Source organism: Sedimentitalea nanhaiensis DSM 24252 (assembly GCF_000473225.1).
Classification (GTDB): domain Bacteria; phylum Pseudomonadota; class Alphaproteobacteria; order Rhodobacterales; family Rhodobacteraceae; genus Sedimentitalea; species Sedimentitalea nanhaiensis.
Genome location: NZ_KI421509.1, coordinates 1,970,738 through 2,028,408, shown reverse-complemented (window position 1 = coordinate 2,028,408; position 57,671 = coordinate 1,970,738). Strand labels below are relative to the sequence as shown.

The 57,671-nt window shown below is 60.0% G+C and carries 46 protein-coding genes and 2 pseudogenes (2 of these 48 running past the window's edge); 36 read left to right on the top strand and 12 right to left on the bottom strand.

What is annotated here, in order from left to right; all coding sequences use genetic code 11:
• The 6 genes from rplV to NANH_RS26095 all read left to right on the top strand — a co-directional run.
• Positions 1-103: the 3' end of a 50S ribosomal protein L22 gene (gene rplV / locus NANH_RS0111690; protein ID WP_036049772.1), read on the top strand. Its footprint begins 278 nt before the window's first position; 103 of the gene's 381 nt are visible here — the last part of the coding sequence; its start codon lies beyond the left edge, outside the window; the stop codon is at positions 101-103.
• Positions 103-810 (top strand): 30S ribosomal protein S3, encoded by a 708-nt coding sequence (rpsC, locus tag NANH_RS0111685; RefSeq protein WP_027262209.1) that lies wholly within the window; start codon positions 103-105, stop codon positions 808-810. Before rplV ends, rpsC begins: the two co-directional genes overlap by 1 nt.
• Positions 811-822: 12 nt before the next feature.
• The gene (gene rplP / locus NANH_RS0111680) at positions 823-1,236 is read left to right on the top strand and encodes a 50S ribosomal protein L16 (protein ID WP_027262208.1); all 414 of its coding nucleotides are present in this window, start codon (positions 823-825) and stop codon (positions 1,234-1,236) included.
• A gap of 99 nt (positions 1,237-1,335) precedes the next feature.
• Positions 1,336-1,953: a 2OG-Fe(II) oxygenase family protein gene (locus NANH_RS0111675; RefSeq protein ID WP_027262207.1), complete on the top strand. Its 618-nt coding sequence runs from the start codon at positions 1,336-1,338 to the stop codon at positions 1,951-1,953.
• Between the two features lie 855 nt (positions 1,954-2,808).
• The gene (locus NANH_RS0111670; RefSeq protein WP_074920662.1) at positions 2,809-3,498 is read left to right on the top strand and encodes a sugar transferase; all 690 of its coding nucleotides are present in this window, start codon (positions 2,809-2,811) and stop codon (positions 3,496-3,498) included.
• Positions 3,499-3,586: 88 nt separating this feature from the next.
• Complete coding sequence (locus NANH_RS26095; protein ID WP_051372389.1) at positions 3,587-6,007, top strand: tetratricopeptide repeat protein; 2,421 nt, start codon at positions 3,587-3,589, stop codon at positions 6,005-6,007.
• A gap of 182 nt (positions 6,008-6,189) precedes the next feature.
• Here NANH_RS26095 and NANH_RS0111660 read toward each other — a convergent pair whose 3' ends face one another.
• Entirely contained in the window at positions 6,190-6,792 is a 603-nt protein-coding gene (locus NANH_RS0111660; RefSeq protein ID WP_245601451.1) for a rhomboid family intramembrane serine protease, read from the bottom strand.
• Positions 6,793-7,155: 363 nt separating this feature from the next.
• Here NANH_RS0111660 and NANH_RS26090 point away from each other — a divergent pair, with 363 nt between their 5' ends.
• Complete coding sequence (locus NANH_RS26090; RefSeq protein WP_139236486.1) at positions 7,156-8,742, top strand: hypothetical protein; 1,587 nt, start codon at positions 7,156-7,158, stop codon at positions 8,740-8,742.
• A 26-nt stretch (positions 8,743-8,768) separates the two neighbouring features.
• Here the strand turns inward: NANH_RS26090 and NANH_RS0111650 are convergent, their stop codons facing one another.
• Positions 8,769-9,800 (bottom strand): NAD-dependent epimerase/dehydratase family protein, encoded by a 1,032-nt coding sequence (locus NANH_RS0111650; protein WP_027262204.1) that lies wholly within the window; start codon positions 9,798-9,800, stop codon positions 8,769-8,771.
• 93 nt (positions 9,801-9,893) lie between these two features.
• The gene (locus tag NANH_RS0111645) at positions 9,894-10,967 is read right to left on the bottom strand and encodes an OmpA family protein (protein ID WP_036050738.1); all 1,074 of its coding nucleotides are present in this window, start codon (positions 10,965-10,967) and stop codon (positions 9,894-9,896) included.
• 222 nt (positions 10,968-11,189) lie between these two features.
• Between NANH_RS0111645 and NANH_RS0111640 the strand changes: the two genes are divergently transcribed.
• Positions 11,190-12,659, top strand: a complete 1,470-nt coding sequence (locus NANH_RS0111640) for a caspase family protein (RefSeq protein ID WP_027262202.1) — start codon at positions 11,190-11,192, stop codon at positions 12,657-12,659.
• A gap of 9 nt (positions 12,660-12,668) precedes the next feature.
• On the opposite strand, the gene NANH_RS0111635 is transcribed toward NANH_RS0111640, so the two are convergent.
• The 6 genes from NANH_RS0111635 to NANH_RS0111610 form a co-directional block, all read right to left on the bottom strand.
• Positions 12,669-14,261, bottom strand: a complete 1,593-nt coding sequence (locus NANH_RS0111635; protein ID WP_027262201.1) for a DUF4384 domain-containing protein — start codon at positions 14,259-14,261, stop codon at positions 12,669-12,671.
• A complete protein-coding gene (locus tag NANH_RS0111630; RefSeq protein ID WP_027262200.1) occupies positions 14,258-14,665 on the bottom strand; it encodes an ExbD/TolR family protein in 408 nt (135 codons plus the stop codon). The genes NANH_RS0111635 and NANH_RS0111630 overlap by 4 nt, the downstream gene beginning before the upstream one ends.
• A complete protein-coding gene (locus NANH_RS0111625; protein ID WP_051372385.1) occupies positions 14,662-15,084 on the bottom strand; it encodes an ExbD/TolR family protein in 423 nt (140 codons plus the stop codon). The genes NANH_RS0111630 and NANH_RS0111625 overlap by 4 nt, the downstream gene beginning before the upstream one ends.
• Before the next feature lie 20 nt (positions 15,085-15,104).
• Positions 15,105-15,731 (bottom strand): MotA/TolQ/ExbB proton channel family protein, encoded by a 627-nt coding sequence (locus NANH_RS0111620; protein WP_322786801.1) that lies wholly within the window; start codon positions 15,729-15,731, stop codon positions 15,105-15,107.
• Positions 15,732-16,166, bottom strand: a complete 435-nt coding sequence (locus NANH_RS0111615; RefSeq protein ID WP_036049768.1) for a hypothetical protein — start codon at positions 16,164-16,166, stop codon at positions 15,732-15,734.
• Between the two features lie 454 nt (positions 16,167-16,620).
• The gene (locus tag NANH_RS0111610) at positions 16,621-18,201 is read right to left on the bottom strand and encodes a hypothetical protein (RefSeq protein WP_027262196.1); all 1,581 of its coding nucleotides are present in this window, start codon (positions 18,199-18,201) and stop codon (positions 16,621-16,623) included.
• Positions 18,202-18,374: 173 nt separating this feature from the next.
• Between NANH_RS0111610 and tssA the strand changes: the two genes are divergently transcribed.
• The 21 genes and pseudogenes from tssA (at position 18,375) to NANH_RS0111510 (ending at position 46,644) form a co-directional block, all read left to right on the top strand.
• A complete protein-coding gene (gene tssA, locus NANH_RS0111605) occupies positions 18,375-19,424 on the top strand; it encodes a type VI secretion system protein TssA (protein ID WP_027262195.1) in 1,050 nt (349 codons plus the stop codon).
• Between the two features lie 66 nt (positions 19,425-19,490).
• On the top strand, positions 19,491-20,003 hold the full coding sequence (gene tssB / locus NANH_RS0111600; protein ID WP_027262194.1) for a type VI secretion system contractile sheath small subunit: 513 nt from the start codon (positions 19,491-19,493) through the stop codon (positions 20,001-20,003).
• Positions 20,004-20,012: 9 nt separating this feature from the next.
• A complete protein-coding gene (gene tssC / locus NANH_RS0111595) occupies positions 20,013-21,509 on the top strand; it encodes a type VI secretion system contractile sheath large subunit (RefSeq protein WP_027262193.1) in 1,497 nt (498 codons plus the stop codon).
• Positions 21,510-21,575: 66 nt separating this feature from the next.
• A complete protein-coding gene (locus NANH_RS0111590) occupies positions 21,576-22,076 on the top strand; it encodes an Hcp family type VI secretion system effector (RefSeq protein ID WP_027262192.1) in 501 nt (166 codons plus the stop codon).
• A 70-nt stretch (positions 22,077-22,146) separates the two neighbouring features.
• Positions 22,147-22,968, top strand: a complete 822-nt coding sequence (locus NANH_RS0111585; RefSeq protein ID WP_027262191.1) for a type VI secretion system accessory protein TagJ — start codon at positions 22,147-22,149, stop codon at positions 22,966-22,968.
• The gene (tssE, locus tag NANH_RS0111580) at positions 22,961-23,458 is read left to right on the top strand and encodes a type VI secretion system baseplate subunit TssE (protein WP_027262190.1); all 498 of its coding nucleotides are present in this window, start codon (positions 22,961-22,963) and stop codon (positions 23,456-23,458) included. Before NANH_RS0111585 ends, tssE begins: the two co-directional genes overlap by 8 nt.
• Positions 23,459-23,463: 5 nt before the next feature.
• Positions 23,464-25,341, top strand: a complete 1,878-nt coding sequence (tssF, locus tag NANH_RS0111575) for a type VI secretion system baseplate subunit TssF (RefSeq protein ID WP_027262189.1) — start codon at positions 23,464-23,466, stop codon at positions 25,339-25,341.
• Positions 25,305-26,348 carry a type VI secretion system baseplate subunit TssG gene (gene tssG / locus NANH_RS0111570; RefSeq protein WP_027262188.1) on the top strand — a complete coding sequence of 348 codons (1,044 nt, stop codon included), beginning with the start codon at positions 25,305-25,307 and terminating at the stop codon, positions 26,346-26,348. Before tssF ends, tssG begins: the two co-directional genes overlap by 37 nt.
• Before the next feature lie 28 nt (positions 26,349-26,376).
• On the top strand, positions 26,377-29,079 hold the full coding sequence (gene tssH, locus NANH_RS0111565; RefSeq protein WP_027262187.1) for a type VI secretion system ATPase TssH: 2,703 nt from the start codon (positions 26,377-26,379) through the stop codon (positions 29,077-29,079).
• A 36-nt stretch (positions 29,080-29,115) separates the two neighbouring features.
• Positions 29,116-29,976, top strand: coding sequence for an ion transporter (locus tag NANH_RS0111560; RefSeq protein WP_051372383.1), 861 nt, complete (start codon positions 29,116-29,118; stop codon positions 29,974-29,976).
• Positions 29,973-30,449: pseudogene (gene tssB, locus NANH_RS29320) on the top strand (type VI secretion system contractile sheath small subunit); the annotation flags it as partial. The gene NANH_RS0111560 and the pseudogene tssB (NANH_RS29320), both read left to right, overlap by 4 nt.
• Positions 30,450-34,226, top strand: a complete 3,777-nt coding sequence (locus tag NANH_RS29700; RefSeq protein ID WP_322786817.1) for a type VI secretion system contractile sheath domain-containing protein — start codon at positions 30,450-30,452, stop codon at positions 34,224-34,226. It begins immediately after the preceding pseudogene.
• Between the two features lie 63 nt (positions 34,227-34,289).
• Positions 34,290-36,527, top strand: coding sequence for a type VI secretion system Vgr family protein (locus NANH_RS0111550; RefSeq protein ID WP_027262184.1), 2,238 nt, complete (start codon positions 34,290-34,292; stop codon positions 36,525-36,527).
• Between the two features lie 8 nt (positions 36,528-36,535).
• Positions 36,536-37,147 (top strand): DUF6931 family protein, encoded by a 612-nt coding sequence (locus tag NANH_RS0111545; RefSeq protein WP_027262183.1) that lies wholly within the window; start codon positions 36,536-36,538, stop codon positions 37,145-37,147.
• A complete protein-coding gene (locus tag NANH_RS0111540) occupies positions 37,144-37,446 on the top strand; it encodes a PAAR domain-containing protein (protein ID WP_027262182.1) in 303 nt (100 codons plus the stop codon). The genes NANH_RS0111545 and NANH_RS0111540 overlap by 4 nt, the downstream gene beginning before the upstream one ends.
• 8 nt (positions 37,447-37,454) lie before the next feature.
• Entirely contained in the window at positions 37,455-38,885 is a 1,431-nt protein-coding gene (gene tagH / locus NANH_RS0111535; RefSeq protein WP_027262181.1) for a type VI secretion system-associated FHA domain protein TagH, read from the top strand.
• Positions 38,886-38,898: 13 nt separating this feature from the next.
• Entirely contained in the window at positions 38,899-40,239 is a 1,341-nt protein-coding gene (gene tssK / locus NANH_RS0111530; protein WP_027262180.1) for a type VI secretion system baseplate subunit TssK, read from the top strand.
• Between the two features lie 32 nt (positions 40,240-40,271).
• A pseudogene (gene icmH / locus NANH_RS26085) lies at positions 40,272-41,682 on the top strand (type IVB secretion system protein IcmH/DotU).
• A complete protein-coding gene (tssM, locus tag NANH_RS0111520) occupies positions 41,679-45,248 on the top strand; it encodes a type VI secretion system membrane subunit TssM (protein ID WP_027262179.1) in 3,570 nt (1,189 codons plus the stop codon). Before icmH ends, tssM begins: the two are co-directional and overlap by 4 nt.
• Positions 45,248-45,925, top strand: coding sequence for a type VI secretion system-associated protein TagF (tagF, locus tag NANH_RS0111515; RefSeq protein WP_027262178.1), 678 nt, complete (start codon positions 45,248-45,250; stop codon positions 45,923-45,925). Before tssM ends, tagF begins: the two co-directional genes overlap by 1 nt.
• Complete coding sequence (locus NANH_RS0111510) at positions 45,922-46,644, top strand: PP2C family protein-serine/threonine phosphatase (protein WP_027262177.1); 723 nt, start codon at positions 45,922-45,924, stop codon at positions 46,642-46,644. Before tagF ends, NANH_RS0111510 begins: the two co-directional genes overlap by 4 nt.
• A gap of 15 nt (positions 46,645-46,659) precedes the next feature.
• Here NANH_RS0111510 and NANH_RS0111505 read toward each other — a convergent pair whose 3' ends face one another.
• Complete coding sequence (locus tag NANH_RS0111505; RefSeq protein WP_027262176.1) at positions 46,660-48,825, bottom strand: serine/threonine protein kinase; 2,166 nt, start codon at positions 48,823-48,825, stop codon at positions 46,660-46,662.
• Between the two features lie 49 nt (positions 48,826-48,874).
• Complete coding sequence (locus NANH_RS0111500) at positions 48,875-49,447, bottom strand: OmpA family protein (RefSeq protein ID WP_027262175.1); 573 nt, start codon at positions 49,445-49,447, stop codon at positions 48,875-48,877.
• A gap of 189 nt (positions 49,448-49,636) precedes the next feature.
• On the opposite strand from NANH_RS0111500, the gene NANH_RS0111495 reads away from it, so the two are divergent.
• Positions 49,637-50,479, top strand: a complete 843-nt coding sequence (locus NANH_RS0111495; protein ID WP_027262174.1) for a M15 family metallopeptidase — start codon at positions 49,637-49,639, stop codon at positions 50,477-50,479.
• Positions 50,480-50,849: 370 nt separating this feature from the next.
• Here NANH_RS0111495 and NANH_RS0111490 read toward each other — a convergent pair whose 3' ends face one another.
• Positions 50,850-51,743: a LysR family transcriptional regulator gene (locus NANH_RS0111490; protein WP_027262173.1), complete on the bottom strand. Its 894-nt coding sequence runs from the start codon at positions 51,741-51,743 to the stop codon at positions 50,850-50,852.
• 139 nt (positions 51,744-51,882) lie between these two features.
• Between NANH_RS0111490 and NANH_RS0111485 the strand changes: the two genes are divergently transcribed.
• The 6 genes in view from NANH_RS0111485 to NANH_RS0111460 are tightly spaced (at most 55 nt apart) and all read left to right on the top strand, a layout consistent with a single transcriptional unit that may run on beyond the window.
• A complete protein-coding gene (locus NANH_RS0111485; RefSeq protein ID WP_051372382.1) occupies positions 51,883-53,151 on the top strand; it encodes an NAD(P)/FAD-dependent oxidoreductase in 1,269 nt (422 codons plus the stop codon).
• Entirely contained in the window at positions 53,148-54,308 is a 1,161-nt protein-coding gene (locus tag NANH_RS0111480; protein WP_027262171.1) for an NAD(P)/FAD-dependent oxidoreductase, read from the top strand. Before NANH_RS0111485 ends, NANH_RS0111480 begins: the two co-directional genes overlap by 4 nt.
• 13 nt (positions 54,309-54,321) lie before the next feature.
• A complete protein-coding gene (locus NANH_RS0111475; protein ID WP_027262170.1) occupies positions 54,322-55,035 on the top strand; it encodes an SDR family NAD(P)-dependent oxidoreductase in 714 nt (237 codons plus the stop codon).
• Positions 55,036-55,086: 51 nt separating this feature from the next.
• A complete protein-coding gene (locus tag NANH_RS0111470) occupies positions 55,087-56,628 on the top strand; it encodes an ABC transporter substrate-binding protein (protein WP_027262169.1) in 1,542 nt (513 codons plus the stop codon).
• Between the two features lie 55 nt (positions 56,629-56,683).
• On the top strand, positions 56,684-57,622 hold the full coding sequence (locus NANH_RS0111465) for an ABC transporter permease (RefSeq protein WP_027262168.1): 939 nt from the start codon (positions 56,684-56,686) through the stop codon (positions 57,620-57,622).
• On the top strand, positions 57,622-57,671 hold the 5' portion of the coding sequence (locus NANH_RS0111460) for an ABC transporter permease (protein ID WP_081710456.1). The gene runs 856 nt beyond the window's last position; 50 of the gene's 906 nt are visible here — the first part of the coding sequence; it begins with the start codon at positions 57,622-57,624; its stop codon lies off the right edge, out of view. The genes NANH_RS0111465 and NANH_RS0111460 overlap by 1 nt, the downstream gene beginning before the upstream one ends.

Here is a 57,671-nt window from a genome sequence, read left to right as displayed (position 1 = left end):
GCTGAAGCGCGGACGCCCCCGGGCCCGTGGCCGGTTCGGCAAGATCATGAAGCCGTTCTCGGAGCTGACCATCAAAGTGCGCCAAGTTGAGGAACAAGCCTAATGGGTAACAAAGTCAATCCGATTGGCATGCGCCTGCAGGTGAACCGCACCTGGGACAGCCGCTGGTATGCCGACACCAAGGATTACGGGAACCTTCTGCTGGAAGACCTGAAAATCCGCGATTTCATCAAGGATGAGTGCAAGCAGGCCGGCATCAGCCGAGTGATCATCGAGCGCCCGCACAAGAAGTGCCGCGTCACGATCCACACGGCCCGCCCCGGGGTCATCATTGGCAAGAAAGGCGCGGACATCGAAGGTCTGCGCAAGAAGATCGCCAACATGACCGACAGCGAGCTGCACCTGAACATCGTCGAAGTGCGCAAGCCGGAACTGGATGCGGCGCTGGTGGGTGAATCCATCGCGCAGCAGCTGGAACGTCGTGTGTCCTTCCGTCGTGCGATGAAACGTGCGGTTCAGAACGCCATGCGCATGGGTGCCCTGGGTATCCGGGTCAACCTGGCCGGACGTCTGGGCGGTGCCGAAATCGCGCGGACCGAATGGTATCGCGAAGGCCGCGTGCCTCTGCACACCCTGCGTGCCGACATCGACTACGCCCATGTGGAAGCCAAGACCGCCTACGGGATCATCGGGATCAAGACCTGGATCTTCAAAGGCGAGATCATGGAACACGATCCGGGTGCGCGTGACCGCAAGGCACAGGAACTCCAGGACGGACCGGCCCCACGTGGCGCCGGCGGCCGCCGGTAAGGGAGAGAAACCATGCTTCAACCAAAGCGTACTAAATTCCGCAAGATGCACAAAGGCCGGATCAAAGGCGAAGCAAAAGGCGGGTCGGATCTGAATTTCGGGACATTCGGGCTGAAAGCCCTGCAGCCCGAGCGTGTCACCGCGCGCCAGATCGAAGCGGCGCGTCGTGCTATGACCCGTCACATGAAGCGTCAGGGTCGGGTCTGGATCCGGATCTTCCCGGACACCCCCGTGACCTCCAAACCCACCGAAGTACGGATGGGTAAGGGTAAAGGTTCGGTCGATTTCTGGGCCGCCAAGGTCAAGCCGGGCCGGGTGATGTTCGAGATCGACGGAGTTGGCGAAGACATCGCGCGCGAGGCACTGCGCCTTGCAGCGATGAAGCTGCCGATCAAAACCCGCGTTGTGGTTCGCGAAGACTGGTAAGTCTTGTCGATGCCTATGACGCTGACCTGAAAAGCCAATGCCCCCGCCGAGAGATCGACGGGGGTTTTTCTTTGCACGCCAATGGATTAGACCGCTGTTATGGCCCAGATAGAATCTCTCTTTGCGACCCGCCTGTACCGTGCCTCGGTGAATGAATTCGGCAAGATTGACGCTGCCGAACTGGAAAAATCCTGTCTTGTCATTGCCGAAGATGACGAGGCTGGACAGGACTGGTGCGAGGAAAATGGATACCCCGGCTATACGTCATATGCCTCGCTGTCCGATCTGCCCTGGCGGTTCCCGATCTTTGCGGACTTGGTTGCGGTGCTTGACAAGCACGTGGCCGCATTTGCCGAGGATCTCGAATTTGATCTGGATGGGAAGGCGCTCAAGTTAGAGGATATATGGATAAACATCCTGCCCGAGGGCGGGATGCATGCATCCCACATCCATCCGCATTCTGTGATCAGCGGGACCACTTATGTGGCGATGCCGGAAGGTGCCAGCGCGTTGAAATTGGAAGACCCCCGTTCGGCGATGATGATGGCGGCACCGACACGGGTGAAAGGCGCACGGCGGGAATTGAAGCCATTTATATATGTCGCGCCCCAGGTCGGCGATGTGCTGCTTTGGGAAAGCTGGTTGCGCCATGAGGTGCCGATGAACATGGCAGAAGGCGAGCGGATCAGCGTCAGTTTCAACTACGCTTGGACGTGACGTGCCTGGCAGAACCTTCTTGCCCGGCGACGCATTGACATTGCCGTTGGCACTGTATCTGCGGGCGCCTGTGATCAGTTCAGAGGCCCGCCTGTGTCTGGATGGCCTATGGACAGCAGGCATCCACTGTCGCCCTCTGCGGTATTGACGTCCGGCGGGGGCCATGGCGGCTGCGGCAATTGTCTCAGCATCCCGATCACCGTTTTTGCGAACCATCACATACACATTGTCACAGAGATGCTCGTGCGCGATCGCGTTCATGTGTTCCTGTCGGTGCGACCGCAGGCCACATTTTTGCTCGTTAAAGCAAGGGATCAAGGGCCACTCATCCCGCCATATGGAGATGGGATTTGCGCAAGCGTTGCCAGAACCGGCGGTTTAGGGCGGTAGCGCTGTCTCGACCGCTTTCGGAAGTATCACGGACAATATCGTCCTCCAGTATCTGGAATTGTATTCCAGACGCGATGCGGTCGACACCAGCCGACAGGTGAATATTTCCGTTCGGACAATCCGAAAGAAGCCGCCGTCAGAATCAAGTGAGGGGGCGATTTTCAGAACTTTCCGACATTTCACACGTTAAGGTTGAGCGCCTATTTGAAATTGAACTTTGAGGGTTGATAGGGCGAAGGGGTATAGCGGCTATCAGATCTTTCCGCCCATTTGGTAAACGGGCTAAAAGTTGTTTTATTTCATGATGCTGGACCTAAAACGCCGCACATTTCATTCAAGAAAGCGGTTGTTTGTCCGCAAATTTTAGGCAATTATCATCCATGTCGAATGTACGAAGCGCAGGCAGTTCAGGCCTGCAATTTGTGGCGGCGCGTATTTTGGTGTGTGAGTTTAAGTGAGTGAAAGATGACTATTCAGATAAATGACCCGACGCGTCTGAGTGCGATGTCGATTTCAGAAGTTGTTACTACTCAACAGGTCCATAGGCTGGATTTTTATTCCAGTTTCGGCAAACGTGCCTTGGATATTGCTTTTGTGCTTCTGACATTGCCTGTCACGCTTCCGATGATGATCTTGGCGGCGCTACTGATTTCGCTGGACGGTGGCTCACCGATCTATGTTCAGCGTCGCGTCGGCAGAGGCGGACGCATCTTCAAGATGTTCAAGTTCCGGTCGATGGTCCCTGATGCGGAACGCGCCTTGCGCGAGCACCTGGAGGCCAATCCCGAAGCCTTGGCTGAATGGACCTACAGCCAGAAGTTGCGCAATGATCCGCGCGTGACGCGCTTGGGTTCCATCATGCGCAAATGCTCGCTGGATGAATTGCCGCAGCTCCTGAATGTTCTCTTGGGCGACATGTCGTTGATTGGCCCGCGTCCGATGATGGTTGACCAGACCAACATGTATCCGGGGCGCGCCTACTATTGGATGCGGCCAGGGATTTCCGGCCTGTGGCAGGTCACCGACCGCAATGACACTGCCTTTACGGCCCGTGCCCAGTATGACGACAAGTACTTTTACAAACTATCTTTTGCCAACGATTGCTCAATCTTGGCTAAAACCTTTGTTGTCGTGTTCCGCGGGACAGGCTACTGATTCCAGCGTAGCTACAATTACGTTAGGGAATCGTCAGAGTATGCATGTTGCGAGAAATCGTCTCCAGTCCTGGCTAAGTCGTATCGGCTTGGCTGCGGTTCTGGTTCTTGGTGTCGGCCTGACTTCGGCCTGCGATACGGCTGAAGAGCGGGCGGAAAATCACTACCAGACCGGCCTTACGCTCTTGGAAGAGGGCGATGTTTCTCGGGCACTGGTCGAATTTCGCAACGTATTCCAGTTGAATGCCAAGCACGAAGGTGCTCGGCTGGCCTATGCGCGGACCCAGCGTGAGCGAGGGTTGGTGCAGGATGCGTATGGCCATTACCTGCGGCTGGTGGAGCAATATCCCGACAACCTGGAAGGTCGCCGAGCGCTCGCCGAGATGGCGGTCGAAGCGCGCAACTGGGACGAGGCCGAACGTCATGTCGCCACCGCCCTTTCCTTGGCGCCAGACGATGTTCTTGTTCAGTCCATCGATAACACGGTGAAGTATTATAACGCCGTTCAGGACAAGAACGGTGAGGCACAGCAGGCCGCGATCATCAAGGCACAGGCGCTAGTCGACCAGGACGATACACTGTCCAGCGCCCGCGAAATAGTGCTGGACGATCTGCTGCGAAAAGAAGATTGGTATGCCGCGCTGGATGTGATCGACGAAGGGCTTGCCGTCGATCCGGACAACCGCCGCTATTACCAGATGCGTATGGCTGTCCTTCAGCGGGTCGGAGACCTGGACGGAATCGAAACCCAGCTGCGTGGCCTGATGGAACGCTATCCGGATGAGCGGGCGAACTACAAACAGATTCTCGTGCGGTTCCTGATGGCCCAGCAGAAACGCGAAGAAACCGAGGCGTTTCTGCGCGCGGACGCGGCCCGTGAAGGTGCCCAGACCGTTGATCAGGTACAGCTCGTTTCGTTTGTGGAACAGGTGTACGGCAACGAAAAGGCTCTTGCAGAGGTTGAAAAGCAGATTGCTGCCGGCGGACCCGAATTGGTGGCTTTCCGTGCGTTGAGGGCAAAGCTGAACTTTGAACTCGGGAAACGAGATGCTGCCATTGAGGAAATGGAAATTCTGATCGAAGGGGCGGATCGTACCGCTCAGATTCGTAGTTTTGAAGTCGATTTGGCGCGTATGCTGTTCCGTCAGAATAATGCCGTCGGTGCGCGTGCTCTGATCGAAAAGGTTCTGGCCGAAGATGCAACCCAGCCGGATGCTGTCAAGCTCAAGGCGAACTGGTTAATCGATGACGATGAAACCGGTGACGCGATCGTGATGCTGCGGGCGGCGCTCAACGAAACGCCGGAAGATCCGGTCCTGATGTCGCTTTTGGCGCGGGCCTATGACCGCGAAGGCAATCACGAGCTAAAGACTGAAATGCTGGCTCTGGCGGTTCCGGCCTCCGGTCAGGGGGTAACGGAATCGACCCGATACGCCAGCGTTCTGGTGGCTGATAACAAGCTGGTCGCGGCCGAAGGGGTGTTGATCGATTCGCTGCGCGTGAACCCCGGCGACATCACCTTGCTGGGTGGTCTTGGCGAAATCTACATCAAGATGGGTGACTGGGGGCGAGTCGATGGCGTGATTGACGACCTCAGGCGGCTGGACGATCCGCAGGCAAAGGTGCGTGCCACTACCTTGCAGGCGCAGAAACTTGCGCAGCAAAACAAGGGTGAAGATCTGACCGCGATGCTGGAAGGGTTGACCAATGATCCGGTGGTCGGGCGCAATGCCGAAATTGCGCTGCTGCGGACCAAGTTGGCCGAAGAAGGCCCGGAAGTCGCTCAGGTATACCTGGAAGAGCTGTTGGCGGAAACGCCCGAGGACCCATCTCTATTGTTCATGAAGGCTGGATTTCTGGCCGGCTTCGGCAAGGTAGACGAGGCAGAAGCGATTTTTGAGGAGCTTCTGGCTGAGAGCCCCAAAGAGCCCAACATCTGGATAGCGCTTTATCGGCTGAAGGCTCAATCGGGCGATACCGAAGGCGCGGTGACGGTTCTGGACAAGGCATTGGTCGAATTGCCAGAGGATGGAAACCTGTTGTGGGCCAAGGCCGGGCAGTTGGAACGCGACGGCGATATCGAAGGCGCAATCGGGATCTATGAGACGATGTATGCGCAGAACTCGAACTCGATGATTGTTGCCAACAATCTCGCCAGCCTGCTTTCCAATTACCGCACCGACGAAGCCAGCCTTGATCGCGCCTATACTGTGTCGCGGCGTCTGCGCGACAGTGATGTCGCGGCGTTCCAGGATACATTCGGCTGGATCACTTTCAAGCGCGGCGATCGGGAAACTTCGCTTGATTACCTGAGAGCAGCGGCCTCGGGGCTACCCAACGATCCCACGGTGCAATACCATCTGGCGGTTAATCTTGCCGCTCTGGCCCGAAACCAGGAGGCGCTGGATCAATTCCGAAAAGTTGTCGAGTTGACCGACCCAGACAACCCACCGGCGTTCGCGGATGAAGTAGCGGCCGAGATCGCACGGCTGGAAGCGGCAGCGAATTAGGCCGTCCCGAGGCACGATGCGCTAGTAACAGGACCACCGCTCGCTTTCGAAATGATTGTGATCGGTGGTCCTTATCGGTTCTCTTCGGAACTTTTATCCATGCGATCAAGGTGCGCGGGGCCGTTGATCTTCGCGGGATGCTGGCACCACCGGCCCGCAGTTGCGATCCCGGAAAGGGCGCGTCAGGTTGCTTCGGGTCCTTTGCGCGGAATGACCAGGGTGGCAGCGAGCCATCCGGTCAGGAAACCACCCAAATGGGCCTCCCAAGCCAATTGACCGTCCTGTATGAACCAGAACAGCGCGTTTAGGACGATCAGGCCGAAGACGTCCAGGACCAGAGATCTCCGGTTGAATCCCTGCTGTGCCGAAAAGAACCAATCTTGCCATTTCCAGGCACCGACCAGGCCAAATAATGCGCCGGATGCACCGACCATCGGTTGTGTGCTGTTGGTGAGCAAGGCAAAGCCTAATCCGCCCCCGATGCCCGAGATCAGGTAGATCGCCGCAAACCATCCCTGGCCCACGCGCTCTACAAGAATGCGGCCCACCAGAACCAGGATCAGCATGTTACCCGCAAGATGTGCCAGGCTGGCATGCAGTCCCTGATGGGTCACGAACATCACCCAAGGTTGCGCCGGATAGTTCGGTCGCCAGTTGTCTAGCAGACCAACCCAGAATGCGCCGTATTGATAGGCCAGCGCACGCCAGCGCACGCTGCCGATCAGGCCGTAGTCAGCGGCTTGCAGGATCAGTTCAACGCCGCAGGTCAGAATCAGAATGAACAATACGATTGGAGATGGCCGCCAAGACCTTACAGGCTGGCGCTCGGATCGAATCGCGGTATCTTCCTGCCCCGGCATGACCCTTGTTTGCCGCGTGGCTGGCCAAACGGCAAGAGGGTCCGCGGTAAAGTCAAAGAGTTCAATGCGCTCCGTTGGCCAAGGGCCTTCAAAATCGGCCCACGTTGCGCCAGAGCCATCCCGGTCATGACTCAGAGATACTTCGGCTGTGTTTGGCCCGCGGAACATTGGGCGCGGTCGCAACTTCGAACCCCAATGTTTCGGCAATGCTTTGCGGGTATCAAAAGGCAGGGTATGCCTGAGTGGCCGGATAAGCAGCGGATAGCGACAGAGAGGGAAAGCAAGGAGATGAAAGTGAGAATGCGGTTCATCTGGACAGCGGTGTATGTTGCGCTCCTGACGGCAGGTGGCTTTCCCGGCTATGCAGCTGATGTGGCGCTGGGTGCAAAGGATTTGCGCCGCATCGGGACCGGGCCGCTGATCGCGCAGGACGTTGCCGGATTGCCGGCTGATCCGGATCTTCCAGTTGTCGACCCGAATGCAATGTCCCCTGAAGCGCGCCAGTTGCAGGGACTTGTTGCGCGGGGCGTGTCTCAGGGCTTTGGCGGCATCCTTTACGACAATCGCGACCGGGCTCATTCCTTGCTCAGCCGATCGCTGTTTCCGAACCTGACTTTTCTGACCTATGACGCGCAACTGACCAAGCAGGGGCTGGACTATGGGTTGGCGGGCGGAATTTTGATTCCCGCGCTGGTTTTCGGAAATTCCTCCACGGCGCTGACCTCGGGGCTGAATGCGCGCAGCCAAGTTCGGCTGGCGATGACCACTCCGGGCGGCCCGGCACGGGGATTCCGCGATTATATCGCCAACAGCCTGTATATCTACCCCGAGCATCGCGACCATGATGCGGTTGATATGTATCCCGCCAATTGGCCCTATACGCTGACCAGCCAAGGGTCGTCCGGATCTGATGGACCCTTCATGGCTGCGGTGGCGATGACCCTCGCGGCGTTTCCCGCCGATACCCGTGCGGCTCTGGAAACGGCGGGCTTGGTTGCTCCGACCGTGCAGATGATCCTGCGCCGCAATCTGTCGATGGTGCGGACGCGGGCCAACTATCTGTCTGCGGCGGCGCATCCCACCGTCTTTTCATCGGAATGGCTCCAGCCGGGCCGGATGATTGGGCAGGCGGCGGGCCTGCGTCCCGAAGATATTCCGCCGCTGGTCCGACTTCGGGTACTTGACGAGGGGTTTGTCAACAAGGCGGGATTGCCGGGCAAGGACGAGCATCTGTTCACGACCCCGTCCGCGATTGCGCGGATCTGGCGCAATCTGGACTGGCAACGCGAAATGACCGTCACCGCCGCGCCAACCGGCGATCCGAACGGGCACGACCTGCGCTTTGACTGGATCTTGCTGCGTGGCGACCCTGAACATGTCCGGATCGAACCGCTGGACCAAGATGGCGTGTCGGCACGAATCACGGTGGATTGGCACGACATGTTTGTATTGCCTGCCCGCAGCACCGACGATATCGCGCGCCAGTCGTCTCGGGTGGACATCGGGGTCTTTGCCTGGAACGGACGCGCCGACAGCGCCCCTGCTATTATCTCAATCAGCTTTCCAACCCACCAGAGCCGCCAGTATCAGCCGGGGCCGGACGGTGTCATGCGTCTGATTGAAGTCGATTACGATGCAATCGAGCGCGGCGCCTATTTCGATCCGGTGCTGCACTGGTCAGCTCCCTGGACCGACCGTTTCGCCTATCTCGCGGATGGCACACTGGGGGGGTGGAGCCGCGAAGAGAATGGAATGCTGACGCAGTTTGATGCGCGAGGGAACCCGGTTGCCGGTGGGCGTGTGATTTATCAGCTCGGCAGAGATCGCAAAAAGCTGCCCCAGCTGCAGTACAAGATAGTTGATGAACAGGGGTAGCCCAGATTTGGCCCCTTGCATGAACGTCACGCTTGATAATAGTCGCGATACCAGCTGACAAAGGCGCGCAGGCCATCGCGCAGATCGGTTTTGGGCGCATAGCCGGTCAGGCGGTGCAACAGATCCGCATTGGCCCAGGTCGCCGGAACGTCGCCCTTTTGCATCTCCATATAATTGCGCTTCGCTTTCATCCCAAGGCTGTCCTCGATCGCTTCGATGAAATCCAGCAGCCGGACCTTGTCCGAGTTGCCGATGTTAACAATGCGGAACGGGGCCACCGGCGACAGGCTGTCGCCCTCCGCGATGTCAGCGGCGGAAGCGGGGCGTTGGGGTACAACGTCGATCAACAGTCGAATTCCGCGCACCAGATCGCCGACATAGGTAAAGTCGCGGTACATGTCGCCGTGATTGTAAACATCGATGGGCTCGCCGTTCAGGATGGCCTTGGTGAACTTGAAATAGGCCAGATCGGGCCGCCCCCAAGGCCCGTAGACGGTGAAAAAACGGAACATGGTCGTCGGCAGGTTCCATAGATGAGCATAGGCATGCCCCATACTTTCATTGGCTTTCTTGGTCGCTGCGTAAATGGTCAACTGCCCATCCGCCTTGTCGGTTTCTGCAAAGGGCATATCTTCGTTCGCCCCATAAATCGACGAGGTCGACGCCATCAGCAGATGCCGCACCTGCAATTGGCGTGCGGCCTCCATCACGTTGAACGTGCCGATGACATTGCTTTCCAGATACGAGCGGGGATTCTCCAGCGAATAGCGGACACCGGCCTGACCGGCCAAATGCACGATGACATCCGGCTCAAAGGTGCCTGCGACACGCTTTACTGCATCTGCGTCCTCCAGCATGGCCTCGGTGGCGGTGAAGTGGGGCGACTGCGACAACAACTGGTGGCGTCTCTGTTTCAGGGTGACATCATAATAATCCGTCATCCCGTCGAAACCCTGTACCCTGAACCCCTCGTTCAGTAGCAGGCGGGCCAGATGGAACCCGATAAAGCCGGCGGTTCCTGTGACCAGAACCCTGGGTTTGGCGGCGGCGTCAGGCATCGATAGTCGTCCGTTCAGAGAGGTATGGGGGAGCCATCGAACGCCCGGCTGCGATGTGCAGCCGGGCGGTGTGGTGATGAGTGAACTGTCCGCTCAGTTGATGACGGAAAACTCGATACGCCGATTCCTGGCCTTGTTCTGCGCGGTGGTGTTGTCCACCAGGGGACGGGCTTCGCCATAGCCGACGACCGCCATGCGGCTCGCGGGAACGCCCTTGGATTGCAGATATGACGCGACCGAAGCGGCACGCCGTTCGCTGAGGCTCTGGTTGGCTGCATTGCTTCCGTCGGAATCCGTATGGCCGCTGATTTCGATGTTCAGGTCCGGGCAGCGGTTGACGATGTCATGAAGGTTGTCGAGCAGCGGTGTGCTTTTCCCGTCCAGCCGGGCACTGCCCGTTCTGAAATAGATATTGCCGGTGCGCGACAGGATCTCGAACCGGCCCACACAGGCTTCGCGGTCCAGATTACCCCTGGTTTCCAGCGCGGCGGAGCCCGGCGCGACCGCGTTCGTCAGAACGGCGGTGTCCGGCGGGGTGCCGGGGCTGGCGCGGTCGAATACGAAGTCGAAACTGACCACACCCAGCGGAGCGATATCGACATTGGCTGCCTCTTGCAGCTTTGTGCGGCCTTCTTCCAGATTGTGTTCGGCCAGCGTCACGGCGATCGGGGTGGTCGTGGATACCGCCACCCGGTCGTTGCTGATCAGGGTCACCGCCACCTCTGCGGTTTTGGTGACGGTCACGCCATGCAACGCAACGGTGTATTCAACGTCGATCATCTTGCGACGGGTGGCATGCAGATCAGTCAGCAGCGCGGGGTCCAGCTGTACGGTGATGGTGGTTTCCGGATGCAGGAAGGTCTCAAAGAACAGGAACCGCATCCGCACGTTGCGCAGGTCGACCTTGGTATCGACCGAGTCCATCAGAACCCGGATCTGGGCCTTGCCGTCCTGGGTGATCAGCCCGCTGATGGTCGCGAACTTGTTGGTTTCAGCCAGGTTGCCTTTCTTGATCGACATGAACCGCAATTCCGAGGCTTGGGAATCCAGAACCCAGCCGTTCTCGAACGGGTCCGCACTTTGGGCCTGAGCGCCAAGACTGACCGCGAGCAGGGTCCAGAAGCTAAGAATAAGCGACAGCAGCGCCCGGCGCGCAAAAATGGTCATCATGTCAGTCCTTGCATTTTTTAGCGACAAAAAGGATTTCTACACAAATGGCTGGCACCATTTGATCACAGTAACAGGAAACTTGCACCCATGAAGAAGAAAAGCGATAGTTGTATTGAAAATACGCAATACATGCAGCATGCACGGAACACCTGATACTCGGCTACAACTTGGTCAAGCCCCGGACATCTGGGCGCAGGAACAGGAACACAGGAATTGCCAGTGCGCACAGCCCTAAGACTTTTCTGCCTTCTTCTGACGGTGTTTGCGACGCCGCTTGCGGCACAGGATCGCTTGGCCCTCGTGGTCGGAAACTCGGCCTATGGCACGGTGACGCCGCTGGACAACCCATCCTATGATGCGCGTCTGATTGCCGAAACGCTTGAAAGGCTGGATTTTCAGGTCACGTTGTTGCTGGACAGCAATCAGACCGAAATGAAACGTGGCATCGCCCGGTTCGGTCGCGATTTGCGCAACGCGGGTTCGGATGCCACAGGTCTGTTTTATTATGCCGGGCACGGGGTGCAGTCTTATGGCACCAACTATCTGTTGCCGGTCGATGTTGCGCTGAACGATGCCGCCGATCTCGACCTGGTCGCCGTCGAGGCCCAGTCGGTATTGCGTCAGATGTTTTCGGCGCGCAACAAGACAAATATCGTGATCCTGGATGCCTGCCGCAACAATCCGTTCAGCGACATCCCCGAATTCAATGACAACGGTCTGGCCGAGATGCAGGCGCCGACCGGCACTTTTCTGGCCTATGCCACGGCACCGGGCGGTGTGGCGCTGGACGGGCTGGACGGCAACAGCCCCTTCACCCGCGCGCTGGCCCAGCAGATGTCGACACCGGGCCTGCGGATCGAACAGATGTTCAAGAAGGTCCGCGTCGAGGTGATCGAGCAGACCAGCGGTAAGCAGACCCCGTGGGACGCGTCTTCGCTGACCAACGATTTCGTTTTTGCCGAGGAAGAGCCGATGAGTTCGGAAGAGTTGCAGGAACTGCAACTGTGGAATTCGGTTCAGGCGTCGGGCGATCCGGTGCAGATCATGTTGTTTCTGCGCGGCTATTCGGAGGGCAAATATGCCCCGGACGCGCGCAAGCTTCTGGCTGTCCTGATGGAACGGGAACTGACCGATCCAGCACCGCCCAAACCGGCCCCGGTCGCCGCCGGGCCGTCCGAGACGGAACAGAAGATGTTCGAGGCGGCGCAGGCGGCTGCAAGCCTCCAGGGCTATCAGTCCTATCTGGATGCCTTCCCAGAGGGTATCTTTGCCGAATTCGCCAATCAGGAACTCGTCGCTTTGCGTAAGAAAGAGGGGCATGATCCAGTGGGCCAGGGCGTGACGCCCGAACCGGCTGTGACGGCAAACCAGGAACCTGAGCCATCCGCAGAACCCGGTTCCGTGACCTTCGGGTCTGCGCTCCAATCGGACCTTGCTGCCATATCGGGGCGCTCGATTTCCGAGTTGATTGCAAGCTCGCCGCTCTATCCGCCGATCGAGGGCCTGCCTGAGGCTTATTGGAAGGACAAGACCTGTTCCAATTGTCACCAGTGGACCCAGGATCGCCTGTGCACGCAGGCGAACTCGTATCTAAGCCTGAACATGCAACGCTCGCTGGACAAGAAACATCCGTTCGGTGGCGTTCTCAAGCGCAATCTCAAGGCATGGGCCGCTGGTGGATGCAAGTGACCGACGGTTTTATCTCTCTGCCGTCGTGACAAAGAAATAGACCCATTCGCCCTTGAAGTCCGGATTGGTATCGCGCGCTTTTGCGACGCGGGTCCTCAGCCATTCCAGGTATGCGACCGTCGGCTCTTGCAGCGGGCGCAAACCGTAATACATGGGTGCCGATGCCGCAAAGGCCACTGCGATCTCTTGTCCGTATGGCGGCCCGATGAAGATTTGCAGCCCTTCGTCTTCGGGGGCGCTGGCACCGACGCGAAACGCGGTTTCAGCCGCCACCAGCCGCAGAGGGGTCCTGTCGTTCGGCACGAGGTGCAGAACGTTGCCGCCGGCATCAAAATAATCGACATAGATATAGGCGTCGTAATCTGGAGCCGTCAGGTCAAAGAACAACCGATCATCCGCCACGAAGTCCAACACTCGCGTGTGAGTGTCTGCGCCAATCAAAAGGGGGTTGGTGATCTGGTCCGTCGATTGCGGCAACCCAACCTTTGCAATCCCCGTCAACGCCCCGCATTGTGGGCGTGGCAGGATCAGGATCTTGTCCGAGATGGTTATATCCGCTCCCATCTTGGCCTGTAGCGCCGCCAACACCGGCGCGCGAAGATCGGCTTCGGGCACATGTCCGTTGACCTGCAAGGTCGCACTGTCGGGGTCAAACCCCACCTGCAGCCGTGCACAGGGGACCTGCGCCAGCAGGGCGGAGACGCCGTCGCGCAATCCATCAGCCGATCCGCCAACATCACCGGGCCGCACAAAGCTCTGGAAGGCGGCCAGCGAAACCGGGTCGATGTCACCGTCCCCGCCACCCGCAAAGGCCAACGCCGCTTTCAACCGCTTGGGCTGATGCTGCATTTCGGCGGCGGCCTGAGATACGGTGGCTGCGGGCGCGGCCGATTGGGTTGCAGGTATGGCTTGGGCGGCGGGCGCGGTATCAAGGCCTTGGGCGGGGACCGCTGGTGCGACGGCAGTCGCCGATGCAAGGGGCGCGGAATTCGGTGATGCAGAGGGCAAGGGGTCAGTTTTCTGCCGCATGGCGGCGAGCGTCGCGGCCCCGGCGGGGCTGCGCGGTGGCAGTGTCATCGATGGAGCCGAAGCCAACCCAATAGGTTCGGGCCTGGCCGGACGTGAAGCCAGTGAATCGCGGGTCGCCTCCGCCTCGCTCAGCTTGGTCCCGGCACTGTCACCGGGCATCAGAGGGGCCGGACGGACTGTGGAGAGACGCGCCGATTGTGTCGCCATCACGCCTATATCGGCCAAATTGCCGACCACCTGCCCGACCTCGCGCGCAGGCTCGACAGGCGCGCTCAACGGATGCGCCGCTGCGGCATCGACCGGGGTGGCGCGCGCGCGCGATTGTGCAATGGCCCCCGAAGCCATGGCCGTCGTCTCGGTCGCAGAGCGCCTGGCGACCTCGGAATCGATCGGCCGTTCGGGTGCCGTTGCGCGGTCCAGCCGATAGGCCTGAACGTCCAGGGCGCTGGCGGGCATCTGCTGTTGCTGCACCGGTTCGGGGCGCAATGTTGCTGACAAGATGCCCAACATCATCGCATGGGCGAACACAGACCCACCGGCCCCCGCAACCCAGATCGCCGCACGACCGGTCATGGCTGACTCGCAGGTGTGACAACCAGAACCATGTCCTTGATGCCTGCGGCTTCGGCGATCGCAACCAGCGGAAGCACATGCCGCAGTTCGGCGTCGCGATGGGCGTTGACGCGCAGGCGCAGATCGCTGTCCTGCGCCAAGGCCCGGGCCAGCGCCGTGTCAAGTTCGGTGCGCGCGATGGTGGTTCCGTCCAACGCCAATGTCCCGTCCCTGGATACAGCCAGCGTTGCTCCGCCCGCCGGCATATCGCGGCCCGTGATGGCAAACGGTGGGTCAACGTCGAACGGAGCGGTTGCGTCCATGCGCCCGATCAGCATGAAGAACACCAGTAGAAAAAATACCACGTCGATCAGCGCGATGATGGTTTCCGAATGTTGCGCGCGGGTCGGGCGATCCAATTTCACGGCTGCGCCTCCAGCCGGATTACCCGCAGCCGGACCGCCCCGGCGCGCGTTGCGGTATCCATGACGGTGATCAACGCCTGAGTTGTCGCCGCGCCCGAGGGCAGGACCAGCACCTGTGTCAGCGGATCGTCTGCCAACCGTTCAGTCAACAAGGCCGAAAGGCTGTCGTGGCTCAGGGCGCGGCCCTGGGTTACTGGCACGCCGTCGGCGGCCAGCCGTATCAGCACTGTGCCGCCAGAGGCCAAGCCGGATCCGCCGGCCCGTTCCTGCTGACGCATGGCGGGAATCATGTCGAGGTTCAGATAGGTAGATGTGACCATAAAGAACACCAGCAGAATCAGCATCACATCGATCATCGGCACCAGCGAAATCAGCGGTCCGGATCGCCGTGGTCTGCCGAGTTTCACGCTGCTGGCCATGGGGCCAAATCCCCCTTACATCAAAGCTCTGGGTGGTCCTCGATCAGCAGTAACCGGCCCACCGCGCTTTCGATCATCTGCGCCGCACTTTCGATTCGCGCCGACATCAGGCCCGCACCCACCGCCGCCGGAATCGCCACCAACAGCCCGGCTGCCGTCGTCAGCAAGGCCTGCCAGATACCGCCCGCCAATACCGAGGCATTTGCCGCACCCTCGGCCAGTTCCAACTCTTGGAACGACTGGATCATTCCCAGGACGGTCCCCAGCAATCCCAGCAGCGGAGAAATCATGGCGATCACTTCCAGCATCCGGATCATGCCGTTCATCCGTGCCAGTTCGTCGTTGCCGAGACGGGTCAGCTCCGCCTCAAGCGCCGGCCCTTTAATACCTTTGGTCAGGGCCTGCATGGCATAGACCGTGATCCGGTCTGCCGGAGATTTTCCATGCTCCAGCGTGGCTTTGGCCGCGTGCTTGTCGCCTTCAGCCCATTGCTCAAAGGCCTGTGTGCGGCGCGCAACTCCGGACCGGCTGTGCCAGAGTTGCAGGATCTTGATGACGATGAGCGCCCAGGACAGCAGCGACAAAACCGCCAGCAGCGCCATGATCGGCCCGCCCGCCCCAAGGCCTGCAAAAGTGGTCGGCATCATCTATTTGACCAGCGCAGCAGCGGCCCTGCTGTTCAGGTCAAGAATTGGGAAACAGTCGATTTCGTCCTCGTTCTGCGGTTTGCACGAAGACACTTCGTGCAGCAGGATTTCGGAGATATTGGCACAAGTCGTATCGGGAATTTCGAACAGTTTCAGCGTCGTGCGGGCCACCGGCAATGGAGCTGCGTCGATCGACAACAGGCGGTCGATGACCCCATTTCCGTCCAGTATCGCCAAGGACATCTCAAAGCCTTCAAAGCTGGTATCGGTCTGATTGCGAAACAGAAAGAAGGCCCGGCATCCCCCGCTGTCGATTTCCTCAAACTTGTTCAACTCGACTGTCAATCGCCCCGGGTCAGCCGACGCCGCCACCGGAGCGAGCGTGAGTGGGATAACAAGCGCAAATGCGGCTATCAAATGGGTCTTGGTGGTCATGTCGGTCTCCGGTCTGGTGCGTCAATAAAAGGGGAGACATGTCTGAACTGCCTTTCCCTGCAAGCATTTTGTCGATGATCCTTTGACCCTGCTTTCATGTATTCGGCCTTTCAACGGAGCGGTTCGGCAGGCCCTGACCAGAATGGGACCTCGTGCGTGCTGTGTCTTGTCAGCCCATTGCGTTGTGAGCGGCGTTCGGTCACAGAACGATCCAATGCGAGGCGCACCGCTGCAGGCTTCCATCGCTACATCTCCTCCGCACAGCCCGACAACAGGTATCGCCGAATGCGTTTGCGACACACAGCCGCTCCCGTCGCAGCCAGCCCCGCAAGGCTGCAAACGGTCTGGCCCGGATCGATCCCCAAACCGCCGATCCCATCGGAACGCTCCTCTTATCCACCAATGCCCCCAACACCAGCTGCGATCTGGCGCGATGGCAGTTCATCCCGTTCCGTCACGAGCCCAAGGCGGCGTCGACCTTGTCCAGTGACGCCAGAGCCGAGCTGCGGATGTTGGTCTTGATGAAGCCGTTATCGTCCACGGCCTTGAAAAAGTCGGTATCCAGAACGCCTTTGTAGGTGGTGATGATCTGGCGGGCATCGGATTTCAGTTTGTCGCGGCTATCAGCATCCGCGGCCTGGGTCATCCTGTCCAGGGTCTCTTCGAGATCCTTGTCGATGTCATTGAGATACTCGAACAGCACGCCTGATTTGGATGGCACGTCCTCAAGGCCTTCGATATTGGCCGTGACCTTGTCGATTTCCGATTTCAGGTTCTCGATTTCCTTGCGCATGCCCAGCCGGGTTTCGATCCAGGCAGTGCGCAGGGCAACCAGCCCCTCCATCACCGAGTCTGCGGCTTCTTGCGCTGCGGCCGTTGTTTCCGCGCTGGCAGCCTGTTTCAGCAGTTCGGCGGTCTTGCCCGCAGCATGCAACGCACCGGCGAAATTGCCGGTTTTGGCGTAATCCTTGGCGGCGTTGAAGTTCATGTTGATCGCGCCCAGATCGCCGCGTTTGTCCTGTATCGCCTTGTCCACGGCTGGTTGCAGACGGGCCTCTGCGGCCAGCCATTTGGCGGCATCGTCATCGGCGGTCGGGCCGGTGGCCGCGGCGGTTGGTTCGGCGGCCATCACCTTGTTGAGCGCGGCTTCGATCCTGCCCAGCATCGTATCCGCTGCTTCAAGGTTACGATCCTTGATCTGTTGTGCCGCAGACGACAGTGCCGTCATCAGCTTGTCCTTGGCCGGGGCGGCCACATCGGCCAGTGCGGTCTTTAGGGCACCCGCACGCGCCACAAGCGCCCGCATATCGGGTTCTGTTCCGGCGGGCGGCGTTTCCTCGACTGCCGGAGCCGGAGCCGGAGCGCCCAGTTTGGCAATGGCATTTTCCAATGCGGTTATGGTCTGATCTGCCTGCTCCAGCGCCGCCGATTTGATTTGTCCGACAGCGGCGGCCATAACCCTTTTCAGCTTGTCCGCCGTTGCCGCTTCGGCGGAGGCAATCGCGGGCTGCAACGCCTTGAGGCGCGCGGCGAGCGCCGCGGGATCGCCTGCCGGAGCGTCCTCGGCAGTGGGCTCGGCGGCCGGGTCTGCGGGGGCATTTTCAGCTTCGGTTGTTTCGGGCGCGGCTTCGGCGGCCACGTCGAGATCGTTGTCTTCATCCTCCATCGTGGGGTCGGCGGGCAGATCTTCGACGTCACTGTCGACGGTGTTGCCGTCCGCGTCCAAAATCACAACGTTGACTAAAGTTTTCTGGGTTTTCAGGTATTTTTTGAGAACCTTTGCCATCTGCGGAACTGTGCGTTCACAGGTCATCTCCATGGTCCGGCCCTTGACCTCGAAGGTGCCAAAAGCAACTTTCGGACTGCTGCCCTCCTGGCGTGCCAGTTTGCCCAGCATTGCCGGGCTTTTGCGGCGATCGATCAGCAAGGTATGTTCGTTTTTGGCACCAGGGCAAAACCCGAACCCCAGGCTTCGTTTCTTTCCCAGCTTCACCAGTTTTTTTAACTCGGCGCCTTCGACTTTCAAATCTGCCATGACGTTGAAGTCTCCGTTTGCGTGTAAATTCAATTGACTTTGAGCAAACGATAAGGCTGACTTGGGGTCAAGAAATTGTTTTGCGTTGTGTGACCTGCATTACAGCGCTGCCTGATCGGAATGGGTTCAAGTGTGGTTGCGGTTGTATGGTGGCCGTCGCGAAGGGAGACACAATGGACCCGGACGTCCTGCTGAAAATTAAGGGTGATGAATCTCCCAGCGGTGAAAATCTGGAATATGACCAGACATTCACTGAAATGGAGCTTGCTGCCCAGCCGGTCGAGGAACAGCAGGTTGGCAATTCCACAAATGCCGGACACGATCCCGATTACCGCGAAGTCGTGACAAAGGCGCTGGAAGTGTTGGAGAAAAGTCACGATCTGCGGGCTGCGGTGTTTCTCTCAGATGCCATTCTGCACACTGAGGGTCTGACCGGCTTTGCCGATGCTACCACCGTCATCCGCGGTCATCTCGAACAGTTCTGGGAGACCTGCCATCCCGAGTTGGACGAGGATGACGATAACGACCCGACCATGCGTGTCAACGCGATCCAGGGATTGTGTGGACAGCCCGGGGGCCTCGCCGGTGCCGCCCCGGTCTATCGCTCGTTGAACCGCGCGCCCGTGACCGACAGTCGAGGCTTTGGTCGCTTTTCGATGCGCGACATCGATATTTCTGAGGGACAGATCGTTTTGCCCGACGGCGAAACGGGTCCGGATACCGCCACGATTGCGGCGGCCTTTCAGGACACCGATGCCGAGACGCTGACGGCCACGATGGCAGCAGTGCAGACCGCGATTCAGAACGTGCGCGCCATTGCGGCGGTTTTTGACGACAAGACACCGGGGCAGGGGCCCGAGTTGGATCCGCTGATCAAGTTGCTCGATCGGATGGCACAGCAAATCGGAAAATATACAGTGGCTCCGGCAACGGCTCCCGAAGCGGGTGACCCGGATGGTGGGCTGTCTGGCGTTGCCTCTGACGATGGTGTTCTGCCCGCGCCGGCCGCAGCCCCCGGTGAGGTCAATTCGCGTTCGGATGTCAGCGCATCACTGGACCGGATCGTCACATATTACCGGCAGAACGAACCTTCCAGCCCGATTCCGATATTGTTGGAACGGGCTAAACGACTCGTTAACGCCGATTTCTTAACGATCATGCAGGATATCGCCCCCGGTGAGGTCGAGAACGTGCGCATGCTGGGTGGCGTCGACAAGGAATGATCGCAACGCGGCGCTGCTCAGGCGTCGGCCACGGCAAAATGAAACAGGGACACCAAGGAGCATTCAATGGCGGATAGTTCACAGAAATTCATCGCGCGCAATCGCGCGCCTCGGGTGCAGATCGAGTATGACGTCGAACTGTATGGCGCCGAAAAGAAAGTTCAGTTGCCCTTTGTGATGGGCGTCATGAGCGACCTGGCGGGCAAGTCCGAAGTGGCACAGCCGGCGGTGGCCGATCGCAAGTTCCTGGAAATTGATGTCGACAATTTCGATGACCGCATGAAGTCGATGAAACCGCGCGCGGCCTTTACCGTGCCCAATACCCTCACCGGTGAGGGTAATCTGGCGGTGGATATCACCTTTGAAAGCATGGATGATTTCAGTCCCGCAGCGATCGCCGCCAAGGTTGAGCCGCTCAAGGAACTGCTCGAGGCGCGTACCCAGTTGAGTAATCTGATGACCTACATGGACGGCAAGACGGGGGCCGAGGATCTGATCAGCAAGATCATCACCGACCCGACCCTGCTGAAAACACTGGCGGCGCAACCGGCACCCAAAGCCGACAGCGACGAGGAATAGGAGACACACATGGCCGAAGAACAAGCCCAGGCAGAAGCCGGCGGTGAAGCCACCGCATTTGGATCTTCCGAATTCGCAGACCTGCTGCAAAAGGAATTTCGCCCGAAATCCGATCAGGCCAAAACCGCGGTTGAAAGCGCCGTCAAGACACTGGCTGAACAGGCTCTGGCCAATACCGCATTGATTTCGGACGATGCCCTGCGTTCTATCGAAAGCATCGTGGCTGCGTTGGACAAAAAGCTGACCGAACAGGTCAACCTGATCCTGCATCACGAAGAATATCAGCAAATGGAAAGCGCCTGGCGCGGGTTGCATTACCTGGTGAACAACACCGAAACGGATGAAATGCTGAAAATCCGTGTGATGAACATCAGCAAGAAGGACATGCACAAGACCCTGCGCAAATTCAAGGGCACCGCCTGGGACCAGTCGCCGATCTTCAAGAAGATCTATGAAGAGGAATTCGGCCAATTTGGTGGCGAACCTTATGGCACGCTGGTGGCGGATTATCATTTCGACCACAGCCCGCCCGATGTGGAATTGCTGGGTGAGATGTCCAAAATCGCCGCCGCCGCCCACGCGCCACTGATCACGGGGGCGCAACCGACCCTGTTTCAGATGGACAGCTGGTCCGAGCTGGCGAACCCGCGCGATCTGACCAAGATTTTCCAGACGCCGGAATATGCGTCGTGGCGGTCTCTGCGCGAAAGCGAAGACAGCAAATATGTCGGTCTGGCGATGCCGCGGTTTCTGGGCCGTCTGCCCTATGGATCGAAAACCGATCCGGTCGAGGCCTTTGCGTTCGAAGAGGACACCGAGGGCGCCGACAGCAGCAAATACGGCTGGGTCAATGCCGCCTATGGCATGGCGGTAAATATCAACCGGTCGTTCAAGCAATATGGTTGGTGCTCGCGTATCCGGGGTGTTGAAAGTGGCGGAGCACTGGAGAACCTGCCCAGTCACACCTTTCCGACCGACGATGGAGGCGTGGATCAGAAATGTCCCACCGAAATCGCGATTTCGGATCGGCGTGAGGCAGAACTGGCCAAGAATGGCATGATGCCTCTGATTCATCGCAAGAATTCGGATCTGGCGGCCTTTATTGGTGCGCAATCTCTGCACAAGCCCGCCGAATACGACGATCCGGATGCAACCGCCAACGCCAATTTGGCCGCGCGGCTGCCCTATCTCTTCGCGACCTGCCGGTTCGCACATTACATGAAATGCATGGTGCGCGACAAGATTGGTTCGTTCAAGAGCCGGAACGCAATGGAAAGCTGGCTTCAGGGCTGGATCAATAACTACGTCGATCAAAACGCAGATGTTTCTTCGGAATCGGTCAAGGCACGAAAACCACTCGCCGCCGCACAGGTCGTTGTCGAAGAAGTAGAGGGCAATCCCGGCTATTATTCGTCGAAATTCTTCTTGCGCCCTCACTATCAACTGGAGGGGCTTACTGTGTCCCTGCGGCTGGTATCCAAATTGCCTTCGGAAAAAGGAGCGTAATTTCGGCTCGGAGAAGGCACTATCTCCAAGAACGGCGCATGGCGCCATACACTGAAAGGATAAACTATGGAAAACGCATTTATTCAGATTACCGATGCACCTGGCGAAAGCATGGACAGCGCACACGCAGATTGGATCCCGCTCAAGTCGGTGTCATTCAACGTGGAACGGACTTTGGACATGTCCGATCTGGGCACCACCCAGCGCGGATACGCCAACGCCAACTTCGGCAAGATTGCCGTGACCAGCGAACTCAGCCTGGCCTCGCCCAAACTGATGTTGTCGGTGGCCAACGGGACCGTCCGCACGAAGACCGAGATTCACCTCTGTCGTTCGGGTGCGGGGGATACCGGGATGGAGCCCTATCTCAAGTTCACGCTGCACCATTCGGTGATCGACAAATACGAAGTGTCCGGTGGTGAAGAGCAGATCCCGGAAGAAAACTGGGAGCTGGCCTATCGTTCCATCGAGGTCGAGTACATGGCGTCCGATCCGGAAACCGGCGCTTTGGGCGACAAGACCTCGGACTTCAGCTGGAACATCATGAAAAACGAGATGGGCACCTGATCCCAACTCGCTTACATGCCCGGACATTTGTCCGGGCATGTCCTTTTTCCATTGATCTGGATTTGACGGTATGACCCCCGAAGATTTTTTGAAATCAGGCGATCCGGACGCCGCGCTTGTGGCATTGCAGGACAAGGTCCGCGCAAACCCTGCCGACCCGAAACTGCGGATTTTTCTGTTTCAGCTGCTTTGTGTGCTCGGGGACTGGAAGCGCGCGATCACCCAGCTCAAATTGAGCGCCGAGATGGACGAAGCGGCCACCATGATGGCCCAGACCTACCGCGAAGCGATCATCTGCGAAGTCTACCGTGAAAAGGTATTTGCCGGCGAAAAAGCTCCGTTGATCTTTGGCGAGCCCGAGGAATGGCTGGCGCTGTTGATCGAAGCGCAAAAAGTGTTGGCCTCCGGAGAACCAAACAAGGCGGCGGACCTGCGCGCGCGCGCCTTTGAAGCTGCCCCGGCCTGTGCGGGTGTAATCGACGGCCAGCCGTTCCAGTGGATCGCCGATGCCGACATGCGGCTGGGTCCGGTGCTCGAAATCATTGTTAACGGGCGCTATTTCTGGTTGCCTTTCAGTTCCATCGGCACGTTGGCCATGGAAGATCCGACGGATCTGCGGGATGCAGTCTGGACTGCCGCGACATTGGGCCTGAAGAACGGCGGCGAGGTCGCGGCTCTGATTCCGACCCGCTATGTGGGCACCACCGATGGCGGCGACGCGGCGGAACGGCTGGCGCGGGCGACGACCTGGACCGATACCGGTGGCGAGACCTTTGTGGGTCGCGGTCAGCGGCTGCTGACCACCGATCAGACCGACATCGCGTTGATGGATGTCCGTTCTCTGCAAATGGAGGGTGCCGAGACGGCACAGGACGGGTCGGGCGATGGCTGACAAGACCCTTGCCGAGCGATTGCAACCGTCCCTGCTGGACAGGCTGACGGATCATGAGCCCGGTGTATTGCAGGAAACACGCGAGTCTCGCGTGATCGATATTTCGCGCCTGCGCGATATTATTCAGCGCGATCTGTCCTGGTTGCTGAACACCCAGAATATCGAAGGCACTTTTGACGCCAAGGCAATGCCCAACGTGGCGCGCTCGGTCCTGAACTATGGGTTGCGCGAGGTGGCCGGTGAATTCTCGACCCAGGCGCGCGCCGAGGAAATCCGCCGCTCGATCGAAAAATCCATTGCCATTCATGAACCGCGCATCATCAAGGGGACGGTCGATGTGACGTTGTCGCCCGAAGAGGACGGTGGCGAGATGACCGTGGCGCTGATCATCCGCGCCGACATGTGGGCACAACCCCTGCCGCTGGAATTGTATCTGCGCAGCCATGTGGACGTAACAACCGGAGAAGTCTCCGTTGAAAGGAGCCGGTGACCGTCATGGATACGCGGCTGATGAAGCACTATGAAAGCGAGCTGATCTATCTGCGCGACATGGGCGCCGAGTTCTCGCAGGCCTATCCCAAGATTGCCGCCCGTCTGGGAATGGAGGGGGTTGAGGTGCTGGACCCCTATGTCGAGCGTCTGCTCGAAGGTGTCGCATTTCTGTCGGCGCGCGTGCAGTTGGAGCTGGAACTGCAATACCCGAACTTTACCAGCAACCTGCTTGAGATCATCTATCCGCATTACTTGGCACCGACCCCGTCGATGATGGTTGCGCAGTTCGAACCCGACATCTCCAATTCTGCCGTCAAAAGCGGGTATCTGTTGCCGCGTCATACGTCGTTGCGCAGCCGGTTGATGGAACGCGAAACGACCCCTTGCGAATTCCGCACCGCGTCGGATCTGACCTTGTGGCCGGTCGAGGTTGCCGAGGCCGAATATATCGACGGGCGCGGTGAACTGGTGGCTGCAGGCGTCGCCGGTCAAACCGAGGCACGCGCCGGGATCCGCCTGCGCCTGCGCCGCCTTGATAACGAACCGATGGCAGATCTGCCGATGGAGAACCTGACTTTCTACCTGGACGGCCGGGGGGGGAACAGCTGGGCCTTGCTGGAGCTTCTGTGCACTCAGACCAGCGGGATTTGTGGACGCTCGACCGACCGGCGCGCCGACTGGGCGCAACCGCTGACGGATGGCGTCGTGGTCCATCGCGGGTTTGCGCCCGAGGAATCCCTTTTGCCGGTGCAGCGGCGCGCCTTTGATGGCTATCGCTTGTTGCAGGAATATTTTGCCATGCCCGAGCGGTTCCTGTTCGTAGAGTTGCAGGGCCTGCAACCTGCACTGGCACGGACCCAAGGCCCGGAAGTTGACATTTATATCCTGCTCCGCGAGGGCAATCGCGACATTGCACCAATGGTCGTGCCCGAGGCGTTTACCCTGAACGCGGTGCCTGCGGTCAACCTGTTTCCCAAGCGCTGTGATCGGGTGCATGTCAGTGCGCGTGACACCGAACAGCATATCGTGCCCAGCCGGACCGCCGCGCTGGATTTCGAAATCTACACGTTGGACAGCGTCGTGGGGATCAGTGGCGCGGGGGCGGATGATGTAGAATTCCGCCCATTCTATTCTACCACCGACTTCACCGCCGCAGGCGAATCCCATCCGGCCTATTATACCGTGCGCCGCCGGATGCGGCAGCGTTCGGAAAAGGAACGGTTGCGCGGCGTTCGGACGTCATATCTTGGATCCGAGATGTTCCTGACGTTGGTTGATCGGGCGCAGGCACCTTATGATGCCAACCTGGACCAGCTTGCTGTCAAGGCGCTGTGCTCGAACCGGGACTTGCCGATGCTGCTGGCCACGGGCGATGCCGATGTGTTCCGGATGCCCGAAGGCGGGCCGGTCAAATCGATTCGCCTGCCCGTGTCGCCGACACGTCCGCACCCGACGTTGGCACAGGGCGACACCGCTTGGCGGCTGATCAGCCACCTCAGCCTCAACTACCTGTCTATCGCGGATTCAGGCCGGGGCGACAGCGCTGAGGCGTTGCGCGAACTGGTTGGTTTGTATGCGCCTCTGGGCGACCGCGTCACGGAAAAGCAGCTCGAGGGTATCGTTTCGGTATCCAGCCGTCCCATTGTGCGCCGGATGAGCGACGAGGTCCTGTCCACGGCGGTGCGCGGCGTCGAAATCACCCTGGGCTTTGACGAAAGCTTTTTTGAGGGCAGCAGCGTTTATGTGCTGGGGGCCGTGTTGGAACGGTTCCTGCGCCGCTATGCCACGATCAACAGTTTCACCGAAACCGTATTGAGAACACAGAAGCGTGGAGAAATCTCCAGATGGCGACCCGAGGCCGGCCTGGGCCGGATGATTTGAGCCATTTCGAAAGGCTGCAGAAAGACCCCGAAAAACATCATGTTTTTCAGGCCCTGCGTGTTATCGAAGCAGCCCATCCCGAGGCTCCAAGGCTGGGTGAGAGCCGCCGCCCGCGAGAAGATCATGTGCGTTTGGGCCAAGAGGCCGAACTGGCCTTTCCAACCTCGACCATTGCGCAGTTCAAGATGGGCATCGGCGGCCGTCCGGCCCGGCTGATCAACCGGTTCTTTGGCCTGTTCGGTCCCAATGGCCCGATGCCGCTGCATATGACCGAATATGTGCGGGACCGATCACGCAACCATCGTGATACCACCATCGTTGCCTTTGCCGACATGCTGACCCACCGGATGATGAGCCTGCTGTATCGCGCCTGGAGCACCGGCCAGCCGGCCCCCAGTTTTGACCGCGACGACGATCCGATGGCACGCAAAGTGGCCGCACTGGCCGGGTTTCACGGTACGCATCTGCGCGACCGGGACGCCATGCCCGACCTGGCCAAGCTGCATTTCGCCGGGCACCTGGCACAATCCGCGCGCAACCCCGAAGGGTTGGTTTCGATCCTTACGGCCTTTTTCGGCGTTCCGGTACGATTGCAGCAATTCGTCGGCAGCTGGCTGGATCTTGAGCCAGACGATCAATGGCGGTTGGGCAGCCCCGCGGGGCTGGGGCGCAGCACCAGCATCGGCCAAAGGGTCTGGACCCGGGGTGCCAAGTTTCGCCTGCGTGTCGGCCCTCTGAAGCTGGCCGACTATGAGCGGCTATTGCCGGGGGGGGACTCGCTCGAACGGCTGCAATCGGTGGTGCGCAACTATGCGGGCGTCACCCTGGACTGGGACATCAACCTGGTGTTGGCCGGTGACGAAATTCCCAGCGCCAGTCTGGGGGGGAGCACCCGCTTGGGCCATACCAGCTGGATCCGGGCGCGGACGGGCGAAGACCGCGATACGCCGGATGCAAAAGACCTTTTTCTTTATCCCGATACTCGACCACCGCAGGCAGCGCTGTGATGGGCAACACGATATGGAAGGACATTAAATGACCGAGATCAGCCGTATAGCGCTATTCGGAAAGCTGAATAAGCTGGGGTATCAGGCGGTCGAAAGCGCCACGGTGTTCTGCAAGATGCGGGGCAATCCCTATGTTGAGGTGGTGCATTGGATGCATCAGATCCTACAGGGGCAGGACAGCGACCTGCATCGCATCGTCGATCATTACGATCTGGATCCCGGCAAGATCGCGGCCGAGATGACGCGCGCGCTGGACGCTTTGCCGCGCGGGGCCAGCACGATCTCGGACCTGTCCGATCACCTGATGGACGCGATGGAACGGGGCTGGGTCTGGGGTTCGCTGCTGTATTCATCGTCGCAGGTGCGCACCGGACATCTGTTGCTGGGGATGCTCAAGACCCCGGCTTTGCGAAATATCCTGTCATCGATTTCGCCCGAACTGGCGCGGATCAAGCCCGATGATCTGGCGGACGAGTTTGCCAAGGCAACGGACGGTTCGCCCGAAGAACGTCTGGTGCCGCAGGACGGCAGCCACACCGGCGGCGGGGCGGAACCCGGCGAAGCCAGCGGCGCGCGCGCGGCGCAGTTGGGCGGCAGCGAAGCGCTGGACCAGTTCTGTACCGATCTGACCGAACAGGCGCGCAATGGTGAGATTGACCCAATCGTCGGGCGCGACGAGGAAATCCGCCAGATTGTCGATGTGCTGATGCGACGGCGCCAGAACAATCCGATTCTCACCGGCGAAGCCGGTGTGGGCAAGACTGCTGTGGTCGAAGGGTTTGCCCTGCGCATTGCGCGCGGCGACGTCCCACCGGCGTTGCAGAACGTGCGCCTGCTGGTGCTGGACGTAGGCCTGTTGCAGGCCGGAGCCAGCATGAAAGGTGAATTTGAGAACCGCCTGCGTCAGGTGATAGACGAGGTGCAGGCCAGCCCGACTCCGATCGTGATGTTTGTGGATGAAACCCACACCCTGGTGGGGGCGGGCGGGGCCGCCGGGACCGGCGATGCCGCCAACCTGCTTAAGCCGGCGCTGGCGCGGGGAACCCTGCGGACCATCGGGGCGACGACCTGGGCGGAATACAAGAAATATATTGAAAAGGATCCTGCCCTGACCCGGCGCTTCCAGGTCGTCCAGGTTGATGAGCCCGGAATAGAAAAGGCGATCCTGATGATGCGCGGCATCGCCTCGATGCTGGAAAAACATCACCGTGTGCAAGTGCTGGACGAAGGTATAGAAGCCGCCGTCAGCCTGTCGGCCCGCTATATTCCGGCGCGTCAATTGCCGGACAAATCGGTCAGCCTGCTGGATACAGCCTGCGCGCGGGTCGCGGTCAGCCAGCATGCGGTCCCGGCCGAGGTCGACGACAGCCGCCGCCGGATCGAGGCATTGACCACCGAACTGGACATCATCGGGCGCGACGAAACCGCCGGCTATGAGGTCGGCGACCGGCGCGAAGCGGTGGGCGCGGCCAGAGAGGCCGAAGAGGCCCGATTGGTCGATCTGACCGAGCGGTGGGAGCGCGAAAAGCTGGTGGTCGAGTCCATCCTGGACCTGCGTGCCAAGCTGCGCGAGGGCGGTGCCCCGGTCGAAGCAGAACCGGGCAGCGAAGCCGCCGAAGTCAGCCCGCTGTCTGACGAAGAGCGCGCCGCGCTGCTGGTTGAGCTGAAAGCCAAGAATGCCGAGCTGATCGAGGTGCAGGGCGAAAGCCCTCTAATCCTTCCAATCGTCGATCATCAGGCGGTGGCCAGCGTCGTCGGCGACTGGACGGGTATCCCCGTGGGCCGCATGGTCAAGGACGAAATCGAAACCATCCTGAACCTTGAAGAACACCTGGCCAAGCGCGTCATCGGACAGGATCACGCGATGCAAATGATCGCCAAGCGCATCCAGACGTCCCGCGCAGGGTTGGACAACCCTTCTAAACCCATCGGGGTGTTCCTGCTGGCCGGGACCAGCGGTGTCGGCAAGACCGAAACCGCGTTGGCGCTGGCCGAGGTGCTCTATGGGGGTGAGCAGAACGTCATTACCATCAACATGAGCGAATATCAGGAGGCCCATACCGTCAGCAGCCTGAAAGGCGCGCCTCCGGGGTATGTCGGGTATGGCGAGGGCGGGGTATTGACCGAAGCGGTGCGGCGAAAACCCTATTCCGTGGTGCTGCTGGATGAAGTTGAAAAGGCCCATCCTGACGTACACGAGATCTTTTTCCAGGTCTTTGACAAGGGCGTGATGGAGGATGGCGAAGGCCGGGTGATCGACTTCAAGAACACCCTTATCCTGCTGACCAGCAACGCGGGCAGCGATCTGATCATGGACCTGTGCTCGGATCCCGACCTGCTGCCGGAACCCGAAGGCATCGCCAAGGCGCTGCGCGATCCGTTGTTGAAAATTTTCCCCGCCGCCCTGCTGGGCCGTCTGGTGACCATCCCGTATTATCCATTATCGCCGCATATGATCGCAGAGATTACCAAGCTTCAGCTGGGTCGCATCCAGAAACGTGTCCAGACCAGCCATGGGGTGCCGTTCGAATTTACCGACGCGGTGGTCGACACCATCGTGGAACGCTGTCAGGAACTGGAAAGTGGCGGGCGCATGATCGACGCCATCGTGACCAACACGATGCTGCCCGAAATTTCGGCCGAATTTCTGCGCCGGATGATGGAAGGGGGTGTCGTGACCAAGGTTGCCATCGACTCGGACGGCACAAATTTCTCATATGCGTTCGAGTAAAGCCGGAACATAGACCCAGACCAAGGAGAGGCGGACGTGCAGACGACCCCAGATATCAATCAATCGACGACGCTGCGGGAAAAAGCACTGGAGTTTGTTGAACGAGACAGTATCAAAAACGCGATTCTGGGCGTCATCATCTTCAACGCGGTGACCCTGGGGATGTCGACCTCGGAAAACATCAACGGCGTGATCGGCCCGGCGCTGAAGGTGATTGATCAGGTCGTGTTGATGATCTTTGTCGCGGAGCTGGCGCTCAAATTCTTTGCCTATGGCATAAAGGGCTTTTTCGCCAACCCGTGGAACATCTTCGACTTCATCGTGGTGGGCCTGGGCCTGCTGCCTGACAAGGGCGGATTGTCGGCCCTGCGCGGGTTGCGGGTGATCCGGGCGATGCGCCTGTTGTCCGTGATCCCGCAGATGCGGGCGGTGGTGCAGGCCCTGCTGGATGCACTGCCCGGAATGGGCGCGGTGATCATCATGATCTCGATCGTATTTTATGTCTTCGGGGTGATGGCGACCTTGATGTACGGGCATGATTTTAATGAATGGTTCGGCACGCTGGGACGCAGCCTGTATTCGCTGTTCCAGATCATGACGCTGGAAAGCTGGTCCATGGGCATCGTGCGCCCGGTGATGGAGGTGCATCCATACGCCTGGGCCTTCTTCGTGCCCTTCATCATCATCACCGCGTTCTCGGTTCTGAACCTTTTCATCGGTCTGTTGGTGAACACCATGCAGGCCGCCGTGGAAGAAGAAAACGAGGCCGAGTTTGAAAACCTGCGCGAATTGGTCAAGAGCGAGACTGATATCGTCGATGCGCATGTCACCGAGATGCTGTCAGAAATCCGTGCGTTGCGGGCTGAAATTGCCGAACTCAAGGGAGGGGCCAAATGACCGGCAGCGCGCAAAAGTTCATTGCGCGCAACCGCGCGCCCCGGGTGCAGATCGAGTATGATGTCGAGCTGTACGGGTCCGAGAAAAAGGTCCAGCTGCCCTTTGTCATGGGGGTGATGTCCGATCTGGCGGGCAAATCGAACGTTGCGCAACCATCGATCGAGAACCGCAAGTTTCTGGAAATCGACGTGGACAATTTCGATGAGCGGATGCAGGCGATGCAGCCGCGTGCGGCGTTCAGCGTGCCCAACACTTTGACCGGGGAGGGAAACCTTGAGGTCGATCTGACGTTCGAAGCGATGGACGACTTTTCACCCCAGGCGATTGCCGCCAAAATCGAACCGCTCCGAAAATTGTTACAGGCCCGGACCGAGTTGGCCAATCTGGCAACCTATATGGATGGCAAAGTCGGTGCCGAAACGCTGATCGAACGTATCCTGCAAGATCCGACATTGCTGCAGTCCCTGTCGTCGATGGCCCTTTCTGACGACCAGACAGACGCGGCACTCGACGCACTGCGCGCTGCGGCTCCGGAAGAAGACATCGAGCAGGACCAGGCCACAGCCGCGCTGAATGCTCTGCGTGCAACCGCACCGCAGGACGTTGCGGCCAAGGACGAAGTCGAAGGAGCGTTGGATGCGCTGCGCACTGTGGCCCCAACAGAAAAGCCAGATAACGATGAAACGGCTTCGGCTCTGGACGCACTGCGCGCGGCTGCCCCAGAGCAGGATGACGCCGAGGATCAGGCCGGGGCAACATTGGAGGCACTGAGAAACGCCGCACCGACGGACCCAGAACCCCAGGACAACACGACCTCCGCCTTGGACGGACTGCGCAGTTCGGCAGCAGAAGAACCGGAACCGGAAAGCACAGCAGATGCGGCATTGGAAGGGTTGCGATCGGTTGCCGCCGATGCGCCCGAGGGGGCAGACAGTGCGGATGAGGCGTTGGAGGGATTGCGCGCCACGGCTCCCCCGGAGCCCGAAGCCGACAATAGCGCAGATGCCGCGCTGGATCATCTGCGCGACACACCGCTGCCCGAAACCCAGCCCGAGACGGCGGTCCAGGCAACGTTAGAGGGGTTGAAAGAGACCGCACCCCCAGATGCGGATAAAGACGACACCAGCCAGGATGTGCTGGCCGCGCTGGCAGAGGCTCCGATCGCGGATGGTGAGCCGGTTGCGGTCGCAGATGATGTGCTGTTTAGCCTGCGCGACGAGAGCGATGATAAGGCACCGCAACCAGATACCCGGCAGGATGCGCTGGCCAATCTGATGGTCGATCCGCCAGAGGTCGACGCGCCCGATACAACGATGACGGACGCGCTGGCAGGGTTGACGGCCCCCGACGAACATGTCGCTGAGGAACCCGATGTCAACGCGGCGCTCGCCTCGCTGGCCGAGGTGGCCCCACCGGAAGAGGGCAATACTGGCGCGGTGCTGGCGGATCTGGTCGACACGGCACCCGAACCGGTGGCGCAGACCGACACAACAGGCGCTGCATTGGACAGCCTCGCCCAGATCGACGCGCCTGCCGAAACAGACGGCGACAGTAACGGCGCACCGCTGGCCGAACTTGCAGATACCCCGTCCGACCCGGCATATACAGTGAATACCACGCCGCCCGCCCTGGACGAGCCTGCCGGGATCGAGGCGGGCCGAGAGCCAGTGCCCGACGAATCCGACGGCACGCTGGAAGATCTGGCGCGTGACGACGTTGCAGGCGGCGACCCGGCAGCGACGGGCCTGGACGATCTGGACGATCTGCTGGGTGCCGGTTCCGACCCGGATCCGCTTGACGAGTTCAGTGCTCTGTCCAATGATCCGGTGGCGGCGGAAGCCGAAATTAGGGATTTGTCGGTGGCCGACATCGGCGATTCGGATGCAAGCGGCTATCTGGATGATCTGTTGGACGCCAGCGCGCTCAATCAGCCTTCTGATGCTTTGACGAATGACGTACCGGACATCGGCACCGATGATCTTGATGGTTTGAACGATCTGGAAGACTTGCTGGATGCCGACACCGGCCCAGATCCGCTGGATGACCTGACCTCTCCTGCCCTGGACGCGCTTCAAGCTGAGCGGGCGGGCCCTTCCGTGGGTGATGCCGACACGGCAAGTGCCGGGGATGATCTGGACGATCTGTTGGGCGACGTCGCCGCAGAGTCTGCGTCGGAACCTGCCGATCTGTCGGAGCCCGCTGGAACGGCTGATGATCTTGATGACCTGGACAGCCTGCTTGCCGAGCCAACGGATCTGGATGCCGAGCATCCAGCGGCGGATGAATCGCACGACCTGGAGCCAACTGAACGCCCCACGACTCCGGTGTCCGATCCGGAGGAGACCGATGACCTGGACGATTTGTTGTCGGATCTGGGTGGTGAAACGGAAGATGGGACATCACAGGCTGACGCGGATCGGATGCCATCGGATGTCGTGGCGGAGGAGGCTTTGGAAACCAGCACGGCAGCGCGTGACGGGCTGGATGACCTGTTGTCCGATCTGGACGTTCAGGATGCGTCTGCCGACATCCCGGAATCCGCGCCGCCAGCGAAGGCAGGCCCAGAGGCGGAATTCGCCTTTGGTGTCATGACGGGCGCGCGTCCCGATGCGCAGCGGTTGAACCGCAAGCGGTTTCGGATGGCGGTGATGGGCGACTTTTCCGGACGCGCAGCGCGCGGGCTGATCGAAATCGGCGATGCGCTGGCGGCCCGCCCGGCCATTCAGCTGGATCCGGATACGGTCGACGAGGTAATATCCGGCTTTGGCACGACCCTGATGCTGCCGATTGGCAAGGAGGGGGCAGGTGTCGAGGTTGTGCTGGGCGAGTTGGACGACCTGCACCCGGACGAGCTGTATGAAAAGGTCGGGATTTTTTCTGAACTGGTTGGGCTGCGCGCACAATTGTCCAGCGGGGCCACCGCCGAACACGCGGCCAAGACCTTGCGCGCATGGGGCGAGGAACATGGCACACCTGTCGCACCGGCGCGTCGCACATCGTCGGGCAATGCGGTGCCCGCCGACCGGCGGTTGAGCGATTTCCAGAAACTGATCGGGGACACCACCGCTCGTCTGACTCAGCCCTCGCCGGTGGAGGACCTTCTGGCGCGTATCGTCGGCCCCCATATCCGTGCGGTTCCCGACGCGGACGCGATGGCGATGCAGGCCGCGGTGGATCAGGCGTTGTCCGCTGCCATGCGTCTTGTATTGCACCACCCCGAGTTTCAGTCGATCGAATCCCAGTGGCGCTCGATCGATCTGATCGCGCGCAGCATCGAGGTCGACGATACGCTCGAGGTCGTATTGTACGACATTTCCGCAGAAGAGATCGCCGCCGATCTGGCCAGCGTCGACGACCTGACCCAAAGCGGCTTTGCGCGGCTTTTGACCGAATCTCCACTGGACGAGGAAACCGGAAGAGGTGGGTATTCGGCGTTGATCGGGCTGTATACTGTCGAGGAAACTCCGCCCCATGCCGAGCTGTTGGGCCGGATCGCGCGGGTCGCGGCCCATGTGGACGCACCTTTTCTGGCGGCTCTGTCGCCCGCCTTTATGGATATCGCGAAAGAGGATCGGCATCCGCTGGTGGCCACTGCATGGGACACGCTGCGCGCGATGCCCGAGGCCGGGCATCTCGGTTTGCTGTCGCCGCGCTTCCTGTTGCGGCGACCCTATGGTGCCAAATCCGAACCGATCTATGAGTTTGAGTTCGAAGAATTCACCATGGCGGACGGGTTGTCCGGCATGCTGTGGGCGAACCCGGTGGTTCTGGCTGCAATTCTGCTGGCCAAATCCTATCGCGAAAACGGCGTGGGTATGGGGCTGGGCGGGATCATGTCTCTTGGCGATATGCCCTATCATTTTGTCACCGACCGCTATGGCGATCAGGTTGCCTTGCCCTGTACGGAACGCAATCTGACGCTGGAAAAGGTTGAAAAGGTGATGGCACGGGGCGTGATGCCGGTGGTATCTATCAAGGGGCGTGACGAAATCCGGCTGGCCTCGTTTCAGTCGCTGGCCGGGGGCGATATTCTGGGGCCGTGGTCCGATGTGCCGCCGCCACCGCCCTCACCGCCCAAACCTGCACCCGTGATGGCACCGGAACCGGTAGAGCAGGCCGAGGATGCGGAGGACGATCTGGGGCTGGATGATTTGCTGGCAGGGTTTGGGGACGACCAGCCGGCGGTCGAAGGCGAGGCGGGCAGCGACGACATCGATGCCGACCTGGCCGCATTGTTGGAGGATTTATAGTGGTTATTACCGATTTAAATGCGTTTTACCGTTGTGGCCCGGATCGTTTCGAAGGGACAGCTCATGCCTGATTACAAACCGTTCAGGGACTCGCGAAGCTGGTTGTCGGGTGATTTTTCGTGGCCCGAGCCCGCCGGTGAATACGGCCCAAATCTTTACCGGGCGGTCATCGACGAAGGGCTCAGCAAGTTGACCGAGATGACCGTGCTGATCCGCAGCCAATGTGAGAATGCAGACATAGCCGAGATTGTCGGTCGCAGCCTGCGTGTGCATGTGATGACCGAGGATGAAAACGAACGGGTCTTTTCCGGCCTGTGCGTCTCGGTTGAAGAAATCGGTTATTTCGAAGGCAACTGGTACTATCTGGCCGAGGTTCGCCCCTGGTTCTGGATGCTGACCAGGACCCAGGATTGTCGGGTGTTCCAGGAAAGGACGGCGGTCGAAATCATCAAGCAGATCTTTGAGGATCACGGGTTCTCTGATTACGAAGATGCCCTCACGGGACGCTATGACCCGCGCACCTATTGCGTGCAATATCGTGAAAGCGACTACGATTTCCTGTGCCGCCTGATGGAAGAGGAAGGTATCTATTTCTATTTCAAGAACGATCTGAATTCAGAAGCCGTCGAAAAGCTGGTGCTGAGCGATTCAATCAGCGCCCATGATGCGGTTCCCGGCCATGCCACCATAGATTATCACGCCCGTCAAATGGATCGTGGCGCCGAGACCGGGCGCGAGGATCATATCGCCGAATGGGTCAAGCAGGAACGCGTGACCCGTGGCAAGTTCACCCTGAACGATTTCGATTTCAAATTGCAGGACGCCGATCTGGAATTTGAACATGCTATTGCATCGGGATCGCACAATCATAAAACCTATGAGGTTTATGATTACCTGGGGCATCACCGCTATCCCGGCGTTTACAACGATGACAAGATGCTGGGCGAAAAATACGCGACTGTCAGAATGGAAGCGGAAACCGCCCGCTTTCAGCAGTTTCGGGGGGCCGCCAATGTGCGGGCCCTGGCGGCGGGACAGACCTTTGAGATGTCTGGACATCCGGACGACGATGCCAATGTTCCATATCTGATCGTGTCAGCCGAACATTTCGTACAGGATCAGAACTTTCTGCAGGCCGTACATGAAAAGAAAGTCGGCGCCAGGCTTTCCGAGGTAAAGCGGCACGGCGTCGAGAAATTTCTTCAGACAGAGATGATCCACAGGGGGCGCGAGACCCGCCGGGATCTGGTGATGATGCCGCGCGACTTTCCGGAAGCAATGGCAAATGACGCCTTTGGTGGTACCTTCCGCGCGATCCCCAAGTCGACGCAGTTTCGCGCCCCGATCAAAACACCCTGGCCGAAAATCGCGGGGCCGCATACTGCGACCGTTGTCGGCAAGGCGGGCGAAGAAATCGACACCGACGAATTCGGACGCATCAAGATTCAGTTTCACTGGGATCGTGAGGGCCAGAAGGACGAGAACTCGTCTTGCTGGGTGCGGGTGATGACGCCATGGTCCGGTACCGATTACGGTATGGTGGCCATACCCCGCATGGGCCAGGAGGCGGTGATCCAGTTCGAAGAAGGCGATCCCGACCGGCCGATCTGTACCGGGATGATTTACAATGCCTGGCAAAAGGCACCTTATGATTATCCCGACGACAAGACCCAGTTGGGTATTCGTACCAAATCGACCAAAGAAGGCGGTGCGGATGAGTATAACGAACTGATGTTCGAGGATGAAAGGGGCGAGGAACTGATGCGCGTGCAGGCGCAAAAGGACCACCAGATGCTGGTCAAGAACAAGTCCGTGGTCACCATCGGTCAGGATGAGGTCGACGCCGGGGATCATGATGACGAAGGCAGCCTGAGCGAGGTGATCCGCAACCACGTCACCCGCACCATCCAGGAGGGCAATCACTATCACACGATCTCGACCGGCGACGAGGAATTCAAGATCGAGACCGGCAGCCAGACCATCGAGATCGCCACCGACAAGACCCAGACGATCACCGAGAACTACACGACGACCGTGGAAAACGGCGATCATGGCACCGAGGTATTGTCCGGGAACATGGCGGTCGCTGTCGCCTCGGGCAAGGTTGAAATCGAGGCCGCCCAGAGCATCGAGCTGAAGGTTGGCGGCTCTTCGATCAAGATCGAACCGGCCAAAATCACGATCAAGAGCACGATGATTGACATCAAAGGCAGTGCCAAGGTCGATGTGAACGGCGCGATGACCAATGTGAAAGCCAGCGGGATACTTGTCCTCAAAGGCTCTCTGACAAAGATCAACTAGGTGGCACCATGAACCCGCGTTTCAAAGATCTCGTCAAAATTCCCAAGGATCCTGCGATCAAGCAATTGTCGCAGGCCAATGTTGTTCTGCGCACGCCGCTGCAATCCTCTGCCAGCGCCTCGCCCGAACAGGTGCTGGACGAACTCGAAACCAAACAGGCCTGGCTGGATATGTTGATGTTGCTTGCGGTGCTGTTGCCGCCCCGCGAACGGGTCTGGTGGGCCTGTCTTGCGGCGCGCGACTACATCGGTCCGAAATCGGACAAGGACCCGCCGTCTCTGGCGCGGTCCGAGGAGTGGGTTTTCACGCCTGACGAAGATAACCGCGAGGCCGCCCGTGCCACGCTGGACCATGCCTATGTCGATGACGAAACCGTACATTGTGCCACGGCCGTGCTGTATGCCGACGGTACGCTGGGCCCCGGCGATCTGGCTCAGTATCCTGCACCGGCGGGCGCGGCCGAAGCGTCGGTATTTGCAATGAATGTGGTAGCGTTGGGGGAACTATCTGATAGGTTCGATGAACATATCCAGGTGTTGATCGACCGCGCTCTGGACATTGCCCGCGGCGGCAGCGGTCGGGTCGCGGTGAGAGAGCCGGAAAAGGAGGCAAGCAGATGACAAAACCCCAGGCGCGCGTTGGTGACAACGTTCTGTGCGCCATGTTTGCCCCGTCGCCCGCCGGACCGGTGCCGGGAACTTCGGCGATCATTCCGCCTTGTGCGCCCACCGTTCTCGTCGGCAATATGCCTGCGGCGCGGATTGGCGATCTGCACCCTTCTGGCCTTGGCCCTCATCCCAACGTGATGGCATCGGCCACAGTGATTATCTCGAACATGCCGGCATCGCGGATTGGCGATTCCACCGGCTGTGGCGGAGCGATCCTTAAGGGTGAATTCACTGTATTGACCGGAGGATAGGCGCCTAGATGCCTGTCACGTTGAAATTCCAGTCCTCGGGAACGGTTCCGGGTAATGCGCACCCCGTACAGATGCACGGCGGCAGCCTGACCCTGGGGCGTGGCCCAGGCAATGACCTGGTTCTGCCCGATCCCGACCGCCTGTTGTCCAAGAGCCATTGCGTGATCGAGGACCACAACGGAAACGTGGTGATCGTGGATCTGTCGACCAACGGCACTTTCCTGAACTACTCCAAGATCCCGTTGGGACGTGGCCCCACGCCGCTCAACAACGGGGACGTACTGGCGCTGGGATCCTACGAGCTGGTGGTGGAAATCACGGCCGATCTGAAAGATCCCGGCGATCTGATTGCCGGCCCGGCGGCGCAGGGGCCCGCCTCGCACGGCAATGCTGCCAATGCGCCCGATCCCCTGGCTTTGCTGGACGACGCCGGTCCGGGCGGTGATTTTCTCGACGATCTGCTGGGTGCAGAAGCGACTCCGACCGGCCCGTCTCAGTTAAAACCGGTGGACCCGATCGACGAATTGCTGCCCCCGCTGGGCGAGGACGAAGACCCGTTCTTTCAGAAACCCAGTGACGGGCGCGAAGGGGAAGGCGCAAGCGCGCCAATGCACACCCCTTCGGCCCAGGACAGTTTCACGCCGCAAAACGCAGGTGCCAGCCTGATCCCGGATGACTGGGATGACCTGCTGGACGTTGGCGGTGCGTCGCCCGAACCCGATATGCCAAAAACCGTTCTGCCGCCGCAGCAGGCGGCACCGGCGCAACCGGAATCCGTTCCGCGCAAATCCCCGCCCGTCCTGCCCAAGGTGGCAGACGGCCCGGTCGATCCGGACGCCCCTGTCGACACTGACGCCGCACGGGCCTTTCTGCGGGCCGCTGGGGCCGAGGAGTTGGCCATTGCCGATGCCGATATGGTCACCACCATGGCGCGTATGGGCCGGGTGATGAAAACCCTGGTGACGGGCTTGCGTGAAATCCTGATGACCCGGACGTCGATTAAAAGCGAGTTCCGCATACAACAGACGATGATCAGCGCGGGGGGCAACAACCCGCTGAAGTTCTCGATCAGCCCGGAACAGGCGGTCGAGGCGATGATCAAGCCCGGCGCGCGCGGGTATCTCAGCGCCGAAACCGCCGCCGAGCAGGCGCTGGATGACATCAAGGCGCACGAGATCGCGATGGTCACCGGCATGGAGGCGGCGTTGAAAGGGGTGCTTGCACGGCTGGATCCTCAGGAACTGGCCGGCAAGATCGAGACCACTGGCGGTTTGGGCAGCCTACTCAAGGGCAGAAAGACGCGCTATTGGGAAGTCTACGAAAAGATGTATGCCGACATATCCGACCAGGCCGAAAACGATTTTCACGATCTGTTCAGCCGCGAATTCGCACGGGCCTACAAGGACCAGCTGGACAAGTTGAAAGACCGGTCCGAATAAAAGGGAGAGATCATTGTCCTGGGACAGCAAGGTGCTTTGGACCGAGGGACTGTTTCTACAGCCCCATCATTTCCAGCAGTCGGATCGGTATACCGAGGCGCTGGTCACCGGCTTGGCGCGCCGCATCCGACCCTATGGCTGGGGTGTGTCCGCGTTGGACATCGATGACGAGGTGCTCAAGGTCGGTCAGTTCGCGCTGAGGTCCTGTACCGGTCTGACCCAGGATGGCACGGTGTTTCGGGTGCCGATGGCAGACGATCACCCGCCGGCGCTGGAAGTGCCCGAAACCATCAAGGATTGCGTGGTCTATCTGACGGTTCCGCAGCGGCGGCAGGGCGCGGTCGAGGTCGATCTGTCCGGCGCCGAGATGTCAGCCAGCCGTCTGCGCCCCGGCGAGATCGAAGTCACCGACACAATGGGCCAGCAGAAAAAGCCGGTGACTTTGGGCGTTGGCAAGATGCGGCTGCAATTCGCCTTGGCCGTTGACGATCTGGCCGACCGGCTGGCGATTCCGGTGGCGCGTATCATCGAGGTCCGCCCGGACAAGGAGATCATCCTCGATCAGGCGTTCATTCCCAGTTGCCTGGACGTGCGCGCGGCCCAACCGCTGGACGGATTTGTGCGCGAGCTCGAAGGGCTGCTGTCGCACCGTATGCAGGCATTGGCCGGGCGTCTTTCCGAGGGCGGCGGCGCGCGTGGTGTGGCCGAGGTTTCCGATTTTCTGTTGCTGACGGTGATCAACCGGATGATTCCGGTGATCCGCCACATGACCAATATCGAAAACCTGCACCCCGAGGATCTGTATCGCACCTGTGCCGGGCTGGCGGGCGAGCTGTCGGTGTTCATGACCGCCGAAAAGGCTGCGCCGCAATTTCCGCCCTATCAGCATGACGATCTGTCTCGCAGCTTTTCGCCGGTGATCCGGACGCTGCGGCAATATCTCAGCTCGGTACTGGAACAGACGGCGATCCCGATCAAGCTGGAAGAGCGCAAATATGGCATCAGCGTCGGCGTGATCGCAGATCGCAAACTGTTGGGCAATGCCGGGTTCGTGCTGGCGGTGGATGCGGACATTCCGGCCGAGGACGTGCGCCGGCACTTTGCCGGACAGGCCAAGATCGGCCCGGTCGAGGAAATCCGCCAGCTGGTCAACTCGGCCCTGCCGGGGATTACCCTGCGCCCGATGCCAGTGGCGCCTCGGCAAATTCCGTACCATGCCGGGGTAGTCTATTTCGAGATGGACGCGGCCAGCCCATACTGGAGCAAGATGACCACATCCGGTGGCATCGCGGTGCATGTCTCGGGGCAATATCCGGGATTGAAAATGGAGCTTTGGGCCATCCGCAACAGCTGAGGACCGGATGAGCCAAGGAACTGGGAAACACCATGTCTGACGAAGACCCGTTTGCAGAACCAGACGACACTGACAAGACGGTGATCCGACCCAATCCGGGCGGACGGCGGACTGCGGCACAACCGGCTCCCGCACCTGCACCCGCGTCGGAAACGGCCGCGGCGGATCCGGCGCTAGACGCTTTTGGCGTGCCTGCGGCCTCGGCACCTGCAACACCCGCGCGCAAATCGTCAACTGCGGCCGCGCCCAGCCTGACCGGCATGAACCAGCTGATCGCCTGCGCCAGCACGCTGTTCTCGCTGATCAGCCGCATCCGCAACCGGGCCCAGCACATGGATCCGGACAAGCTGCGCCAAAGCGTCGTGGCCGAGGTCCGCGCCTTTGAAAACCGTGCCCTTCAGGCCGGGATTTCGGCCCAGAACGTCAAGGTGGCACGCTATGCGTTGTGCGCGACGCTGGACGATGTGGTGCTGAACACGCCCTGGGGGGGGGCAGTCCAGCTGGGGCCTGCAATCCATGGTCGGCACCTTCCACCGCGAAACCGTTGGCGGGGACCGGTTCTATGACCTGCTGGCGCGGCTGGAGAAAGAGCCGGGCCAGAACATCGACATGCTGGAATTCCTGTACATGTGCATGTCGCTGGGCTTTGAAGGCCGTTTGCGGGTCGAGCAAGGCGGCTCGGAAAAGCATTTGCAGATCCGCGGTGCCCTGGCGCGGATCATCCGGGCGCAACGCGGCCCTCTGGAACGTGACCTGTCTCCCCATTGGGAGGGCGAACAGAAGCCGTTCAAACCGCGCTCGGTTTGGCGGGTGGTCTGGATCGCGGTGGCCGTTACCGCCACCCTGCTAATGCTGCAATTTGTCGGTCTGTCCTGGGCCCTGTCCACATCGACCGAACGGGTGGTGGGCCAGCTTTCGGTGATCGACAGCGGGTCGGTGGCCGAACTGCAACGTCGCGCGCCGCCACCGCCGCCGGCACCGTTGGCACCCACTGCCGAGGAACAGCTGAAAAAGGTCGAAGGCTTCCTGCAGCCGGAAATAGACGATGGTATCGTCGAGGTGTTTCAAAAGGGTAATACGCTGATTGTGCGGATCACCGGAACGGGCATGTTCGGGTCCGGTTCGGACGAGTTGTCCAAGAGCTTCCGCGCGCCGGTGGATCGCGTCGCCAAGGCGCTGAACGATGAACCGGGGCCGGTGATCATTGCGGGTCATTCCGACAACGTGCCGATCCGATCATCACGCTTTCCGTCGAATATGGCGCTTTCCCTGGCGCGCGCGAAATCGGTGATGTCCCGTATGTCCGGGGCGCTGACCGACCCGACGCGCCTGTCTGCCGAGGGGAGGGCCGACAAGGAGCCGATTGCCGATAACGGCACCCGCGACGGTCGTGCGAAAAATCGCCGGATCGAGGTCTTGTTGGTGCGGGAGGATGGTACATGATCCGCAGAACCCTTAAATTCCTGTTTGGATCGATCTATTCCATCCTGGTTATCGTCGCGATCATCCTGTCGCTCTGTACCTGGTTCTTTGCACCTTTCATTGGCAACGAGGAATGGCGGCCTTTTGGTAGCCTGTTCAGCCGGATCGTCACCATTTCCAGTATCTGGGTGTTCTTCCTGCTGCTGATCGCATTTATCTTCTGGCGTCGTCGGCGCAAGTCCAAGGCGATGGCGGATGATATTGCCGAAACGGTCGATACCGCTCCGGACGACGCGAGCAGCGAGGAACTGGGAGAGCTGCGCAACAAGTTCAAGACCGCGATCAGCGAGCTGCGTAAATCCAAGAATGGCCGCAAGCACCTGAGCGAGCTGCCTTGGTACGTGATGATCGGTCCGCCGGGGGCAGGCAAGACCACCGCCATCGTAAACTCGGGCTTGCAGTTTCCGCTGGCGGACAAGACCGGCAAGGCCGCGGTCGGCGGTGTCGGCGGCACCCGCAACTGCGACTGGTGGTTCACAAATCAGGCGGTTCTGATCGACACGGCCGGGCGATACACCACGCAGGAAAGCGACCGCGAGGTTGACAATGCCGCCTGGCTGGGATTCCTCAATTTGCTCAAGAAGTATCGCAAGCGTCAGCCGATCAATGGCGCGATGATTGCGATCAGCTTGTCGGATCTGTCACTGCAGGACGAGGTGACCCAGAAAAGCCATGCCCAGGCGGTGCGGCGGCGCCTGAACGAGCTGCGCGAAAACCTGGGTGTGCGGTTCCCGGTCTACGTGTTGTTCACCAAGGCCGACCTGATCGCCGGATTCTCGGAATTCCATGACAATCTGGGAAAAGAGGATCGCGAACAGGTCTGGGGGTTCACCCTGCCGCTGGATAACAGTCGCGGCGAAGCTTCTCCCATGGCGACGTTCGACGATGAATTCGCGCTGTTGCTCTCGCAGATCAACGCACAATCTCTGGAACGGATGCAGGGTGAAACCGACCATCAGCGCCGGGCGCTGATTGCCGGGTTCCCCAGCCAGGTCGCGTCCATGCGCGGCGTGGCGCGTGAGTTCCTGAACGAGGTCTTTCAGGACAACCGCTATCAGCTGCGCCACATGCTGCGCGGGGTGTACTTCACCTCGGGCACGCAGGAAGGGACACCGATCGACCGGCTGATGCTGAACATGGCGCAGACCTTTGGCATCGGGCGTCAGGCCATCGGCTCCGGGCACGGGACCGGGCGGTCCTTCTTTCTGACCCGCCTGTTCGAACAGGTCGTGTTCCCCGAAGCCGGGCTGGTGTCGTCGGACGACAAGGTCGAACGCCGCTATCGCTGGGCCAGACGCGCGGCAATCGCTGCGACCGTCATCGTCGCGCTGACCACCGGCACGCTTTGGGTGCGCAGCTATCTGGGCAATGCCGAACTCATCGCCCAGGCCGAGGATCATGTGCAGGCCTATCAGGCCGCTGCCGCCGCGCTGCCGCCCAGTCCGGTCGGGGATACCGACCTGCCACCGGTGGTCGCCGCATTGAACGTGTTGCGCGACATGCCCGGCAATCCGGTCTTGTCCGACCCGGACCCGGAACGGCGTGTGACCTATGGTCTGTATCAGGGAGAGGTGATTGGCACCCAGGCAGCCCAAACCTATCGCGCCGCGCTGAACCGGCGTCTGCTGCCGCGTCTTCTGCTGCGCCTCGAAGAGCAGATCAGCGCCAATATGAACAATCCCGAATTGCTGTACGAGGCGCTCAAGATCTATCTCATGCTGGGGCTTCAAGGTCCGATGAACGCCGATCTTGTCAAGGAATGGATGCAGATCGACTGGTCTCTGGCCTTTGCCGGACCTGGCCGCGAACCGCTGCGCAACGATCTGGCCGATCATCTGGATGCGCTGCTGTCCCAGCCGATGGAAGAAATCGCACTGAACGGACCGCTGGTCGATCAGGTTCAGGGGCTGTTGTCTGAAATGCCGCTGGCACAGCGGGTCTATAACGGCATTATCAACAGCTCGCAGGCCGTGGCGCTGCCAAAGTGGCGCATCACCGATGCCGGTGGGCCGGCTGTGCAACGGGTGCTGGTGCGCTCGTCGGGAAAACCGCTGAACGACGGCGTCGAAGGCATTTTCACCTACAACGGCTTTAACGATGTGTTCTTGAACGAAGCGGTCGGCGTCGCCGCCCGGGTAGCGCGGGAAAGCTGGGTGCTGGGTCCGCGCGGCGAGGCGGAACAAACCGATGCGGCGCTGCTGGCGCTCAGCCGCGATGTTCTCGATCTCTATTACAACGACTTCATTGCACGTTATGACGCCATTCTTGGCGATATCGACATCGTGCCGATGGAAAGCCTGTCGCACGCGGTCGAAGTCACCAACGTGCTGTCGGGGCCGACCTCGCCCATCGTTAACATCCTGACCGAAATCTCCAGGGAAACCCGTCTGACCGAAGAACGCTCGGTGGTCGACACCAGCGAATTGTCCTCGGGCGCGGCGGCGGTGGCGGCGATTGAATCCCGCTCCACCCTCAGCGCCCAGGCCCAGATCATGCTGAGTGCGCTGTCGCGTGCGGCCGCGGCCAATACCGGTGAGCCGCCGAAACCACCAGGGGCCTATGTCGAGGAACGGTTCGAATGGCTGCATCAGCTGGTTGAGCGTCTGGATGGCCAGCCCTCGCAGCTGGATCAACTGATGGGTGTGCTGACCGAGGTATATCAGCAGCTCAACAAGATGTCTTTTTCCGGCGTCAGCAGCACGGCAGAGGGCGGTCAGGCCATATTGCAATTCCAGCAGACGGCCAGCCGCATCGACGGACCGATCCAGCGCTGGGCGTCGCAGATCACCACCGGCTCCTCCGGTATTACGGCGGATGGAACCCGTGCCTCGATCAATGCGGCCTGGCAGGCCAACGTGCTGCCGTTCTGCACACAGGCGCTGAACGATCGCTATCCGTTCAATCGCCGTGCGCGCGCCGATGTGGCAATGCAGGATTTCGCCAAGCTGTTTGCGCCTCAGGGGTTGATCGACGGCTTTTTCAACGATCAACTGCTGAAATTCGTCGACACGCGCACCCGCCCATGGACATGGAAACGAGTCAACGACGTCGATCTCGGAATCTCGCAGGCAGTGCTGGAGCAGATGCAATACGCTGCCGAAATCCGAGATGCGTTCTTCAACGCCGGGCCGACACCGGCAGTGCAGTTTCAGATCACGCCCGAAGCGTTGGATCCCAAGGCAAAATCGGTCAGCCTGGAAATAGATGGACAGCGGGTCGAATTCGCCCATCGCGGCGGTCAGCCCAACCCGGTCGCGGTCACGTGGCCAGGCTCTGTCGGCTTGGCGCGAGTCAGTTTCCAGCCGGACAAGAAGAACATCGAAAGTACCCTGTCGCGCGACGGCCCCTGGGGCTGGTTCCGCCTGCTGGACGCTGCCGAGGTGCGCCGCACCAACGTGTCGGATCGCAAGCGGGTGATCTTTAACGTTGGCGGTCGGATTGCCATTTTCCAACTGCAATCCGGATCGGTTCTGAATCCGTTTGCCCTGCCGGCGCTGGCCAAGTTCAGCTGCCCCAAGTCGATGTGATGACGGCAGGGTTCGGTGCATTCGGCAAGATGCCGTCAGTCGGAGATTTCTTTCGGGTGAACCCGCCGCCGGGGTTTGTTTCTGTCTGGGATGGCTGGATCCAGCGCGCCATGCTGATGGGGCAATCGGCCCTAGGTGCCGATTGGGACGCGCATTACATGTCTGCGCCAATTTGGCGGTTCAGCTTATCCGCCGGACTGGCCGGAACGCACAAGGTGATGGGCGTGGCGATGCCGTCGGTCGATCGGGTCGGTCGCCGGTTTCCGCTGACTTTGATGGCGGCGGTGACGACGCCGGGGCCATCGCAACTGGATCATTTCAGCGAAGAGCCTCTTTTTGAACAGCTCGAAGACCTGGCGCTGGACACGCTGGAGGACGGTATGACGCGCGACCATCTGACGGACCGGCTGACGGCGATCTGTCCGCCGCACTCGCGCAACTGCGCGCATCTTGCCACCGTGGGATCGGGTCTGGTCATGTCCGGCGCGACCGGCGGGCTGCTGCCACCGCTGGCGGCGGGTCTGTTGGCCGATCGCTGCCGTCAGCCCAGCATCTGGAGTGCGGTGGTCGAGGGGACCCATCGTCTGCTGGTCTGTGATGGTTTGCCCGAAAGTGCAAACATGCAGGCGCTGTTTGATCTCGACGCCCCGATCTGGCATAAGGACCAGCCTCTATGACCGATGGCCGCGACATCCGATACAATGCCAAATCCCATATCGGCCTAAAGCGCAAAATCAACGAGGACGCTGTGCTGGCCCTGCCCGATCTTGACATCTGGGTGGTGTCCGACGGGATGGGCGGGCATGACGCCGGTGATTACGCCAGTCGGCTGATCGCGGACAGTATAGCAATGATACCGCCCGGCCTGGACCCGACAGAGCGGATGCACGCGTTGCGCAATGCGATCCAATCTGCCCACCAGATCATCCTGCAAGAGGCAGAGGATCGCGGGCGCGGAATTATCGGTGCGACCGTGGTGGCGTTGATGCTGTCCAACGGATATTTTGTCGGGCTCTGGGCCGGGGACAGCCGGATCTACCGGCTGCGTGGCGGGCGGATCGAGATGTTGACCACCGATCACTCGGCAGTGGCCGAACTGGTGATCGCCGGGCAAATGAGCTGGGATGAGGCCGAGCAACACCCCCAATCCAACGCTATCACCCGTGCGGTCGGGGTGGGCGACGAACTGCATCTGGACAAGGTGCGCGGCGAGGTTCAGCCTGGAGATCGATTCCTGCTGTGTTCGGACGGGCTGACCAAATATGCCACCTTTGCAATGTTGCAGGATGTTTTGTCCCGGCTCCCGATTGAAACCGTCTCGGAGCGGCTGATCCAGATCGCGTTGGATGGCGGTGGTGCCGACAATATCACCGTCATTGTGCTTGATGTCGCCTGACCAAATGCGGCCCAATCAGGGCCGGGCGGTTTCCAGCAGGCGGCTGTCCAGCGACAGGATACTGTTGTGATCCGCTTCGAAGTTGTCCTGCAAGGCACGCGCATAGCCAACGGCGGATTCCGATGTTGGCCGCAGCCCGTCAAATAGTGGCTGGGCCGAATGCAGCACGATCACCTTGCTTTTGCCAAGCGTGCTGTCGTCGACACGAAACGCCAGCCGACCGTTCTGAGCGGCCTCATCCAGGCCATAGGCCACTCGTACACTGACCTCGCCGTCGCGCCCCTGACGTAGCGCCGCGATGGAATTGTCCTGCCGGTTCAGATTGGGCAGCAGGTGAAACACGTTTCCCGACACGTCCAGAATCGACACGGTCAGATAACCGTCGGTCATGTTGGCGGGCAGAACCACATCGATGACGGGGTTTTCTCCGACAAAGAACCGCCCCGAGGGGTTCGGCGCGTTCCGGTCTCCGACTATATAGTCTACTCCGATGCCGCCCGGAGGCGCGTCCGGCAGATGGCTTTCGATCAGACAGAGTGTCGGGTTCAGAACCTCGACATCCAGCACGACATCGCGATCCCCTGCAAGATCGCGCAGGGTATCGAATAGGGTAATGCGGGTCGCGGTTTCAGCCACCTTGCCGGTCACGACCACGTTGTTCTGCGGGCCGAACCCCACCGAGGTTGCGCCGGGCAGGGCCAGCGCGCCGCAATCGGCCAATTCGTCCAGCACCGAGGTTACTGCTTCGGTCGCTAGAAACACCGGCTGCAGTTCGATATCCACTTCACCATCCAGCCCCCCGGGCAGGCCAGCGGAAAATGCCGCCATCACGCGGTCGTGCAGGGCCGGATCGCTGGTGGTCCCAGACACCCGTGCCTTGTCGCCGTTCATCACCACGCGCCATTTGTCCAACGGCTCGAGATGATCCAGCACGGTCAGCACGTCTGTGCTCCAATCGTCTTCGATCGCGCCTGATGCCAGAGTCAGTTCGGCGGTGCCGGACAGTCCGGCCATCATCCGATCCAAGGCCGCCTGCATCCCATCATCCGGCACATAACCGACGGCACTGGCGGGGCTGGTGCCGGGTTTTTCAACGATCAGCGAAAACGGATCCGCCGGGGGATAGGCCGGTCCCATCAGGCCGTCGAAGGCACCAAAGACATAGCCCCCGATCCCGCCCAGAACCAGAACCAGTGCTGCCAGCATTGCCATCACGCCGCCGCGCGACTTGCGCTTCGGAGCAGGAGAGATGGATCGCGCAGGGGCGGCTGCGGGCGGTTCTGATGGCTCAACCTTGCGCGGCGGTGGCACGATGACGGTGGCATCCGGGTCGTCCTCGACTGTGTCGCCGGTCTGATCGGGCGCGCGCAGGTATTCCAGAACGTCGGCCGCGCTTTGAAACCGCTTGGCTGGAACCGGGTCGGTCATCCGCTCAATCAGGGTCTTCAGCGGCTCGGGCACACCGTCGGTATCCAGCGGCTCGCCCTTTTTCCTGACCACTTCCATCGGGTTTTTCCCGATCTCGGGTGCCGCGCCGCGATAGTTGGCCAAGAGCAGCGCACCCAGCGAATAGATGTCCGACCGCGCATCGGTTTGCCCATTCAGTTGTTCCGGCGCGGCATAGGCATATTTTCCGGCGAATTCGTTGCCGACAATAGTCTGCGCGCCCGGGTTGGTATCCTTGGCGATGCCGAAATCGATGATCACGGCCTGTGCCGGGTCGCCGCCCCGCAGGATGATGTTGTCTGGACTCAGGTCGCGGTGCACGATGTTGCGGCGATGCGCCGCCTCCAGACCTTCGGCGACGCGGCGGCAGACGACCAGCAGATCTTCGGCTGACATTGGTCCCTGTTTCAGCTTACGGTCGAGGCCGGGACCTTCGACATAGTCCATCAACAGATAGACATGCCCATCCTGCGTGCGGTGATTTTCCGAATATCGGACCACAGCGTCGTGTCGGACTTCGCGAATTTCCTCTTCGCGGGTCAACAGCACCAGGTAGTCGTCATTGCCTGAAAATTCGGATTTCAGCACTTTGAGCGCCACCAGCCGCCCCGAAATCTCGCTGCGGGCCTTGTACACATCCGAAGTTCCGCCGCGACCCAGCAGTTCCTCGATCCGGTAGGTGTTGTTCAGCAATTCGCCGGGCTGAAACGCATCACTGGGACGCGACACAATCATGCCACGCGCCCCTTGTTGACGTCAGCTGTATCGTTGCCGCGCAGCGATCTTATCCCAATGCCTGGAATTCGACACGGCGGTTGGTGTCGGCGCGCGGGTTGGTCTCGTCATAGGGCGCGCTTTCGCCCATGCCGATCGCCTCCAGCCGATTGTCGGGGATACCGCAATCGCTGACCAGGTGATGCTTGACCTCCTGGGCGCGCAACAGCGACAAGCGTTCGTTATAGGCCGCGCTGCCGGAACTGTCGGTGTGCCCGACGATCTGGAACACCGAGACATCTACCGATTTCATCACTTCGCAAAGGGTGGCCAGTTTCACCTTCTGGTCCTCCCGCAGCGCGGCGCTGTCAAAATCGAACGAAATCTGGATGTTGACCTGATCCTCGCGGTCGACGGCGGTGTATTCCTTGGCTGCCGCCGGGATAACGCTGGTGGCGTTGCCGCTGGTGGCATCCTGGGTCGCGGGCACGATCACCAGACCGCGTGTCTTTTGCTTCTTGAACGCGTCTGCGATTTCTTCTGCGGACATCGTCGATACGTCCTGCGCCAGCAGAACAGATGGAGCAGCAAGGCCAAGACCGGCAACCACAGAGATGGCGAAAAATTTGGAGAGACGAACCATTCTACGTCCTTTGCTGTCATTTTGAATGATGTTGCTGACCAAGCCTATACCACGGCTTGACGCGCCACAACATTTTTGCAGATCACAATCCGCTTGATTTTTTTCACTTTCTTCTGGGGTTTGGGGCAGAAAGGCCTTTACTCACGTGGGCCAACCGGGCTGAATTGCTCTTGTGTCAATGGAGGACCGATGCGTTTACTTCCTGCAATTCTGATCGCGGTGGCCGTGGTGTTGGCGCCGGCTATCTGGGTTGGGCTGACTTATTTCCTGTCCGAAGAAGATTTTCAGGGCTCGGCGGTGGATTCCGGTGCCCGGATCGAGATCGAGATGCTGCGCCAGCAGGTAGAGGATCTGCAAGACCGGCTCAAGTCGATGGAAAGCGAGCTGGCTCAGGTTGCCGCGGGGCGGGGGCGGACTGCGATGGTACCAACAAACCCCGACGACGAAGACGCGATTTTTCGCAATAGCGGACCAAATGATATCATCGACGCCTATGCTCAGGTTGTGCTGATCGCGAACCGCACCGAAGTCAATCGCGGTTTGCAGGTTGCGCGGCCAAGCTACCTGGAAGAAAAACTGGGCCGCCCACGCGAGACGCTCAGCGACGATTGCGAACCGATGACCAACCAGACCCTGTCCAGCAAGCTGGTGCTGGAAGATGTCGGTCCGATCCGGGTGAACATGCTGCGCCCTGCCGCCGAAAGCCTGCGCCGGGTGTTCGAAAACGTGCGTCGTGCCGACCCGGATCTCTATGCGCGTATCAATACCTCGGGATCACTCTGTGTTCGCCGGATCCGTGGCACGGCCAACAGCCTGTCCACCCACAGCTATGGTCTGGCGCTGGACCTGAACATCGACGGGCATCTGGACAATTTCACCGATGGCAAGACCCAGCTTGGCCTGACCATCCTGGCCGATTTCTTCCGCGAGGAGGGCTGGGTCTGGGGCGCGGGCTTCCGCCGCGAGGACAGCATGCATTTCGAAATCAGCCGCCGCCAGTTGGATGAATGGCTGGCCCAGGGGATGCTGTGATGTTGCGGGCAACGCGGATGGCAATCGGTACGTCTGCCGCGCGGCACAGGGGCGAACTTGGCAATGGCATGTGTGGCTGGTGCGTCGCGCCGCCGTAACCCGTTGCGGTTGCCGAGTATAATGCCACTCGAAATCCTCCGGTCGTCGACGCGCGGTTTGCCGTGGGACTTGGGGCAGGGCTCCGCAAGACGCTGTACAACCGCTGCAAGCGATGGTGCCAAAAGGGCATTTCGCACAGATGATGGCCGGGTTGCCGCGATGGCCCCATCATCACTCATCCTTCTGTTCAACACGGAAATTGACTCCGCGATTTGCAGGCCGATCGAGAACGGGTTTTCAACAGGATAGGAATATGGTCCTCTGGGGCAGGTCACCTGCGGTGGCGATCGGTCAGCTTTTCGAAAGTTTGAAGCAGGGCGTCGCACTCGCTGCTCAGCCGTGCTCCGACCGCTTTGATGATGCTATATTCGAACCGTTCTGCCGACAGGAAAGGGCGCGAGATTCCCCCCATCTGTTCATGGGTTTCGGCGGTAAATGGATCAACCAGAGCAATGCCAAGCCCGCGCAGCGCCATCACGGACACGATGTGAGAAAGATAGCTGCGAAATCGCACCAACGGCGGGTTTTCCATTCCGGCAAACAACCGGTCCAGGTTCCGCCCGGTCTGAGTGGAATCTTCAAATCCCACAAAATCCTGCCCCGCGAGGTCCTCGACCCGGATCGTTTCCTTGTCCGCCAGGGGATGGTCGGCGGTGGCAATAAACCGATAGGGAAAGGCCCCGGCGCTGATCAGGTCTATTTCAAATTTGTGGTGCGTTTGCATGCCAAATCCGATCTGGCACTGTCCCAGCGCAACCTGACGAACCACCGGCAGCGTCGTCATTGACATGAAACTTGTCGTCAAGCGCGGCTGTTGCTGATGAAGCTGTGCGACCGCTTCCGGCAGGACTGTAAGCGCGAACACCGGTGCCGCCGCTATGGTCATCGTGGCGCGCTGGCCGCGTTTGATCTGTTCGGCCGCGCGCTCGATCTGTTTCAATCCGACCAGGTTGCGTTCGACTTCCGTCCAGAATTCATGGGCTTCGGGCGTTGCGGTAATGCGACCGCCATGGCGTGTGAAAAGGCGCAGATCGAGACGCTCTTCCAGATCGCGAATTTGCCGGCTGATGGCGGGTTGCGATACCCGCATTTCCTCTGCCGCACCCGAGACGGTGCCACAGCGCATCACTTCTCGAAAGGCTTCCAGGGCACGTTGACTGAGCATGTTCACCATAATGGTTTGTTATAGTGGTTAAACAAACATCTATTTGACTTATAGGCGCTTCGTTTCTTCAATGCAAATGCGGCATCGCGGGAGTGAAATTTTGAACGTGGCATCATCAAGACCAGATAGCGCAGGGCGCTTGCCAAAAACTGCCGATGTGGTTGTGATTGGTGGCGGTGTGGCAGGCGTTGCAACCGCGATGTTTCTGGCACAGCGTGGAGTTTCGGTGGTGCTGTGCGAAAAGGGGCGGATCGCGGGCGAACAGTCGTCGCGAAACTGGGGCTGGATTCGCAAGATGGGCCGCGACCATCGCGAACTGCCTTTGATGATTGAAAGCGCGCGTTTGTGGGAGCAACTCGCCGCCGAGATCAGCGAGGACATCGGCTATCGCAAATGCGGGGCAACCTATCTTGCCCGTTCAAGCGCCGAATTGAAAAGACACGTCGACTGGCTGGAGCAGAACGCGCATTTCGGACTCGATTCGACTCTTTTGACGGAAAACGAAACCGACAGGTTTCTGGGTCGGAACGATCAGCGGTTCCTGGGCGCATTGCATACCGCGTCGGATGCGGTGGCCGAGCCCGGACTCGCCGTGCCCGCGTTGGCACGTCATGCCGAGGCGCAGGGTGTGCGCATCGTTGAAAACTGCGCAGTGCGCACAGTTGACGTCAGCGCCGGGCGGGTCAGCGGTGTCGTCACCGAACTTGGCCGGATTGACAGTGCGAATGTGGTTCTGGCGGGCGGCGTCTGGTCGCGCGGGTTCCTTGAAAACATCGGAATTGCCTTTCCCCAATTGGCCATCAAGTCGTCGGTCTTGCGGACGAGCCCGGCGACCCTCTCCAGCACCGGAGCGATTGGATCGGATCGGGTCTCGATTCGGCCCCGAAGGGACGGGGGCTATACCGTCGCGCGTAGCGGCGCAGCGGAATTTCAGTTGGTCCCTGCTGCTTTCCGCTATTTTTCGCAGTATCTGCCAATATTGCGCGAACGGTGGCAGATCATGAAAATTCGCGCAGGGCGACAGTTTTTTGGAGCCTTGGGGTCGGCCCGTTGGGATGCAGACCAGATCAGCCCGTTTGAGCGTGTTAGGGTGCTTGACCCGACGCCCGACAAGGTCCTGTTGGCCGATGTCATGAAGTGCGCGCAAGATCTGTTTCCGCAGTTGTCAGGGGTGGCACCTGTCGAAAGCTGGGCAGGGATGATTGACGTCGTCCCGGATGAAATTCCAGCCATTGGTCCAGTCGCGGGCCATGAGGGGCTGATGGTTGTAACCGGTTTGTCCGGACATGGGTTTGGCATCGGACCCGGTGTCGGGCTTTTGGCGGCGCAGATGGTTACCGGCGAAGCCCCGATCATCGACCCAGCCGTCTTTTCCCCGGCACGTTTTAACAGCAAGGCAGCAACATGAGCGCACCGGACGTTCTGATCGTCGGGGCGGGCATTACCGGCGCAACCGCGGCGCTTGCCTTGGCCGAAGCGGGTGTCTCGGTCGAGGTGATCGACCGCTATGGCCCGGCTGCGATGGCATCGGGGTGGACCCTGGCAGGTGTGCGCCAATCAGGGCGCGATCCGGCGGAATTGCCACTGGCGCGGGCTGCGGTCGCCCTGTGGCGCGACCTGGACAACCGGCTTGAGGCGAAGACCGGTTACCGCCAGACCGGCAACCTGCGGCTCGCCCGCAATAATGCTGAGATTGCAACCATTCATACGCTTGTCGCAGAGCAAACGGCTGCGGGCCTGCCGCTGGAACTGTTGTCCGATATCACCGATATCCGGGCCATTGCCCCCGGACTTTCCGAAACGATCAAGGCGGCGTCCTGGTGTGCCAGTGATGGGCAGGCGGATCCGGTTGCGACTGTGAATGCCTATCTGGGCATGGCGGCGAAACTGGGTGCGCAAATCAGCATGGGCGAAGCTGCTCTGGAGTTGACGGTAGACTGCGGACGCGTTTCGCGCGTGGTAACCCACAGCCGCAGTATTTCGCCCGGCGCTGTCATCCTGGCGACCGGAACCGAGGTTAATGTGTTGCTTGATCCGCTTGGGCAGACGCTCCCATTGCGCCGCCCCGTCGTCACGGTCCTGCGTTCGGCACCTTGCAATCCGGTGCTGGCCCCGGTGCTTGGGGTGGCCAATGCGGACATGGCGGCACGTCAGGAAGAGTCGGGACATTTCCGCGTGACCAGTGGCGCAGAGGACGGTTCTGGGAAATTATGCGAAACAGATGGCAAACCCGTCATTCGACCGGTAGCACAGCGCGTGATGGAAGCGATTGCCACTGTAAGCGCGGTGTTGCCTGTCTTTGCAGAGGTCGAGATCGACAGTATCTGGGCCGGGGCATTGGATCTGACGCCGGATGCGTTGCCAGTCATCGATTGCGTACCGGGGGTGCACAATCTGGTTGTTGCGGCCGGGTTCTCGGGGCACGGTTTCGGGATCGGACCCGTCACCGGTGCTCTGGCGGCGGATCTGGCGCTGAACCGGACGCCACATTTGTCGCTGGACGCTTTTGGGTTTGAACGATTTACGAAACCGGGCTTGCAGGCACCGCTGACATTGCATGGGTGAGAAGGAAAACAACATGATCGAACCGACCGGCCGCGTAGTGATGATTTCCGGTGCCAGCCGGGGAATCGGGCTGGCGATCGCGCGGGTTCTGCACGCCAAGGGCTATTCGGTCAGCGTTGGCGCGCGCAATGTCGCGGCTTTGGAACAGGCGTTGACCGATCGGGCCGGTGCCCGATTGGTGTGCGCAAGATACGAGGCGGGGGATCGCGCAAGCCACCAAGCCTGGCTTGAACAGACGCTGAATGCATTCGGGCGGCTGGATGCGCTGGTCAACAACGCAGGGACCAGCAATACATTTTCGATTGAGGCTGGCGAAGAAGCGGATCTCGACGCATTATGGACGATCAACGTCAAGGGGCCGCTGTTTCTGACCCGGATCTGCCTGCCGCATCTGAAGGCTGCCGGATCGGGCCGCATTATCAACGTGGCATCGCTGTCAGGTAAACGCGTGCGTAATGACAACATTGCCTATAGCATGACCAAACACGCGGTTCTGGCGCTGACTCACGGTACGCGACGTATCGGTTGGGATTACGGTGTCCGGGCCACCGCCCTATGCCCCGGCTTTGTGGCAACGGATCTGACGGCAGATGTCACCAAAGTCAGTCAGGCCGAAATGATCGACCCCCTCGATCTGGCCGAATTGGCGGCGACGGCGATTGCGCTGCCAAATACCGCCGCGATAGCAGAAATGCTGGTAAACTGCCGCTTGGAGGATACGCTGTAATCTTTACGAACACCAAAACAAGAAACGACCCCCAACAAAGAGGAAACACTTATGAATAGACTGATAGGACTGGCCTGTGCCGGAATGCTCGCGGCCAGCGGGGCCTTTGCCGCCGGAACAACCCTGAACGTGGGCATGGGCAGCGCCGACGCCGGAAAACTGGACCCGCATGTCGCGACATCAACGCCTGACAAGGGCCTTCTGCACTGGATGTTCAACGGGTTGGTGCGGATCAAACCGGGAGAGGCCAGCCCGGAGTTTATCGAGCCTGACATCGCCGAAAGCTGGACGGCGTCAGAAGACGGGCTGACCTGGGTTTTCACGCTTCGTCAGGACGTGGATTGCCACGGGGATTATGGCGGGATTGACGCGGCGGATGTGGTGTATTCGTTGAACAGGTCTGCCAATCCGGAACAATCGTCTTTCGCCAAGGATTTCGAAGCATTCGAGAGCGTCGAGGCCACGGGCGAGTACGAGGTCACGATCAAGCTGAAGAACCCTGTGCCCAGCCTGTTGGGCATGCTTGTGCCCTATCATGGCGGCAATATCGTCTGTCAGGATGCGGTCGAAGCGTTGGGCGAGGAATATCAGCGTACGCCGATCGGGACCGGCCCGTTCATGTTCGCTGAATACCAGCCGCAGCAATACGTCAAGCTGGTGGCCAACCCGGAATATTACCGTGGCGAGCCGAAAATCAAAGAGATTTTCTATCGTTACATCCCCTCGGATGCTTCGCGGGATCTGGCGTTTCAATCCGGTGAGATCGACATGATTTACGGCAAGCAGGACCAGACCTGGTCCGAACGGATCAGCAAGCTGCCCGGCACGAAGGTCACCGTGATGAAGCCCGGCGAAATGTCGGTATTGCACCTGAACATGACCATGCCGCCGCTGGATGACGTGCGGGTCCGTAAGGCGTTTGCCCATGCGATCAATCGTGACGCCATGGTTCAGTTCAAAGGCCCGGATGTTACGCTTGCAGCGATTTCGCCGGTTCCGGAAGGCAACATGGGCTACACCGACCAGGTGCCGACCTATGAGTATTCGATCGACAAGGCCAAGGCGCTTTTGGCCGAAGCCGGATATCCGGATGGCGTGACGATCAAGGCGATTCACACCACGTTGCCGGGGATGCTGTCGACGATGGAGGCCGTGCAGTCGATGCTGCGTGATGCAGGCATCAACATGGAAATCGAAACCGTGGAACACGCCACCTTCCACGAACAGATCCGCAAGGATATGAGCCAGGTCGTGCATTATGCCGCCGCCCGCTTCCCGGTCGCGGATGTGTACCTGTCTCAATTTTTCCACTCGGATGCCACGGTGAACACCCCGACGGCGGTTGCGAATTTCTCGCATTGCGCAGTTGCCGACGATGACATCGCAGGCGCGCGCGTTGCGACCGATCCCGTCAAACAGGCAGAGATGTGGGCAAGCGCGCAGGCCAAGATCATGGAGGAAGTCTGTGCCGTGCCTGTCGTGCAAAGCTTGCAACTGTGGGCGTGGAACGACAGGCTGGATCTGGGAGCCGAGGTCAATGGGTCGCTGAATCTCAGCCCGCCAGTCACCGAAAAAGCGTTCTTTAAAGACTAACGGAAACCGTAACAGGCATCGGGTCGTTTGGCCCGATGCCACAAAGGCGGGTGGCATGACTGCATTTGTCCTCAAGCGACTTGGCTTCGCCGTGATCACGTTGTTCGCGGTGCTGACCATCGTATTTTTTATCGTTCGGATTTTGCCGGGAGACCCGGCAATGGCCATCCTGGGCGATCAGGCCAGTCAGGAGGCGCTGATCGCATTGCGTCAGCGGCTGGGGCTGGATCAGCCGTTGATTCTGCAATATTTCGACTTTTTGCGCGGCGTCATGGTCGGCGACTGGGGCGTTTCCCTGGTTTCGGGTCGGCCTGTGATCCAGGAGATTGGCAAGGTTCTGCCCGCGACACTGGAATTGACGCTGGCGTCACTGGTGCTGGGCGCGGTGGTGGGTATCCCTCTGGGGGTCTGGTCCGCGGTCAAGCGCAACAAATTGCCCGACTATATCACCCGGATGGCCTCGCTGCTCGGGTTATCCTTTCCCGCATTTGTCTCGGCGGTGCTGCTGTTGTTGGTGTTTGCGATCCATCTGCGATGGTTCCCGGTGATCAGTTCGGGGCAGGGCAGCACGTTGGGCGAGCGGCTACAGAACCTGGCGCTGCCCGCGATCAATCTGGGTCTGATCATGGCGGCCTATATCACCCGCGTGACACGCTCGGCGATGCTTGAGGTGCTCAATCAGGATTACGTCCGCACCGCCCATGCAAAAGGTCTGGCCTTTGCGACCATCATCCGCCGCCATTGCATGCGCAACGCGATGATCCCCGTGGTCACGGTGGTGGGGCTGTATCTGGGCATCCTGATCGGCAATTCGGTGCTGACCGAGATCGTGTTCAACCGTCCCGGTTTGGGCAAGCTGATCATCGGAGCCCTGAACCAGCGGGACTATACGATGCTGCAGGGGATGATGGTAATCTACACGCTGATCGTGGTTCTGGTGAACCTGCTGACCGATCTCACCTATGGGCTGATCGACCCGAGGATCAAATACTGATGGAAAATCCAAATTCTCCTGCGACTTTGTCGCGCGGCGCGTATTTGCG

Bases quoted from the DNA above. Each gene is read 5' to 3' on its own strand.
- rpsC (WP_027262209.1), top strand. From the start codon at position 103: ATGGGTAACAAAGTCAATCCGATTGGCATGCGCCTGCAGGTGAACCGC.
- rplP (WP_027262208.1), top strand. From the start codon at position 823: ATGCTTCAACCAAAGCGTACTAAATTCCGCAAGATGCACAAAGGCCGG.
- NANH_RS0111675 (WP_027262207.1), top strand. From the start codon at position 1,336: ATGGCCCAGATAGAATCTCTCTTTGCGACCCGCCTGTACCGTGCCTCG.
- NANH_RS0111670 (WP_074920662.1), top strand. From the start codon at position 2,809: ATGACTATTCAGATAAATGACCCGACGCGTCTGAGTGCGATGTCGATT.
- NANH_RS26090 (WP_139236486.1), top strand. From the start codon at position 7,156: ATGAAAGTGAGAATGCGGTTCATCTGGACAGCGGTGTATGTTGCGCTC.
- NANH_RS0111650 (WP_027262204.1), bottom strand. From the start codon at position 9,800: ATGCCTGACGCCGCCGCCAAACCCAGGGTTCTGGTCACAGGAACCGCC.
- NANH_RS0111645 (WP_036050738.1), bottom strand. From the start codon at position 10,967: ATGACCATTTTTGCGCGCCGGGCGCTGCTGTCGCTTATTCTTAGCTTC.
- NANH_RS0111635 (WP_027262201.1), bottom strand. From the start codon at position 14,261: ATGACCGGTCGTGCGGCGATCTGGGTTGCGGGGGCCGGTGGGTCTGTG.
- NANH_RS0111625 (WP_051372385.1), bottom strand. From the start codon at position 15,084: ATGGCCAGCAGCGTGAAACTCGGCAGACCACGGCGATCCGGACCGCTG.
- NANH_RS0111620 (WP_322786801.1), bottom strand. From the start codon at position 15,731: ATGATGCCGACCACTTTTGCAGGCCTTGGGGCGGGCGGGCCGATCATG.
- NANH_RS0111615 (WP_036049768.1), bottom strand. From the start codon at position 16,166: ATGACCACCAAGACCCATTTGATAGCCGCATTTGCGCTTGTTATCCCA.
- NANH_RS0111610 (WP_027262196.1), bottom strand. From the start codon at position 18,201: ATGGCAGATTTGAAAGTCGAAGGCGCCGAGTTAAAAAAACTGGTGAAG.
- tssA (WP_027262195.1), top strand. From the start codon at position 18,375: ATGGACCCGGACGTCCTGCTGAAAATTAAGGGTGATGAATCTCCCAGC.
- tssB (WP_027262194.1), top strand. From the start codon at position 19,491: ATGGCGGATAGTTCACAGAAATTCATCGCGCGCAATCGCGCGCCTCGG.
- tssC (WP_027262193.1), top strand. From the start codon at position 20,013: ATGGCCGAAGAACAAGCCCAGGCAGAAGCCGGCGGTGAAGCCACCGCA.
- NANH_RS0111590 (WP_027262192.1), top strand. From the start codon at position 21,576: ATGGAAAACGCATTTATTCAGATTACCGATGCACCTGGCGAAAGCATG.
- NANH_RS0111585 (WP_027262191.1), top strand. From the start codon at position 22,147: ATGACCCCCGAAGATTTTTTGAAATCAGGCGATCCGGACGCCGCGCTT.
- tssE (WP_027262190.1), top strand. From the start codon at position 22,961: ATGGCTGACAAGACCCTTGCCGAGCGATTGCAACCGTCCCTGCTGGAC.
- tssF (WP_027262189.1), top strand. From the start codon at position 23,464: ATGGATACGCGGCTGATGAAGCACTATGAAAGCGAGCTGATCTATCTG.
- tssG (WP_027262188.1), top strand. From the start codon at position 25,305: ATGGCGACCCGAGGCCGGCCTGGGCCGGATGATTTGAGCCATTTCGAA.
- tssH (WP_027262187.1), top strand. From the start codon at position 26,377: ATGACCGAGATCAGCCGTATAGCGCTATTCGGAAAGCTGAATAAGCTG.
- NANH_RS29700 (WP_322786817.1), top strand. From the start codon at position 30,450: ATGGCCCTTTCTGACGACCAGACAGACGCGGCACTCGACGCACTGCGC.
- NANH_RS0111550 (WP_027262184.1), top strand. From the start codon at position 34,290: ATGCCTGATTACAAACCGTTCAGGGACTCGCGAAGCTGGTTGTCGGGT.
- NANH_RS0111545 (WP_027262183.1), top strand. From the start codon at position 36,536: ATGAACCCGCGTTTCAAAGATCTCGTCAAAATTCCCAAGGATCCTGCG.
- NANH_RS0111540 (WP_027262182.1), top strand. From the start codon at position 37,144: ATGACAAAACCCCAGGCGCGCGTTGGTGACAACGTTCTGTGCGCCATG.
- tagH (WP_027262181.1), top strand. From the start codon at position 37,455: ATGCCTGTCACGTTGAAATTCCAGTCCTCGGGAACGGTTCCGGGTAAT.
- tssM (WP_027262179.1), top strand. From the start codon at position 41,679: ATGATCCGCAGAACCCTTAAATTCCTGTTTGGATCGATCTATTCCATC.
- tagF (WP_027262178.1), top strand. From the start codon at position 45,248: ATGACGGCAGGGTTCGGTGCATTCGGCAAGATGCCGTCAGTCGGAGAT.
- NANH_RS0111510 (WP_027262177.1), top strand. From the start codon at position 45,922: ATGACCGATGGCCGCGACATCCGATACAATGCCAAATCCCATATCGGC.
- NANH_RS0111505 (WP_027262176.1), bottom strand. From the start codon at position 48,825: ATGATTGTGTCGCGTCCCAGTGATGCGTTTCAGCCCGGCGAATTGCTG.
- NANH_RS0111500 (WP_027262175.1), bottom strand. From the start codon at position 49,447: ATGGTTCGTCTCTCCAAATTTTTCGCCATCTCTGTGGTTGCCGGTCTT.
- NANH_RS0111495 (WP_027262174.1), top strand. From the start codon at position 49,637: ATGCGTTTACTTCCTGCAATTCTGATCGCGGTGGCCGTGGTGTTGGCG.
- NANH_RS0111490 (WP_027262173.1), bottom strand. From the start codon at position 51,743: ATGCTCAGTCAACGTGCCCTGGAAGCCTTTCGAGAAGTGATGCGCTGT.
- NANH_RS0111480 (WP_027262171.1), top strand. From the start codon at position 53,148: ATGAGCGCACCGGACGTTCTGATCGTCGGGGCGGGCATTACCGGCGCA.
- NANH_RS0111475 (WP_027262170.1), top strand. From the start codon at position 54,322: ATGATCGAACCGACCGGCCGCGTAGTGATGATTTCCGGTGCCAGCCGG.
- NANH_RS0111470 (WP_027262169.1), top strand. From the start codon at position 55,087: ATGAATAGACTGATAGGACTGGCCTGTGCCGGAATGCTCGCGGCCAGC.
- NANH_RS0111465 (WP_027262168.1), top strand. From the start codon at position 56,684: ATGACTGCATTTGTCCTCAAGCGACTTGGCTTCGCCGTGATCACGTTG.